This window comes from Streptomyces olivaceoviridis (assembly GCF_014650115.1).
In the GTDB taxonomy this organism is placed as follows: Bacteria; Actinomycetota; Actinomycetes; order Streptomycetales; family Streptomycetaceae; genus Streptomyces; species Streptomyces olivaceoviridis.
In genome coordinates this window covers 1-57,671 of the sequence record NZ_BMUI01000033.1, presented here as the reverse complement: position 1 = coordinate 57,671, position 57,671 = coordinate 1, and the positions used below count along the sequence as shown (strand labels likewise).

The following is a 57,671-nucleotide window of genomic DNA, read 5'->3' as shown; positions in this document are numbered from 1 at the left end:
CGGGGCCGTCGCCGACCACCTCGGCGTACGCGGCGGCGAAGGCCCTGCCCATCACCTCGTGGCTGTCGACCAGGACCCCGTCGAGGTCGAAGATCACCGCGCTGCGCGGCGCGACGGTCGTCATCTCTCACCTGCCTTGAACTCGGCCGGTCCGGCCGGCACCAGGGACGTGGCCGCGGCAGCGTAGATCGCTTCGATGGCCCTGACGATTCGGTGGGCGCCCTCGATCGCCCGGCCCCGCGAGGAGGGCGCGGACGCCAGCGTGCCCAGCGTGGCGAGCTGGCGGTCGTACTCGGCGCCGACGGGTTCCGGGGGCACCGGGATCTCGCTGACCTCGCCCGCCCGGACGTGGGTGATCCCGGGCCGCGGTACGCGGTGGGGGCTGAACCCGAAGGTGCAGCACAGGGTCGCGGTCCCGGCGGTGCCCTCGACCCGTATCGTGGTGGCGTCGTGCGTGGCGCTGTGCGAGGCCCAGCTGGCCCGCAGCCCGACGGAGAGACCCCCCTCGGCGACCAGGAAGGCGCGCACGGTGTCCTCGACGTCCGCGGTGACTCCGGGGGCCGGTGGGTCGTGGCGCCAGGCCGCCGTCCAGCCCGCCTCGTTCACATGATCGTCCGTGGTGACCGCCGCGACCTGATCGAACGTCAACGGGCCGACGACCGCGTCGAGCACGTCGAGGAGGTGCCAGCCCAGGTCGAACAGGACGCCGCCGCCCGCCTGCGAGCGGTTGGTGAACCAGCCCTTGGCCTGCGGCACGCCACGGGCCCGGATCCAGGACACGTCCACGTTGCGGATCCGGCCGAGCGCCGGGACCAGCCGGGCCAGTTCGGCGACGTCCGCCCGGTGGCGGAACGCGCTGCCCGCCAGCAGGGGTGCGCCGCCGCGCCGCTCCGCGTCGGCGAGGAGTTCGGCCTCGCCGGCGGAGAGGCACACCGGCTTCTCCACGAACGTGGCCAGCCCGCGCAGCAGCAGGTCCCGGGCGACCGGGGCGTGGGCGTGGTTGGGGACGGCGACGACAGCGAGGTCGGCCTGCCCGGTGTCGAAGGCGCGGGTGTCCGCGAACGCCGGGCGTCCCGTGGCGGCGGTGAACGCGGCGCGGCGCCCCGGATCGGGGTCGGCGGCGGCCACCACGTCGTAGCCGTCGTGGGCCAGCAGCCGGGGAAGCCAGATCTCCTGGCCGGACCAGCCGAGTCCGACCAGGAACGTGCGCACGGTCATCCGGCGCGAACCAGCTCGGCCACGATGGCGGCGGCGTCCGTCAGCGCCGGCACGGAGCCGAGCAGCGTCCGGTGGTGCAGCCAGACGCAGTCGGCGCTGATGGCCTCCGCGTTCGGGCACCGGGCGGCCACCTCGTCCACCGTCTCGTCCGGGGCGTTGATCTCCCAGAACGCGTCCGTCCGGTAGACCGCGCGGAACGCCGCGAACGCCGGGAGCCCTGCCGCGACCAGGCGGTCCACCAGGTTGTTGCGCCGCTCCTCGGACCAGCCGGGCAGTCGGAACATCGCCATGTAGTGGGGGTTGCGGTCGGCCCGGGCGTCGTCGGCCTGCGGCTCGACGCCGGGGATGTCGGCCAGCAGCGCGGACAGCACCGGCCACCGCTCCTCACGGACCGTGATCTGCCCGTCCAGGCGGGCGAGCTGGGCGCGCAGCACCGCGGCCGAGAACTCGTTGAGCCGCATGTTGGTGCCGGCCACCTGGTGCCGGTAGTGGCGGTCGGTGCGGGGACGGCCGCAGGAGTGACGCAGGAACGCGCTCTCGTACCTCTCGTCGTCGGGGAAGAGGACGGCGCCGCCCTCACCCGCGGTCATCAGCTTGCCGTTCTGGAAGCTGAACGCGGCGACCGAACCCAGTTCCCCGACCCGCCGGCCACGCCACCGGGCCCCGTGCGCGTGCGCCGCGTCCTGGAGCAGCGCCACGCCGGCGTCGGCGGCGAGCTTCTCCAGTCCGTCCATGTCCGCCATCAGCCCGGCCATGTGCACGGGCATGATCACCTTGGTGCGGGGGGTGATGGCAGCAGCCGCCGCGGCGACGTCGATGCAGTACGTCCCCGGGTCCACGTCCACGGGCACGCTCACCGCGCCGAGCCGCTGTACCGCCTGCGAGGACGAGATGAAGGTGATCGCGGGCACGATCACCTCGTCGCCGGGGCCGACGCCCATGGTCTGCAGGGCGAGCTCCAGCGCATGGGTTCCGTTGGTGACGGCCAGCGCGTGCCGGGCACCGTGGTACTCGGCGAACTCCTCCTCGAAGGCGTCGACTTCACCGCCTCCCATGCGCCACCACTGGCCCTGCGCCAGCGCACGTTCGAGAGCCGCGCGTTCGGTGTCGTCGAACTGGGGCCAGTCCGGGAAGGTCGGTGCGGGCCGGGGATTCATGCTGGCTACTCTCCTCTTGTCTCCCGCACGCAACGGTGGGTTCCCTCCGAGCAGCCTCGGCCGTCCACCGTGGAGAGGGGTCCATGTCCTGCGTCTCACGGACCGCACCGGAAGAATCCGGGACGGCATCCGTGGGCGAGGCGATCGGGTGTCGATTCACCGTAGGCAGCCGGTCGCACCGTCGCATCCCACGACCTGGTAGTACCCGCCGGGCACCGGCGCGACGGGTCCCGGCCCACGTGTACGGGGGTTCGCGGGGCAGTGCGCACTACCCGGGTGAAGGATGCCGGTGCGTCCGCCGCGAGCCTACGGTGGCGGGCGGGCAGCCGGAACCGGTGCCGGACGGGGCCGCCGACCCGCCGGTCCGCCGACGCTGCCGATCTCCCACCTCCGTCGCGGAAGGGCCCGGATCATGACCCGCCCCGTCGTCAGCCCAGACGAGCTCGACCCCCCCGTTGCCGCCGATCCCCGGCCGCGTGCCGAGCGGGACCTCACCGAGGTGTGGCGTCAGCCGCGCGCAGCGCGGACGCTCCACCGGCAGCCGCCGCGCGCGGACCGTCCCGGCTCCCGGGTGCTCCGCCGCCACGCGGACGCGACGGCCGGGTACCGCGACGGGGAGCACCTCCCCACCGAGCGCGGGAACGCCCTGGAGAACCTCGTGATCGGAAGGGACCCGGTGGCCCGCGCCCCGCGCGCGGTGACCGCCGGCTCGGAGCGGACCCGGCCGCGTGCCGTCCGCGACACCGCGTGCGCGCCGAGGACGCCCGTCCGGGTCCGGCGGCACAGCCCGCGCCGCACAGTCGACGGCCTCCCCGCCGCCCCGGACAGGGGCAGGTGCCGTATGAACTCCCTGCCGGCGGCGCTCACCCCCGCGGGGCGGTGAGCCGGGATGTCCCGTACACAACCCCTCGCGGGCACCGGCCTGCCGCTCGCGGGCATCACCGTGGTCGCCGTCGAGCAGGCGGTGGCGGCACCGCTGGCCACCCGTCACATGGCCGACCTCGGCGCCCGCGTGATCAAGGTGGAACGCCCGGACGGCGGGGACTTCGCGCGCGGCTACGACACCAGCGTGGGCGGACTGGCCAGTCATTTCGTCTGGCTCAACCGGGGCAAGGAGTCGGTCACGCTCGACCTGAAGTCCCCCGGCGGGCGCCAGGTCCTCGCCGAACTCGTCGCCGGCGCCGACGTCTTCGTGCAGAACCTGGCCCCGGGCGCGGCCACCCGGCTCGGTTTCGGGGCCGCCGGGCTGCGGGCCCGGCACCCGCGGCTGGTGACCGTCGACATGTCGGGATACGGCGGCACCGGCCCCTACCGGGACAAACGGGCCTACGACATGCTCATCCAGTGCGAGGCGGCCGTGGTCTCGGTGACCGGAGCGGCCGACCGTCCCGCGAAGGCGGGCATTCCCGCCTCCGACATCGCGGCGGGCATGTACGCCCTGTCCGCGACACTCGCCGCCCTGGTGGGGCGCGGGGTGGGAGGCGAGGGCGCCGCGCTGGAGATCTCGATGCTGGAGGCGACCACCGAATGGATGGGCTACCAGATCTACCACGCCCAGGGGACCGGGCGGTCACCCGGTCGTATGGGGCTGTCGCATCCCAGCGTGGCACCTTACGGCGCGTTTCCCACGGCCGACGGCGCGGAGGTGGTCATCGGAGTGCAGAACGACCGGGAGTGGGCGAGGTTCGCCGCGGAGTTCCTGGGCCGGCCCGAGCTGGCGACCGATCCGGCCTGGGCGACGAACGTGGCCCGGGTGCGGCACCGCGAGGCGGTGGACGCGCTGGTCGCCGAGCACACTTCGGCGACGGTCGCGGACCGGCTCGTGGCCTGCCTGGACGCCATCGGCATCGCGTCCGCCCGCGTCAACGAGGTCGATGACCTGCTGGATCATCCGCAGCTGGCCGCGCGCCGCCGCTGGCGTCCGGTGCAGACGCCCGGCGGCACGGTACGCGGACTGCTGCCGCCGTTCACCGTCGAGGGCGTGGAACTGCCGATGGGGCCGGTCCCGGCACTGGGCGAGCACACCGTGCCGGTGCTGCGCGAGCTGGGCTACTCCGCCGCGGACATCGCCGGCCTGCGGCGCCGCGGTGCCGTCTCCGGTGTGCCGGAGAACTCTCCGGCCTGAGCCGGGGGGCCTGTCGAGTCGGCACGGAGCGCGGTGCCGCTGGTGCCACCGGTCCGCTTCTGCGGCACAGGCACAGTGGCTCCGAAGGCTCCGAAGGCCAGTGCCGCTGTCCGGTCCGCTCGGGCGGGGACGGTCCTGCTAGGAGGACAGCCGGGGCCAGCCCGTCGCGACGGCGCCCGTCGGGTGCTCGCGTATCCCCGTCTGCCGGACAGCCAGGTCCTTCCACAGGCTCGCCAGCTGCACGCGGGACTCCACGTCCAGTTTGCGGAAGATCTTGCGCAGGTGGAAGGCGATGGTGTGCTGTGACAGGAAGAGCTGGCCCGCGGTCTGGCCGTTGGTGAAGCCCTGGGCGACCAGATGCGCGACGGCGTACTCGGTGTCGGTCAGTTCCGGTATCTCCCGTCTTCGCTGGTGGCGGCCGACTGCGCCGGTCTCCGCGGTGCTGTGGTGCAGCCGGGACTCGATGCGCGAGACGTCCCGCCAGGCTCCGGTCTGCGTGTAGGTGTCCAGCGCCTGCTGGAGGTCGCGGGCCGGGGTGGTCCGGTCGTCGGCACCACGGGCGAGCATGACGGCGATGTCTTCGTTGGCGGACGCCTTCGCCCAGGGATCGACATGTGACTCGGCGGCGAGCCGGAGCTTGCCGAGGTCCTCGTCGTGCAGTCCGGCGGCGTGGGCCGCGGCCGCCTGGACCGTGCTGAAATGCGGGTTCTCGGCGGCCAGTTGCTGACAGATCCGCACCCCGTGTGCCGCGAGCTGCTTGTGACCGCTGTTCATCATCAGCCGGACGAGCCAGGGCAGCGCCGCGGGTTCGGCGGTCGAGAGCTGCCGTACGACCGTGTCCGCGGCGAGCAGTTCGGCGCCCAGCGGCACGGCGTGGCGCCGGCCCTTCGTGGCCTCGGCGATCTGTATCACGGCCCAGGCGGCCTGGCCGACATGGAGCATCTCCCGCTGGAAGACGGTGTCCTCTTTCAGCTTCTGCGTGTAGCGGACGGCCGTCGACAGGTGGCCCTGGCGCAGCGCGGACTGTGCCAGCACGAAGTGGCCGAGCGGTGACCAGGCCCTGAGCCCGGACTGCTCGGCTTCGCCGAGTCCGGCGGTGGCGAGCTTGGCCGCCTTCTCGAAGTCACCGGTGGCGAGGACGACACCGGATCGAGCGAGGGTCGCGGTCGCGGTCAACCGGTCGTCGTCGCGTGCCTGGACGACTTCCTCGACGGTGTCCAGTACGGCGTGTGCGTGGTCCGTCCGCCGAACCTGCGCGAGCAGGAGGCTCAGGACGAAGGCGGCCTCCGTGCGGCAGGGACTGTCCACCGTGCATCCGTCGTGCAGCGCCTGTTCGGCGGTGCGGATGCCGTCGTCCAGCCGGCCGTTGCGCCAGGAGCGCCGGGCCGACGAGATGAAGGAGGCGGTACGACACGACGATGCCGCGCACTTCAGCGGAGATGCCGCCATATCAGGAGTGTCGTATTTGACTAATGTGCCATTTTGCAAAACAGCCCCCCGGTCGGGAAATGCAAACTCACGCTCCGAGTGAGCCTATGGGTGGCTCCGCGCCGTTGTCAACGGTGGCTATATGGGGGCGGTAATCCGGCCCCAAAAGGGTAATTTCAGCGCGCAATTAAATTGGTGAATCCTTTGTCGAGACTTGATTGACTTCTGCGGAGCGACTTGTTCGGCGAGGGGGGCGACTGTTGCGCGTTTGTGTCGGGCGTCACCTGGATAGGTAGGTGAGCTGGGATGATTCGACGGGTGCTGCAAGGGTGTCCAGGACTGTCAGGTCGTGCGATTGTGGTCCGCTGTAGGGGTGGGTGAGTCTTTCGGCTCGGGTCCTGATGGTGCCCGAGGGTCAGATTCCGTCGCCCGGAGAGGTGGGTATGAGTTCCATTCTTTTGCTGAACGGACCTAATCTCGGAATTCTTGGCGAACGCGAGCCGGAGGTATATGGCCGAGAGACTCTCGGTGATATCGAGAAAATGGTTGCGGCCGAAGTGGCGGAAGCGGGCTGGGACGTGATCCCGGTGCAGCGGGAGGGGGAGGGGGAGCTGGTACGGGCCGTGCACGAGCACCGCGCCACGACCGTCGGCGCCATCGTGAACCCCGGCGCCCTGATGATCGCCGGCTGGAGCCTCAGGGATGCGCTGGCGGCCTACGATCCCCCGTGGATCGAGGTGCACCTGTCGAACGTCTGGGCCCGGGAACAGTTCCGGCACGAATCCGTTCTCGCACCGCTCGCCTCCGGCGTCGTCGTGGGCCTCGGCGCTCTCGGCTACCGGCTCGCCGCACAGGCGCTCCTGCGGCTGTGCGAGGTCGGCGCCGGGCAGCCGTGATGCTCCGGGCCGTCACGAGGGCCTCGTCTTCCTGCCACCACACCGGGAGCGGACAGTGACCACCGCCGAACGGGCCGCGGCCGGCTTCCCGCCGCCGAACGCCCGGCACCCCCGCCACGGACGACCGGGGACCGCGACAGCGCACACCGCCGCCGCGTCCCCGCACCGCCGATGATGCACCTGGGGCTGCCGGCGGCCGGTCCGGCCCCGCTGCCGCTCGCGGTCGCGGTCTCCCGGCCCAGGGCGCAACAGCCCGAATGGCCGGATCAGGCCGGTGTACGGGCCGTCCGTGAGGCGCTGCGCACGGCGCCGCCGCTGGTCCTGCCCGCGGAGGCCGACCGCCTCACGGCCAGGCTCGCGGAAGTGGCGCGCGGTGCGGCCTTCGTCCTCCAGGGCGGGGACTGCGCCGAGACCTTCAGCGGGAACACCGAATCGCATCTGCGCGGGAACCTCGACCTCCTGACCCGCATGGCCGCCGTGCTCGCCCGCGTGGGCGGCCTGCCGGTGGTGCGGCTGGCCCGGATGGCCGGACAGTACGCCAAGCCCCGCTCCGCCGCGGTGGACGCCCACGGGCTGCCCGTCTACCGCGGGGACATGATCAACGGCCGCGCCGCGACCCCCGCGGAACGGGCGCCCGACCCGGACCGGATGCTCCGGGCCCATGCCGCCTCGGCGGTCGCGATGAACTTCGTGCGGGCCTGGACGGGCGGCGAAGTCTTCACCGGCCACGAGGCGCTGGTGCTCGACTACGAGTGCGCGCTGCTGCGGCCGGGTCCGCCCGGCGACCGCCGGCCCTACAGCGGCTCGGCGCACTTCCTGTGGATCGGGGAGCGGACGCGCCGGCTCGACGGCGCCCACATCGGGTTCGCCGAACTGCTGGCCAACCCCGTCGGTGTGAAACTGGGCCCCACCACCACCCCGGAGGAAGCCGTCGAGTACGTACGGCGGCTGGACCCGGACGGAGTGCCGGGCCGGCTGACCCTGGTGACCCGGCTGGGACATCGGAGGGTCCGCGACGTACTGCCGCCCATCGTCGAGAAGGTGACCGCGCTGGGACACCAGGTCGTCTGGCAGTGCGACCCCATGCACGGCAACACCTTCGTCGCACCGACCGGCCACAAGACCCGGCGCGTCGAGCACGTCCTCGACGAACTCGCCGGGTACTTCGAGGTGCACCGGCGGCTCGGCACCCACCCTGGCGGCGTCCATCTGGAACTGACCGGGGACGATGTCACCGAGTGCCTCGGCGCGGGCGTCGGCGAGGCGGACCTGCCGGACCGTTACGAGACCGCCTGTGACCCCCGGCTGAACACCCGTCAGGCGATGGCGGTGACCGCGCGCCTGGCGGAACTGATCCGCCGGGCACCGAGACCCGGCCGAGCGGCGTGCCACTGCCATGGGCGTCCTGACAGGATGTCCGCATGGAGCTTGGACTGATCAGCCTCGCCGACCTCACCCCGGATCCGGCGACCGGTGACGTGGCGCCCGCCGGCAGGCGGATCACCGACATCGTGCGCGCCGCCGTACTCGCCGACGAGGCGGGCCTGGACGTCTTCGCCGTCGGCGAGCACCACCATCCGAACTACGCGGTGTCCTCGCCCGCCGTCGTGCTCGCCGCGATCGCCCAGGCCACCACGCGCATCAAGCTCACGAGCGCGACGACGCTGATCGGGGTCCTCGACCCGGTGCGGGTCTACGAGGACTTCGCCACCGTGGACCTGATCTCAGGGGGCCGCACCGAGATCACCGTGGGCCGCGGCGCGTTCCCCGAGCCGTTCGCTCTGTTCGGGTACGAGTTCGACGACTACGACGACCTGTTCACCGACCACTTCGAGCTGTTGCGCAAGATCACCACTCGGCCCTGGGTCAGCTGGTCGGGCCGCCACCGCGCGCCGCTCACCAGTGCCGGGGTGGTACCCCGCGCCAACCGCTACCCGCTGCCCGTCTGGGTCGGCGTCGGCGGTAACCGGGGGAGCGCGAAGCGGGCCGGGTCGCTCGGCGTGCCCATCCTCGTCGGCGCCAACGGCGGTGCGCTCTCACGTCTCGTCGAGACGTTCGCCGTGTACCGGGCGGCGGCGAAGCAGGCCGGGCACGATCCGGCGGAGCTGCCGGTGGCCACGACGAACTATCTCCACGTCGCGAACACCCCGGCCGAGGTGGACCGCTTCCACTCCCACTGGGCCGCCTACGCCGCCCACCACTCCCGGGGCCGGCTGCAGGGCCGGCGCGAGATGTTCGACCTACAGCGGGGCGAGGACGGCGCGCTGCTGCTCGGCAGCCCGCAGCAGATCGTGGACCGGATCGGGCGGCAGCACGAGCTGTTCGGCCACGACCGGCTGCTCGCCCAGATCGACCTCGGCGGGATGCCCTTCGCGGAGGTCGCCGGGATCATCGAGATCCTCGGCACCGAAGTCCTCCCCGCCGTACGCAAGATGACCCGCTGACCGACCTGACACCCACCGGCCCGACCGATGCCGACCGGGCCCGGCCCGGTCTGCGGCGCGTGCGGGTGAGTCAGCGCGCACCGGCGAACCCCGGGGAACCTCGCGGGCTGCGACGGTCGCGGAAGCGGGAGCCGTGCTCGCGGTGGCCGCGGACGGATTCGGCGGGGCGCTGCTCGCCGCCGGCGCATCCGCCCGCACGACGACGGCGGCCCAGGGCGGGGACCCGGGCCGCCGGGCAGCGGTGGCGGTGCGTGCCCCGACCGGACCGGCGGTGCCTCGGCCGGCATCGCGACCGAGCAGGCGCGTGCCGGGCCCGGCCGCCCACCGGTCCTCCGTCGCGGACGACGCAGGAGTGGAAGCCGAGAACGCCAGGTGTGTGCGGGGCTCGGCGACCCGCCGATCCTGCTCACCGTCGCGGACGACGCCGGCGCGGACGCCGAGCACGCCACCGCCCGTACCGTGCTCAAGACCCCCTGCGGACCCCGGCGTTCGCACCGGCGCCGCCGGGCGGTACGGCCCGGCTCCGCACCGCGCCGCTCCTCGTCGGCCGACCCGGCCGGCCGGGCGGGCCGGTTCCCCACCGTTGTGGAGTCCTCCGTCCGGATGCGCGGCGGGACCGCCGCCGACGCCCTCACCGGTCGAGTGCTGCGCGTCGGCACGCCTGACAGCCGTCGACCGTGACCGCGCGGTGATCCCGCCGGGCTACCAGCCCGAGGGATGTGGGCCCTGTCGGCCGGAACCTACGGTGGTCGGGATCAGGGCGCAGGTCGATGCACCCCGCTGGAAGATCCCCGCACACCCGGGCCGGGCATGCCGAGCCGTCATGCCCGAACGTGCCTGTTGACCACCGAGTCGCATTGGAGAACGGACGTGCAAGGCCATGATCACTACGTGCGCCAGATCCTCACCAAGCTGAGCGCCGAGCCCGACGGCATCCCGCTCGTTCACCGGGACACGCCGACCACCGCCCGTGAGCTGGCGGACTCCGTCATCCACGCGGCGGCCCGGATGCGCGAGCACGGCGTCGGCCCCGGCGGAACGGTGGCCGTACTCACGAACCCGAACACGCCCGCGACCCTGATACTGCGCTACGCCGCGAACCTGGTGGGCGCCACCGCGGTGCACGTCCGCGGGGTCAGCGCCATCGACCCCTCCGACGAACTCTCCGCCGAGGCGCAGCTCGGCATCCTCAGGGACGTCGAGCCCACCCTGCTCGCCGTCGACCAGGACAACACCGCGCGGGCACGGGACCTCCGCGCCGCTCTGCCCGAGCCTTTGCCGGTCGCGGTGCTCGGCGGCGGTGACGCCCTCCCGGGCGCGGTCGACCTGTCGGCACCCGCTGACTTCGACCTCGCCACCGCCGAGCAGGGCACGATCGCCGTCGTGACCTACACCAGCGGCTCCACGGGCAAGCCCAAGGGCGTCTGCTGGCCCTACGCGGTCAAGAACGAGATGATCGCGACGTCCGCGGCCCGCGGTGGCCGCGGCCGCTGCCTGGTCACCGCGCCGCTCACCCATTCGAGCGGCGCCTCCGCGGACGACACGATCGTCGCCGGCGGCACCGTCGTACTGCACCCCGGCTTCGACGCCGCCGAGGTACTGCGCGCCGTCCCCCGCCACGGGATCACCCGCCTCGTGCTCGGCACCCCGCAGGTGAACACGCTGGCCGACCACCCCGACACCGCGCACACCGACCTGACGGGCTTGCGCGAGCTGTTCTACACCGGCAGTCCCGCCGCGCCCGAGCGGCTCGCCCACGCGGTGAAGGCACTCGGCCCCGTCCTCTTCCAGGTCTACGGCACCAGCGAGACCGGAATGATCAGCCTGCTGACACCACAGGACCACCTGGACCCGGAGCTGCGCGCCACCGCCGGCCGCCCGCTGGAGGCCGACCGGGTCAGCATCCGGTCCGTCACCGACGGCCGGGCACTGCCCGTCGGCGAGCCCGGCGAGGTGTGCGTGCGGGCCCGGTGGCAGATGGCCGGCTACTGGAACGAACCCGAACTGACGGCGCGTGTGGTGCGGGACGGCTGGGTGCACACCGGGGACATCGGACACCTGGACGAGGCGGGCCTGCTGCATCTGCACGGCCGGATCGCGGACGTCATCAAGGTCAAGGGCATCAAGGTCCATCCGAGCGCCGTCGAGCGCGTGCTCCTGGAGCACCCGGGCGTGGCGGCGGCAGCGGTCTTCGGCGTCGAGGACGAGCAGCGCGTCGAGCGGATCTGCGCGGCCGTGGTGCCCCGCGACGGGGTGACCCTGGACCGCGCGGTGCTGGCACGGCACGTCACCGACGCGCTGTCGGTGAACCACGTGCCGGCCGAGATCGAACTGCGCGAGACGCTGCCGCTGGTCGGTCCCGGCAAGCCCGACCGGGTACGGCTGCGCGCCGAGGTCCTGGCACGGGCCGGGCGCGCCGAGGGGACGGCGTGACATGGGGCGAGCGACACTCCGCGCTCCCATGGCCGCGCCGACCCGCGACGACGGTTCCCCGGACGGCGGCACGCGGCGGCAGGCCGCCGAACCGGCCCGGCGCTGCCCGCGTCGTCGGCCGGCGCCGCACGCGGAAGCGCCCCGGCCCGCGGGCGGCCTCGGCGCCACGGCCGGGCGCCCGCGCGACGCCGCACCGGCCCGGCTCGCCCGCAGCGTGAGCCGGCGGGCCCCCGCCGCCGGTATCGCCGTCGCGCTCGAGGAGAGCGCCAACCACCCGACGGTTCGCGCGCTCGCCGCGGCTGCCACCGCCGCGCAGGACGGCAGCCGATGACGTCACTGCCCCTGGCCTCCCCCGACGAACTCGACGAACTGGACTTCGCCGACCCCCGGTTGCACGCCGAGTACGACCTGACCGAGGTGTGGCGCCGGCTGCGGGCCGAGCGCCCCTTCCACCGCCAGCCCGCGCGCGGCTCGCGGCCGGGGTTCTGGGTGATCACCCGGTACGCCGACGTGGTGGAGGTCTACCGAAGCCGGGAGTTCACCACCGAGCACGGCAACAGCCTGCCCACCCTGCTCACCGGAGGGGACGCGGCCGCGGGGACGCTGCTCGCGGTGACCGACGGACTGCGCCACCAGCGGATCCGCGCGATCCTGACGAGGGCGTTCTCCCCGCGGGTACTCGCCGCTGTCCAGGAGGGCGTGCGCCGCACGGCGGACGAACTCGTGGCGGCGGCCGTCGCCAAGGGCGAAGCCGACTTCGTCCGGGACGTCGCCGCGAACATTCCGCTAGGCGCGGTCTTCGACCTGCTCGGCGTGGCGCGGGGAGACCGGCAGTACCTGCTCGGCCTCGTCTTGCGGGCAGGGCGTTCCAGGCACGCCGACGCCCCGCCGGAGGACTCCTGGACCGCCGAGAGCGAGATCCTGCTCTACTTCGCCGACCTGGCACGGACCCGGCGCGGCGGTGACGGCGACGACGTGGTGAGTCTGCTCGCCAACTGCCGCATCGACGGGGAGCCGCTCAGCGACGCCGAGCTGATGGCCGACTGCCACGGCCTGCTGACCGGCGGGGACGAGACCGGCCGGCACGCCATCTCCGGCGGTCTGCTGGCACTGATCGGGAACCCGGAGCAGTGGGACGCGCTCAGGAGCGGCGCCCTGGACCTCCGGGTGGCCGCCGACGAGGTCCTGCGCTGGACCGTGCCCTCGCTGCACGGTGGCAGGACGGCCACCGCCGACGTCGAGGTGAACGGCCGGCCGATCCGGGCGGGCGAGATCGTCAGCGCCTGGATCGCCTCGGCCAACCGGGACGGCGACGTCTTCCCGGACCCCGACCGCTTCGACCTCACCCGCACCCCGAACCGGCACCTGGCCTTCGCCTCCGGCGCGCACCACTGCCTCGGTCACGTCCTTGCCCGGGCCGGGATCGAGGCCGTACTGGACAGCCTGCGCCGGATGGTGTCCGGCGTGCGGCAGACCGCGCCGGAGACCTGGATCCACTCCAGCATCCTGCACGGCATGAACACCCTGCCCGTCACGTTCGAAGCCGATCCGGCGGGCCTGCCCCCATGACGGAGGAGCACGGCGTGCCGCCTGTCTCCGCCCCGTCGACCAGAACCGGCCGCCTGATCCGTGGACGGCTTCGCGCACCGCGACCGGTGACCGGACCCAGCAGAACGGAATACACTCATGATCAACACATCGTTGCCCATCGTCCCGCAGGACAGCACCGACCAGCGGGAGGTCTTCGCCACCGCACTGGTCCGCCAGGCGCCGCTGCCCGAGCGGCTGAACACCGTCCTGCTGGAGATGGAGAAGGTCGCCAGGGACGAGGGCATCCCCGTCATCGGACGGCTGGAAGGCGCCATCGTCCGCACGCTCACCGCGCTGCGCGGCGACAGCGTGACGCGGGTGCTCGACCTGGGTACCGCGATCGGCTACTCGGCGCTGTGGCTGGCGTACGCGCTGCCCGAGGGCGGCAAGGTCACCAGCATCGAACTCGACCCCGAACGGGCGGCACGTGCCGCTGACTTCATCGACCGCGCAGGCATGGCCGACCGCATCGAGATCCTCGTCGGTGACGCCTTCGAGCTGGTCCCGGAACTCGGCACCTACGACCTGATCTTCCAGGACATCATGAAGCACCGGTACTTCGGCAGCGACCCCTCGCTCGCCACCGAGTTGCTGAAGCTGTCGAAGGCGCACCTTGAGGTGAACGGCCTCCTCATGATCGACAACGCCTTCTGCGGGGGCGGCGTCGTCGCCGGGGAGACCGCCGAACACTCGAACGAACTGGTCGGCGTACGGAACATGAACACGGCGCTCGCCGAGGACCCCGACTTCGACGGCGTCATCCTGCCGGTGCGCGACGGTCTCTGGGTCGCGCGGCGCACGGCCTGAGGGCCGGGCGGCAGAGCGACGGCACCGACGAGGGGGACACCATGACGACCGGGCAGGACATCGAGGAGCTGGTGCGGTTCGTACTCGCACCGGGCACGAGCGACGACCCGTTCGCCCACTACCGCCGGCTCCGCGAACTCGCCGACGTCCACCGCAGCGAACGGACCGGTACGACACTCGTGTCGCGCTACGCGGACTGCCGGCAGGTCCTGGCCGACCAGGAGACCTTCCGGGTCGTCGACACCGACTGGATGGCGGACAACATCCCCGGATGGCGGCCGTCGCGCAGTCAGGAGCAGTTCCTGTCGTCGCTGTTCTTCCGCAACCCACCGGACCACACCAGGCTGCGGCGGCAGCTGTCGCGGGGGTTCACCGCACGCCGGCTGCAGGTGCTGCGCCCGGTGGTGGAGAAGGAGGTGCTGAGCGCGCTCGACCGGCTCGCCGCCGTCCCGTCCGGTCACGTCGCCGACTTCCAGGAACTCGTCTCCGTTCCGCTGAGCCTGGCGGTGCTCGGCGGCCTGCTGGGCATCCCCGTGCGTGAGCACCCCCGCTGCTGGACGCTGCTGCACGAAGCGGTCCCGGCACCCGACCCCGGCGCCGACGAGGCGGCCAGGGCGGCCATGGGCCGGCAGGCGGACGAGGCCGCAGCCGAACTCGGCGCGTTCTTCACGGAGTTGATCGCCGGCAAGCGCACCGAGCCCGGCGACGACCTGATCAGCGCCTGCCTGGCGGAACAGGCGGGCGACCCCGAGCAGCTGACCGACCGTGAGCTGGCGCTCGCGGTACTCCCGGTCTTCGGGGCCGGCGTGACGACCCTGAGCGACACCCTCGGCAACATCATGCACACCCTGCTGACCAACCCCGACCAGCTGGAGCGGCTCTCCGCCGACCCGGCGCGGGCCGAACGGGCAGCCGCCGAGGCGTTCCGGCACAGCGGCGGCTACCACATCACCCGCCGCTACGCGACGCGCGACACCGAGATCCGCGGGGTGCCGGTCGCCGCGGGATCGATCGTGGTGCTCCTGCTGGCCGGGGCGAACCGCGACCCGGAGGTGTTCGCCCGGCCGGAGGAACTGGACATCGAGCGTCCCGAGACCGCGTCACTGGCGTTCGGCACCGGAATCCACCACTGCCTCGGCGCTGCGCTGGCGAAACTGCTGGTCGAAACCGTGTGCGGGGCGCTGCACCGGGGGCCGGCGCTGCGCCCCGCCGGGGCACCCCGGTGGCGGCCGTCGCTGCTGTTCTTCGGACCGGTGCGCCTGCCGGTCACGGTCGTGGCGGGCCCCCGCACGGCGCGACCGGCCCGGTAGCGGCCGGCGGTCGCCACGGCGCGGGCGGCGCCCGCACACCACTCACGTATTCGCTCGTACTCACCCCCAGGCCCGGCGGCGAACACCGCCGCCGGCCGGGGACTTCGGCCGGCCCGCCGCGTCCGCGGCACCGCCGGCCCGGGGCGCCGTCGATCGGCGGAAACCGCACCGACGCCCCGACGCGTTCGCTTCGACAAGCCTGGAGGACGGACTTGAGCACGCCGGAACAGGATCTCGTAAAGGCGCTGCGCGCGTCGGTCAAGGAGACCGCGCGCCTCCGGCAGAAGAACGCCCAGTTGCTCGCCGCCGCCTCCGAGCCGATCGCCGTCGTGTCGATCGGCTGCCGCTTCGCGGGCGGGATCGCCGGCCCGGAGGACTTCTGGAAGGTCGTGTCCGAGGGCACGGACGTGTACACGCCGTTCCCCGACGACCGTGGCTGGGACCTCGAAGGGCTCTACGACCCCGACCCGGACACCCCCGGCACGACCTATGTGAACCAGGGCGCCTTCCTCCATGACGCGGCCCAGTTCGACGCGAGGTTCTTCGGGATCTCCCCGCAGGAGGCCCTGGCGATGGACCCCCAGCAGCGGCAGCTCCTGGAGGTGTGCTGGGAGACGCTGGAGCGGTCGGGGATCGACCCGCAGAGCCTGCGCGGCTCCGACACCGGCGTGTACGCCGGCATCGTGCACCAGGACTACGCGCCCGACCTCCCCGGAGCGGAGGACTTCCTCAGCCTGGAGCGCGCGCTCGGCAGCGCCGGCGGCATCGCCTCCGGCCGGGTGGCCTACTGCCTCGGGCTGGAGGGCCCGGCCGTCACCGTCGACACCATGTGTTCCTCGTCGCTGGTCGCCATCCACCTGGCGTCCCAGGCGCTGCGGCGCGGCGAGTGCTCGCTGGCCCTCGCCGGCGGGGCCACCGTGATGGCCACCCCGGGCGGCTTCGTCGGTTTCGCGCGCCAGCGCGGCCTCGCCTTCGACGGACGGTGCAAGTCCTTCTCCGCGACCGCGGACGGCAGCAGCTGGGCCGAGGGCGTCGGCGTCGTCCTGCTGGAACGGCTCTCCGACGCGGAGCGCAACGGACACCGGGTCCTCGCCGTGATCCGAGGCTCGGCCGTCAACTCCGACGGGGCCTCCAACGGGCTGACCGCTCCGAACGGGCCGTCCCAGCAACGCGTCATCCGCAGCGCGCTGACCGCCGCGGGGCTGTCCACCGACGACATCGACGCCGTAGAGGCCCACGGCACCGGGACCACCCTGGGCGACCCGATCGAGGCACAGGCACTCATCGCCACCTACGGACAGGGCCGCGACCCGAAACGGCCGTTGCTGCTCGGCTCGGTCAAGTCCGTCCTCGGCCACACCCAGGCCGCCTCCGGGGTGGCCGCCGTGATCAAGACCGTACTCGCGCTGCGCCACCGCTACCTGCCCGCGACCCTGCACGTGGACAGCCCGACCCCGCAGGTCGACTGGTCCTCGGGAACCGTCGAGCTGCTCACCGAGGGGCGCGAGTGGCCGGAGAGCGGCCGGCCCCGCCGGAGCGGCATCTCCGCCTTCGGCGCCAGCGGGACCAACGTCCACATGATCCTGGAGGAGGCTCCCGGCGACCTGCCGGCCGAGGCCCCCGCCGCCACCCCGTCGGAGCCCGGACGCACGGTGCCGTTCGTCGTCTCGGCCCGTACCCCGTCGGCGCTCGCGGGCCAGGCCCGGCGGCTCCGCGGACCCGTCGACGACGGGGTCGCACTCGGTGACCTCGCCTCCGCGCTGGTGACCGGCCGCGCGCTGATGAGTCACCGGGCCGTGCTCCTCGCCCGCACCCGGGACGAGCTGCGCGACGGACTCGCGCTGCTGGCCGAGGGCCGCACCGGCACCGGCGTGATCACCGGTGCCGCGGGCCAGACCGGGCCCGGCAAGACCGTCTTCGCGTTCCCGGGGCAGGGCACCCAGTGGGCCGGCATGGGGCGCGAACTGCTCGACGTCTCCCCGGTCTTCGCCGCCCGTATCGCCGAATGCCAGGAGGCGTTCGAGCCGTGGGTCGACTGGTCGCTGACCGACGTGCTCCGCGGCGACGGCACCGAGCTGGAGCGCGTCGACGTCGTCCAGCCCGTGTGCTTCGCCGTGATGGTCGCCCTGGCCGAGGTCTGGAAGTCCGCGGGCGTGGTCCCGGACGCGGTGATCGGCCACTCCCAGGGTGAGATCGCGGCGGCCTGCGTGGCCGGCGCGCTGTCCCTCGCCGATGCCGCGCGGGTGGTGACCCTGCGCAGCCAGGCCATCGCCGAAGTGCTGCCGCGCGGCGGCGGCATGGCCTCCGTCGGGCTGCCGCTGGACCAGGTGCGCGCGCTGATCGAACCCTGGGCCGAGCGGCTGCAGGTCGCCGCGGTCAACGGCCCGTCCGCGGTGGTGGTGGCCGGCGAGGGCGCCGCGCTGGACGAACTGGCCGCTCGGGCGGGCGAACTGGACTTCCGGTTCCGCCGGATTCCCGTCGACTACGCCTCGCACAGCCACTACGTCGAGAGCATCAGGCCCACCCTGGAGGCCGACCTGGGCGGGCTGGGGTCGTCGGCGCCGCGCATCCCCTTCTACTCCACGGTCGAGGGCAGGTGGCTCGACGAGCAGGACCGGCTCGACGCCGACTACTGGTACCGCAATCTGCGGCAGCCGGTCCTGTTCGAGCCGGCCGTCCGGGAGCTGATCGCCGAGGACCACCGGATCTTCGTCGAACTCGGCGCGCACCCCGTCCTGGTGCCGGCCGTCACCGACATCGCCGAGGAACTGGACGCGGACGTCCTGGCGGTCGGCTCGACGCGCCGGGACGAGGGCGGCATGGACCGGATGCTCGCCTCGATGGCCGAGGCGTTCGTGCGCGGGGTGACGGTCGACTGGACCACGGCCGTCCCCGACCGCGGGCCGGCCCCGGTGGACCTGCCCACCTACCCGTTCGACCACCAGCGGTACTGGATCACCATGCCCGGCACCGGGGCCGGCGCCGAGTCACTGGGCCAGGTGACCAGCGAGCACCCGCTCCTCGGCGCGGTGGTGGAACTGCCGCAGACCGACGGCCTGGTCTTCACCTCACGGCTGTCCCTGGCGACCCATCCCTGGCTGGCCGGCCACCGCATCCAGAACGTCGTGCTCGTGCCCGGGACCGCCTACGTCGACCTGGCCATCCGGGCCGGCGACGAGTTCGGCCACGGCGTCCTCGACGAACTCGTGATCGAGGCACCCCTGGTGCTCCCCGCGGAAGGCGCCGTCCGGGTCCAGGTCGCGGTCGGTGGCACGGACGCGACGGGACGCCGCCCGGTCGAGGTGTACAGCTCCCGGGACGGAGAGGGCTGGACCCGGCACGCGGCGGGCATGCTGTCCGACTCCCACGCCGCCGTCGGCGGCAGCGGATTCGACTTCGGCCAGTGGCCGCCGCCCGGCGCACGCCGGGAGGACACCGACGACTTCTACGCCCGCCTCGCCGAACGCGGATACGACTACGGGCCGGCCTTCGCCGGACTGACCGCCGTCTGGCGGCGCGGCGAGGAGATCTTCGCCGAAGCCGTGCTGCCGGCCGAACACCGCGAGGACATCGAGAAGTTCGGCATCCACCCCGCGCTCCTGGACGCCGCGCTGCACGCGAACGCCTTCCACCGGCACGAGGACGACCGCAACGTCCTCCCCTTCGCCTGGAACGGCGTCCAGCTGCACGCGGCCGGCGCCGGCGCGCTGCGCGTCCGGGTCGCGCCGTGCGGTCCCGACGCCCTTTCCTTCGACGCCGCGGACGAGACCGGGGCACTGGTCCTGACCATGCAGTCCCTGGTCTCCCTGCCCATCTCCGACCTGGGCGCCGACCCCGCCCAGGCCCCCGACGCGCTCTGGCAGCTCGACTGGACGCGTGTGCCGTCCGCGGCCGGGCAGCAGGCGCAGCACCGGGCCGTCGTCGCCACCTCCGGTGACGTGGTGCGGATCACGCTCGCCGAGGATCTGGGCGAGCCCGTGCCCGACCTCGCCGTGCTCGACCTCACCGCGCCTCCCGGAACCGACACCGGGGCCCGTACCGGGGACGATCCGCTGCCGCTGCTGTGCCGGGTTCTCGGAGTGCTCCAGGCCTGGCTGGAGGAGCCTGCCCTCGCAACGGTGCCGCTGGTCGTGGCGACCCGGGGCGCGGTGCCGGTACGCGGACCGGTCACCGACCCGGGCGGCGCCGCCGTGTGGGGACTGCTGCGTGCCGCGCAGGCCGAGAACCCCGGCCGGTTCGTCCTGGTGGACCTGGAGCCCGGCGCCGACCGGGACCGGGCGATCGGGGCGGCCCTCGCCAGTGGTGAGCCGCAGACCGCCGTACGCGACGATGCCGTCCTCGCCCCGCGACTCGGCCGCGCCCGGCTCACCGAACCCGACGCACCCGACGCACCCGACGTACCCACGGGATTCGCCGAGGACGGCACCGTGCTGATCACCGGCGGCACCGGAGTACTCGGCGCGCTGCTGGCCCGGCACCTGGTGCGCGAGCACGGCGTACGCCGGCTGGTGCTCGCGAGCCGGCGCGGCCCGGCAGCCGAGGGCGTGACCGCGCTCGTGGACGAACTGACCGGGCAGGGCGCGTCCGTCGTCGTCGCCGCCTGCGACGTGTCGGACCGTGACGCCCTCGCGGAACTGCTCGCCGCCGTCCCGTCCGAGCACCCGCTGACCGGCGTCATCCACGCCGCGGGTGTCCTGGACGACGGCGTCATCGCCGGCCTGGACCCGCACCGCATGGCCGGCGTCTTCGCGCCGAAGGCGGGCGCGCTGCGCCTGCTGGACGAGCTGACCCGGGAACGGCCGCCCCAGGTCTTCGCCGCGTTCTCCTCGGCCGCCGGCGTCTTCGGCTCCGCGGGCCAGGGCAACTACGCGGCGGCCAACGCCTACGTCGACGCCGTCGTCTCGGCCCGGCGGGCGGCGGGACTGCCCGCCGTGTCCCTGGCCTGGGGCCTGTGGAGCCCGGTCACCGGGATGACGGGACAGCTCGCCGACGTCGACCGCACTCGGATGAGCCGGGGCGGCGTCCGACCGATGTCGACGGCCGAGGCACTCACCCTCTTCGACCTCGGCATCCGTTCGGGCAACCCGCTCCTCGTGCCGATCCGGCTCGATCTCGGTGCCGTACGCGCCGAGGCAGCCGCGGACGGCACCGTCCCCCCGCTGTTCCGCGCCCTCGTGCGCCCGCCGCGGCGGACGGCCCAGGCCGCCGCCGGCGCCGAAGGAGCGCTGGCCCGCAGGCTCGCCGGGCTCCCCGACCAGGAGCGGACCGAGCTGGTGCTCGACGTCATCCGCACCGAGGTGTCGGCCGTCCTCGGTCTGGGCGAGGCCGACCCCGCCCTGGACTCCGAGCGATTCGGCGACATCGGCTTCGACTCGCTGACCGCCGTCGAACTGCGCAACCGGCTGTCGGCGGCCACCGCTGTCAAGCTGCCCGCCACGCTCGTCTTCGACTACCCCACACCGGTCGTGCTCGCCCGGCACCTGCTCGAACAACTGGGCGGCACGGTCGACGCCGTCACCCCCGTGCGCCCGGTCGCCCCGGCCGAAGCCACGGACGACGACCCCGTCGTGATCGTCGGCATGGCGTGCCGGCTGCCCGGCGGGGTCACCTCGCCCGCCGAGCTGTGGCAGCTGGTCGCCGACGGCCGGGACGGCATCTCGGAGTTCCCGGACGACCGCGGATGGAACCTCGACGGCCTCTTCGACTCCGACCCCGACCGCGCCGGCACGGCCTACACCCGCCGGGGCGGATTCCTGCGGGACGCCGGGTACTTCGACGCCGCCCTGTTCGGGATCTCCCCGCGCGAGGCGCTGGCCATGGACCCCCAGCAGCGGCTGCTCCTGGAGACCACCTGGCAGGTGCTGGAGAGCGCGGGCATCGACCCGTCGTCGGTACGCGGCGAACGCGTCGGCGTCTACACCGGCATGTCGATCCACGACTACCTGGGCTCACTGGCCGACGTGCCCGCCGAACTCGAAGGCTTCACCACCACCGCCACCGCCGGCAGCGTCGCCTCCGGACGGGTGTCCTACGTCTTCGGGCTGGAGGGCCCGGCCATGACGGTGGACACCGCCTGCTCGTCGTCCCTCGTGGCCATCCACCTCGCGGCCCAGGCGCTGCGCCTGGGCGAGTGCGAACTGGCCCTCGCCGGAGGCGTCGCCGTCATGGGCTCCCCGGTCGGCGTAACCGGCTTCTCCCGCGCCCGCGGCCTGGCCGCGGACGGCAGGTGCAAGGCCTTCGCCGCGGCTGCCGACGGCACCGTGCTCTCCGAGGGCGTGGGCGTCGTACTCCTGGAACGGCTGTCCGACGCCCGGCGCAACGGCCACCGTGTCCTCGCGGCGATCCGCGGCTCCGCGGTGAACCAGGACGGCGCCTCCAACGGCCTCACCGCGCCGAACGGCCCGTCGCAGCAGCGGGTGATCCGCGCGGCGCTGGCCGCCGCCGGGGTCGCGCCGGACGAGGTCGACACGCTGGAGGCCCACGGCACCGGCACCACGCTCGGCGACCCGAGCGAGGCCGAGGCGATCATCGCCACCTACGGGCGGGACCGCTCACCCGACCGGCCGCTGTGGCTGGGATCGGTCAAGTCCAACCTCGGCCACACCCAGGCCGCGGCCGGCGTGACCTCGGTGATCAAGATGGTCGGGGCCCTGACGCACGGCGTGCTGCCCGCGACGCTCTTCGTGGACGAGCCGACGCCGCACGTCGACTGGTCCGCGGGCACCGTCGCCCTGCTCACCGAGGAACGCCCCTGGCCCGAGACCGGCCGCCCGCGCCGGGCCGGCATCTCCTCGTTCGGAATCAGCGGCACCAACGCGCACCTGATCCTCGAACAGGCCCCGGCCGAACCGGCCACGGCGCCCGGCGACACGACCACACCGCCCGCCGTCGCGGCCACCGGGTCCGAACCGCCGGACGACGCGGCCGGTGCCGTACTGCCCTTCGTCGTCTCGGCCCACAACCCGGCCGCCCTGGCCGGCCAGGCGAAGCGGCTGCGCGCGGCCGTCGCGACCGGGCTGCCGCTGCCGGACACGGCGCGGACCCTGCTCAACGGCCGCGCCCTGCTCGCCCATCGGGCCGTCGTCGCCGCGGCGGACCGGGAAACCCTCCTCGACCGGCTCGACGCGATCGCCGCCGGGGAGCCCGCCCTCGGCGTCACCGCCGGAACGGCCGCGGTCGGCGCCGCCGCCTCGACCGTCTTCGTGTTCCCGGGACAGGGATCGCAGCGGCTCGGCATGGGACGCGAGCTGTACGCCCGCTTCCCCGTGTACGCGGCGGCCTTCGACGAGGCCTGCGCCCGCCTGGACGACCGGCTCCTCGGCGCGGTCGGCACCTCCGTGCGGGACGTCGTCTTCGCGGAACCGGACAGCCCGCAGGCGGCGCTGCTGGACCAGACCGTCCACACCCAGGCGGCGCTGTTCGCGGTCGAGACCGCACTGTTCCGCCTGGCCGAGTCGTGGGGCATCCGCCCGCGGCTGCTGCTCGGCCACTCCATCGGCGAGATCACGGCGGCGCACGTCGCCGGAATGCTGTCGCTGGAGGACGCGGCGACCGTCGTCGCCGCCCGGGGCCGGCTCATGCAGGCGCTGCCCGCCGGCGGCGCCATGGTCGCCGTGGCCGCCACCGAGGACGACGTCCGCCCCTTCCTCGGTGCGGGCGTCGACATCGCCGCCGTGAACCAGCCCTCCTCGGTGGTGCTCTCCGGCGACGAGGACGCGGTGCTCGCCGCCGCCGACGCGCTGCGCGCACAGGGCCGCAAGGCCAAGCGGCTCCAGGTGTCCCACGCCTTCCACTCCGCCCGGATGGACCCGATGCTCGCCGAGTTCCGCGCGGCGATCGCCGACGTCACCTGGCAGCCCGCGCGAATCCGCGTCGTCGCCCACCAGGACGGCGACATGACCAGCACCGACTACTGGGTCGAGCACGTACGCCGCACCGTGCGCTTCGCCGACGGCATGGCCGCCGCGCTCGACCAGGGCGGAAGGCTGTTCGTGGAGATGGGACCGGGCGCGGCCCTGACCGCGCCGATGCTGGAGACGGCCGCCGCCTCGGGCACCGAGCCGGTGTGCGCGCCGATGCTGCGCGACGGACACGACGAGGCGCAGACCGCGATCGGCGCGCTCGCCGAGCTGTTCGTACGGGGCGTCCCGGCCGACTGGCAGGCACTGCTCCCGGCCGGCGCGTCCGCCGTCGAGCTGCCGACGTACGCCTTCGACCGCACGCACTACTGGGTGAAGACGGCCGCCGGACGCACCGACGCGGCCGGCCTCGGACAGCTGCCCGCCGACCACCCGCTGCTGTCCGCCGTCGTCCCCGTGCCGGACACCGGCGGGTTCGTCGGCACCGCACGGCTGTCGTCGGCCACCCATCCGTGGCTGGACGGGCACCGGGTGCACGGGGCCACCGTGGTGAGCAGCGCGGCACTCCTGGACCTGGCCGTCCGGGCCGGTGACGAGGTCGGCTGCGGGGTGGTGGCGCGCCTCGCCGTCGAGACCCCGCTCGTCGTTCCGCCGAACGCCGGGGTACGGCTGGAGATCACCGTGGGTGCGGCCGACGAGCAGGGCTGCCGCCCGGTCACCATCCACGGTGCCCAGGACGGTTCCGGCACCTGGGTCCGGCACGCCGTCGGCGAACTGTCCGCGCGCACGCCGGCCGCGCCCGACCCGGCGCCGCGGGCGTGGCCGCCGGCCGGGGCCGAGCCGGTCGAGACGCCCGAGGAGAGCCCCGGGCTGCTGGGCATGTGGCGCCGGGGCGAGGAGACGTACGCGGAGGTCGCGCTCACCGACGACGGCACCGGCCCCGACGGCGCCCCGGAGTTCGGCCTCGACCCGGCCCTGCTGGAAGCGGTGACGCGGGCGGTGACGGCCGGTTCCACGGCCGCCACGGTGTGGGAGGAGGTCGTGCTGCACGCGAGCGGCGCACGCCGCGTGCGCGCCCGGCTGACCCCGCTCGGCGAGGACCGGTGGAGTCTTGAGGCGACCGACGGGTCCGGGATCCCGGTGCTGTCCGCCCGGTCCTGGACGGCGGCGCCGATCCGGCCGGAGGACCTGGGCGCCGGCGCCGCCGCGGACGCGATGTACCGGGTCGTCTGGACCGCCACGGAACCCTCCGCGGTACCGTCCGGGCAGACCGTGACGGTTCCGGTGACGAGCCCCGCGGACGTGACGGCGTTCGCGGCGCGGGCCACCGTGCCCGCTCCCGGACCCGTGTGGACCGCCGAAGAGGGGACCGGGGGGACCGGGCACGACGAACCGCAGCACAGCCCGCCGGCCGCCGCGGTGCTGGAGGTCGCCCCCGGCGGCGACGCACAGCCGCTGCTCGCGCACGTGCTCGCCGTGCTCCAGGCCTGGCAGCACGAGGCTCCCGCCGACGCCCGGCTCGTAGTCGTCACCCGCGGCGCCGCGCCCACCGGACCGGCCTCCGCCACCGACGCCCCCTCGGCCGCCGTCTGGGGCCTGGTCCGCGCCGCCCAGGCCGAGATGCCGGGCCGGACACTGCTGCTCGACCTCGACCCCGGGGCGGACACCGAGGCGGCGGTCGCGACGGCGTTGGCCACCGGCGAACCGCAGACGGCGGTGCGCGGCACCACCCTCCTGCTACCCCGCCTGGCGCCCGCCGGGCCGCTCGCGGAGCCGAGCGCCGGGCAGCCCGCGCTGGACCCCGACGGCACCGTCCTGATCACTGGCGGCACCGGCTCGCTCGGTGCCCTGGTGGCCCGCCACCTGGTCCGCGCCCGGGGTGCCCGGCACCTGCTGCTGGCCGGCCGGCGAGGACCGGCGGCCGAAGGCGCCGAGGAACTCGTCGCCGAACTGTCCCGACTGGGCGCCGCGGTGACCGTGGCCGCCTGCGACGTCTCGGACCGCGCCGCCGTGGCCACGCTCCTCGCCGGCATCCCGGCCGCCCACCCGCTCACCGCCGTCGTCCACACCGCAGGCGTCCTCGACGACGGTCTGCTCGGCGCGATGGACCCGGCCCGCCTCGCCGCCGTCCTCGGTCCGAAGGCCGAGGGCGCGCGGCACCTGGACGAGCTGACCCGGGACTGCGATCTCGCCGCGTTCGTGGCGTTCTCCTCGGCCGCCGGCCTGCTCGGCTCCGCCGGACAGGCCAACTACGCCGCCGCCAACGCCTACCTGGACGGGCTCATGACGGCGCGCCGCGCGGCCGGCCGACCGGGGGTGGCCCTGTCCTGGGGCCTGTGGGACCAGAGCGGCGGCATGACCGGGCACCTGGACACCACGGACCGGGCCCGGATGCGCCGCGGCGGCGTGCTGCCGCTGCGACCGGAGGAAGGCCTCGCCCTGTTCGACGCCGCCCTCGACGGCGGCGAGGCACACCTGGTGCCGATCAAGCTGGATCTCGCCGCCGCCCGCGCCGACGCCGCCGCAGGCGGTCCGGTCCAGCCGCTGCTGCGGCACCTCGTCAGGGCGCGCCGGCGCGCCGAAGACACGGCCGCCGCGAGCGATCTGCTCGCCGCGCTCGCCGGCCGCTCCCCGGCCGAGCAGGAGGCGTGGCTGCTGACCCTCGTCCGCTCCCGCGCCGCCCTCGTCCTGGGCCACGGGTCCGCCGACGACATCGATCCGGACACCGCCTTCCAGAGCGTCGGCATGGACTCGCTCGGCGGGGTGGAACTGCGCAACCGCCTGGCCGCCGCGACCGGACTGACCCTGCCCGCCACCCTGGTCTACGACTACCCCACCCCCCGGCAACTGGCCGGGTTCCTGCGCGACGAACTGGCCGGCACCGCCACACCCGCCGAGGCGGCGCCGGTGGTGGCCGCCGGAGCTCACGACGACATCGCCGTCGTCGGACTCGGCTGCCGGCTGGCGGGCGGGGTACGAGGACCGGACGACCTGTGGGAGCTGCTGATCCGCCGTGGGGAGGGACGGTCGCCGTTCCCGACCGACCGCGGCTGGGACCTGTCCACCGTCCCCGTGGAGGCCGGCAGCTTCCTGGCGGACGCCGCTGAGTTCGACGCCGGGTTCTTCGGCATCTCCCCGCGCGAGGCGACGGCGATGGACCCGCAGCAGCGGCTGCTGCTGGAGGTCGTGTGGGAGGCCCTGGAGGACGGCGGCCTGGACCCGGCCGCGCTGCGCGGGACCGACGTGGGCGTGTTCGTCGGTGTGATGGGCCAGGGCTACGGCATGTTCGGCGGCGACGCGCAATCCGACGGCCTGCGCGGCACCGGCGGCGCGGTCTCCGTGGTCTCCGGCCGCGTGTCCTACGTGTACGGCTTCACCGGCCCGGCGGTGTCCGTGGACACCGCCTGCTCCTCCTCCCTGGTGGCGATGCACCTGGCCATGCAGGCGCTGCGCAACGGCGAGTGCTCGCTGGCCGTGGTCGGCGGCGTCACCGTGATGGCCACGCCGGGCGCCTACGTCGAGTTCGCCAAGAACGGCGGGCTCGCGGCCGACGGCCGGTGCAAGGCGTTCGCCGCCTCCGCCGACGGCACCGGCAACGGCGAGGGCGTCGGCGTGGTACTGCTGGAACGCCTGGCCGACGCCCACGCCCACGGACACAGTGTCAGCGCCGTGGTACGCGGTTCCGCCATCAGCCAGGACGGCGCCTCCAACGGGCTCACAGCGCCCAACGGGCCGGCCCAGCAACGGGTGATCCGGCGCGCGCTCGCGGTCTCCGGGGTGGCCCCCGCCGACGTGGACGTCGTGGAAGCGCACGGCACGGGCACCCGGCTGGGCGACCCGATCGAGGCCCAGGCGCTGCTGGCCACCTACGGCCGGCGCGACCCCGAGCAGCCACTGTGGCTCGGCTCGGTGAAGTCCAACATCGGTCACACCCAGGCCGCCGCGGGCGTGGCGAGCGTGATCAAGATGGTGCTCGCGCTGCGCCACCAGACACTGCCGGCCACCCTGCACGTGGACGCCCCCACACCCGAGGTGGACTGGTCCAGCGGCACGATCCAGCTGCTGACCGACGCCCGGCCGTGGCCGTCCCGGCCCGGCCGCACCCGCCGCGCGGGCGTGTCCGCGTTCGGCCTCAGCGGCACCAACGCCCACCTCATCCTGGAGGAGCCGCCGCGGCGAGCGGTCGAGCCGGTGCGGAGCCCCGCCGAGGACGCCCCGCTGCCCTTCGTCCTGACGGCCGGCAGCCCGGCCCGGCTGGCCGCGCTCGCGGATCGGCTGGCCGACTTCGCCGAGCGTGGCACCGCGCCCCTGCCCGCGCTGGCCACCGCTCTGGCCCACGGACGTACCCGGCACCAGACGCGGACCACCGTGATCGCGGCCGACCGCGCCGAACTGGTCGACGGGCTGCGGGCGCTGGCCGCCGGTGGTGCCGACCGGGCGCCGGGCGGATCGTCCACCCCGGGCACCCAGACGGTGTTCCTCTTCCCGGGCCAGGGCGGCCACTGGGTCGGCATGGGCCGCGAACTGATGGACCACTCGCCCGAGTTCCGGGCCTGGGTGCGGCGATGCGACGCGCTGCTCGCCGAGTACGACCTCGACTGGACGCTGGAGCAGGCGCTCGGCGGCGAGAACGATCTGTCCCGGGTGGACGTGATCCAGCCCGCCTCGTTCGTCATGATGACCGGTCTGGCCCAGCTCTGGGCGTCCGCCGGTGTGGTGCCGGACGTGGTGCTCGGCGCGTCGCAGGGCGAGATCGCCGCGGCATGCGTCGCGGGCCTGCTGTCCGTGCCGGACGCGCTGCGCGCGATCGTGCTGCGCTCCCGGATGGCCGCGGCGCTCCCGTCCACCGGCGGGATGCTCGTGGTCGGCGTGAGCCGCGCACGGATGACGGAGATGCTCGCCGACTACGGGGGCCGGGTAGAGATCGCCGCGGTGAACGGTCCGGTGAACGTGGCCGTCTCCGGCGAACGCGCCGCCATCGAGGAGCTGGCCGCCGCCGCGGCCGACCAGCAGCTCTGGTTCCGCAGGATCCGGGCGGACTACGCCTCCCACTCGTTCCTCGTCGACGAACTCCAGGAGCCGATGCTGGCCGCCCTGGACGGGATCGGGGAACGGCCCGCACAGGGGCTCGTCCCGGGCTGCCGGTTCTACTCCACCGTCGACGGTCGCTGGATCGGCCCCGACGAACTCCTGGACGCCGGCTACTGGTTCCGCAATCTGCGCCGGCCGGTCGAACTGGACGCCGCTGTCCGCGCGGTGAGCGCCGACGCGCGCGCCGTGGTCGAGGTCTCCGCCCATCCCGGGCTGGTCCCGTCCCTCCTCGACATCATCCACGACACCGGCCGGACCACGCCGGTGCTCGCCACCCTGAGGCGCGGCGAGGGCGGCCGGGAGCGGTTGACGACCGCCTTCGCGGAAGCCTTCGCCGCCGGCCTGCCGGTCTCCTGGGCGACGGCCCTCCCCACCGGACAGGCCGGCTGGCGGGACCTCTGCCGCGAGCTGCCGACCTATCCGTTCGACCACCGGCGCTACTGGCTGCGGAGCTCGCGGACCACCGACACCGGCGCTCTCGGCCTGGCCCGCACCGAGCACCCGCTGCTCACCACGATGGTCGAACTGCCCGGCTCGGACGGGCTGATGGCCGTCTCACGGCTCTCGGCGCACGATCAGCCCTGGCTCACCGCCGGTACCGACGGCGGTCCGGTCGAGGTGCCCGGCTCGCTCTGGGTCGAGCTGGCCATCCGGGTCGGGGACGAGGTCGACTGCGGTGACCTGGAGGAGCTGGAGCTGACGGCGCCCCTGGTCCTGGGCCCCGGGGACGCGGCACGGCTGCAGATCTGCGTCGACGGCGCCGACGCCGCCGGCCGCCGTCCGGTGACCGTGCGGTCGGCACCCGCGACGACGGACCGGGACCGGCCCGTGTGGACCCTGCACGCACAGGGCGTGCTGTCACCCACCGCCCCCGCCACCGAGCCCGAGCCGGACCCGGCCCCCTGGCCGCCGGCCGGCGCCGAACCGGTCGGCCTCGACGAACTGCCCGTGGCGACCGGCGCCGCCGTGCCGCCGGCCCTGCGCGCGGTGTGGCGGCGCGGCGAGGACGTCTACGCCGACGTGGCCGTCCCCGCCGACCAGACCGACGCCGTCGGCCGTTTCGGCGTCCACCCGCTGCTGCTGGAGGCCGCGGCGCACGTGGCGGGCTTCCCGGCGGGCCACGTGCCGTCGGCCTGGCAGCAGGTCGTGTTGCACGCGTCCGGCGCCTCGGCGCTGCGCGTCCGGCTGCGGCGGACCGGCGACGGAGTCAGCCTGGAGGCGGCCGACCACACGGGCCTGCCGGTGCTCACCGCGGCCCGCATCACGGCCGGGCCGGCGACCGTGGCACCGGCGGGACGGGGCGGCCGTGCCCTGCGGACCGAATGGGTCCCGCTCGACGACGGGCGGCCGGGTAGCGCCGTCGAGATCGTCACCGTCGACAGCGACGACGCCGTGTACCGGGTTGCCGCGGACCCGTCGCCCCTGGGAGCCGCAGCGACCGCAGTGTTCGACGTCGGCGCGGGCCGGGAACCCGAGGACGCCTGCCGGCGGGCGCTCGCCGTCGCACAGGCCTGGCTGGACGAGCCGGATCTGGCGGGCCGGGCCCTGGTGGTGCGCACCCGCGCCGCGGTGCCGGCCGGTCCCCGGGACACCGGTGCGGCGGCGCCCGACCCGGCCGCGGCGGCGGTGTGGGAGATGTACGCCGCGATCCAGGCCGAGTACCCGGGACGGTTCGTGCTGCTCGACGACGCACCGGAAGAGCCCCGCACCGCACCTGCAGACCGCGGCACGGCAAGCCTGGGCCGGGTCCTGGCCGCGGCCGTACCGCAGGCCGCCGTGCGCGCCGGGCGGGTGCACGTGCCGCGGCTGGTACCGGTCGCCACGACGGAGGCCACGGCCCCGGCCCTCGATCCGGACGGCACCGTCCTGGTCGTCGGCGGCACCGGCACGGCCGGCGCCCGGGTGGCCCGGCACCTGGCCGCCGAGCACGGTGTGCGCCACCTCGTCCTCGCCGGACGGGGCGGACCCGGCACCGAGGGCGCTGCGGCTTTGGCCGCCGACCTCACCGCCCTCGGCGCGTCGGTGACCGTCCGGGCCTGCGACGTCGCCGACCGGGACGCGCTGCGCCGGCTGCTGGACGGCATCCCGGACGAGCACCCGCTCACCGGCGTGGTGCACGCCGCGGGGCTGCCCGACGACACCCGGCTCGCGGAGCTGGACGCGGACCGGCTCACCGAGGTGCTGGCCGCGCGCACCGAGTCGCTGCGCCACCTCGCCGACCTCACCGCGGACGACCGCCTCGCCCTGTTCCTGGTGGTCACCTCGGCAGCGGCCCTGCTGGGGCCGGTGCATCATCCGGCGAACGCCGCGGCCGACGGCTTCGCGCGGGCGGTCGTGGCCCGCCGCCGGATGGCCGGGCAGGCCGGCAGCGCCCCGGTGCTGCTGCCCGCTGTGGCCGGGACCGGCGGCGCGCCCGACCCGGACGTGGCGCTGTCGGCGGTGTCCGAGGCGCTGCGCTCCGGCGAGCCGTTCCCGGTGCCCGGCCGGCCCGAGCAGTGGGCCGCTCCGGCGGCCGGCCGTCCCGTGCCGCCGTTGCTGCGCGGGCTGGTCCGCTCACGTCGGCGGTCGGCCGCCCACACGGCGGAGTCCGCCGCGGGTGCCGAGAACGGGTGGAGGGAGCAGTTGGCCGGGCAGAGCCCCGACGAGCGGGAGCGGACCGTACTGGACCTGGTGCGAGCGCAGTTGACCGAGGTGCTCGAACTGGATCCGGCCGAACCGGTCGACGCCCAGCGCGGGTTCTTCGAACTGGGCCTGGACTCGCTGCTGGCGATCGAGCTGTCCCGGCGGATCGGCGACCGTACCGGCACCGGGCTGACTTCCGCGGCCGTCTTCGGCCACCCGACGCCGGCCGCGCTCACCGGCTACCTGCTGGCACGCCTGGACGGGGCGATGGCCGATGCCTGACGGTTGCGCACCCGCGGCAGCGGCGCGACGCACAGCGCGACTCCCCGGAACAGAGAGGCAGTGACCGTGTTCGACACCGACACCTACCTACGGCGGCTGGGCCACGACAGCGAGCGGGCCGGGCGTCCCGCGCCCGACCTGACCACCCTTGTCCGGCTGCACAAGCGGCACATGGAGACCGTGCCGTTCAGCAGCACCGGCTCCCTGGCCGTGCCGACCGCGAGCGGCGAGGTGGTCGATCTGGTCGACTTCGACCAGGACGCCACCTTCGACGCCGTCGTCGCGGCGGGCCACGGCGGCGGCTGCGTCCAGATGACCCGGCTGTTCCTGCGCCTGCTGCGCGACCTCCGCTACGACGTCGACCTGATCGCCGGGACCACGGCCGAGGGGGAGGCGGAGTACGGCGTCGATGTCGAGCACATGCTGATGGTGGCCCGCGTCGACGGAGCGCGCTGGCTCGTCGACGTGGGCTACGCCGGACCGTCGTTCCTCGAACCCCTGCGGCTCGACGGTGCCACCGACGGGCGCGAGCAGGTGCAGTACGGCTGCCGGTACCGCCTCGTCGAGGACGGCGACGGCGTGCTCCTGGAGCGCAGACCGCGGCTGGGGCGCTGGAGTGTGGTCTTCCGTTTCACTCCGAAGGTCCGCGAGCCTGCCGAGTGGTACGCCTTCCAGGACCTGGCGAACGTGAAGCTGGCGGCCGTGACCCAGGAGAGCGCACCCCAGCTCCACAGCCGGGCCGTCGCCGACGGACAGGTGGTGCTCAAGGGCCGGCGCCTGCTGACGGTGCGGGCCGGCATCGAGAAGTCCCGGACCATCACCGATGACGAGGAACTCCGCGCGGTCCGCGACGGCATCCTCGGCGGCACGCTCGACTGAAGCCCGGTACCCCGTTCCCCCGCTCGACGCGGCCCACGCCGCTCGGCTCATCGCCCTCGTCACCGTCGACAGAACAGGATGGACATGCGTCGCAACCTATCCCGCTCGGAGAACCTGTACGCCGGGGAGATGAGAACCCAGGCCGTGCGCACGATCACGGTGCGCGGCGGTGTCGACCCCGACGCGCTCGGCGCGGCGTTCGCCGCGGTGCTGGCCGACCACCCGTCGCTGCGCAGCCGCCTGGAGCAGGACGCCGAGGGCAGTTTCCTCAGCCCGCTGAAGCCCGACGAACTGCCGCGCCTGGTGGTGCGCGCCGGCAGCCCGGACGGGCTGGTGCAGGAGTGGAACACGCCGCTGCCGCTGGGCGGCCCGCTGGTCCGCGCGGTGCTGCTGACCGGCGCGGACGAGGACACGCTGGTCCTCGGGACCGACCATGCGATCTGCGACGGCCGCAGCGCGACCGCGCTGTGCGTCCGCTTGTGGCAGTACTACGCCGACATCAAGGCAGGCACACACCCGCCCGTCCGGCCCGTCCGGGAGGACTGGCCGGCGGCGATCGACGACCGCCTCGCACCCGTCACCGAGACCGACGTGGCCGCCTACGTCCAGGGGCGGCTCGACCGGGCCGAAGGCGCCCCGGTCGGCGCCCTCCCGTACCTCGCGGCCCGGTCCGGCGAGGTGGCGCCCCAGCAGGGCCGGACCCAGTCACGCCGGCTCCAGCTGGACGTCTCCGAGACCGCGAGTCTCCTGGCGTTCGCCCGGAGCGCGGGTGTGTCGGTGCACGGGCTGGTGGGCGCGGCGATCCTCGCGGCCGTCCGTTCCGGCCTGCCGGCGGAGTACGCCGACCACCGGCTGGGCTGCGTCTCCACGGTGGACCTGCGCGAGCGGGTGGAGCCCCGGCTGAGCCGTGAGGTGATGGTCCCCGCGGCCTCGTGGTACCAGGATCTGGTCGACGTACCGGCGGGGGCCGACCTCGTCGCGCTGGGCCGTCGGCTCGCCACCGGCCTCAAAGCCGCGGTCGGCCGCGGCGACCCCGCCCTGGAACTGCAGTCGCTGGACCGGCTGCTGGCCACCCCGCACCTGCTGGCGGCGAGCGTGGTGATGACCAACATCGGACGCGTCATCCTGCCGCCGTCTCCGCCCGGCCTGGAGATCACGGACATGCGGGGGTTCGCGGTGTCCAGCAAGGCGCCGTCGTTCCTGCAGCACGGCCCGGTGCTCGCCGTGCTGATGACGGTCCGCGACCGCTTCCGCATCGAAATGCCCTACAGCACCGAGTGCTTCACGGAAGCACAGATGGACGCGGTCCACGACCATGTCCGGGCGACTCTGCGGGAGTTCGCCGACCGGGTACCGGTCCCGGCCGGATGAGGATCCACCGGCCGGACAACGACAGGGCCTAACCGGCGGCGCGGGTGCCGACCACGACCGTGCAGTACATCTCGTCGTTCGTGGACACGTGGGGGACGAGGCCGTGGTCGGCCATCGCCCGCGCGGTGAGTGGGGCCTGCTCCTCGCTGGTCTCGATCAGCAGTCTGCCGCCCGGCGCCAGCCACGCCGGTGCCCCGGCGGCGACCCGGCGGTGCACCTCGACACCGTCGGCGCCCCCGTCGAGCGTGTACTTCGGCTCGTGGTCACGTGCCTCGGGCGGCATCATCGCGATCTCGTCCGTCGGCACGTACGGAGCGTTGACGACCAGGACGTCCACGCGACCGCGCAGCGAGCCGGGCAGCGCGTCGTACAGGTCGCCCTCGTACACGTGGGCGTCTGCGCCGACGTTCAGCCGGGCGCAGGCGACCGCGTTCGGGTCGATGTCGGCGCACGACAGCTCGATCCCGGGCACCCGCGCGGCGACGGCGGCACCGATCGCTCCGGTTCCGCAGCACAGATCGACGACGACCGAGCCCGGCCGGGCCGACTCCGCCGCCAGGTCGACCAGGAACCGGGTGCGCTGACGTGGGACGAACACCCCGGCGTTCACCCGGATCCGCAGGCCGCAGAACTCGGCCCAGCCGAGGATGACCTCCAGCGGCTCGCCGACCACACGGCGGTGCACCAGCACGTCCAGTTCGGCGGGTGTCTCGGCGGCATCGAGGAGCAGCGCCGCCTCCTCCTCCGCGAACACGCATCCGGCACCTCGCAGGGTGGCCACCGTGCGCGACAGCACCTCATCGGCGGGAGTGATCGACATCGAAGCCTTTCGAGGAAGAACCCCGGCCGGCCGGGCCGATCCGCCGGCCGTGAATGCGTCACCTGCCGTCAGACCGGGGGATGTGGCGTGCGGGATATCCAACTTACGGTGACCAGCGGACAGTTCAGCCAGCTTAGCAGGAGAGGCCGATGGAGTTTGTGACCAGGGAAGTCGGTGCCGACCGTGGGGCCACGGCCCCGCGGACCGCACGGTGGCGGTCGGCCGGGCGATCATGAGCATCGCCACCGGTCCCGCGCGGGTCTCCGCCGTCACCACCCCCGACACCCCCGACCCGCGCACGACAGCGGGCAAGTTGGCCGACCTCCAGCAGCGGATCGACGCCGCGATGTGCGCCGGCGGCGCCGCCGGCGTGGAACGCCAGCACGCGAAGGGACGCCGCACGGCGCGCGAGCGCATCGACGCCCTGCTCGACCCCGGCTCCTTCGTCGAACTCGATGCGCTGGCCCGGCACGCGCCGACCGCCGGCTCACCGGAGCGGCACGCCATGGGGGACGGCGTCGTCACCGGCACCGGCACGATCGACGGCCGTCCGGTGGCCGTCTACAGCCAGGACGCCACCGTTTTCGGCGGAACACTCGGTGAGGTGCACGGCGACAAGATCGTCAAGCTGATGGACCTGGCCGCCAGGGTCGGCTGCCCGCTGGTGGGGATCAACGACGGCGGCGGTGCCCGCATCCAGGAAGGCGTCGGCACGCTCGGCCGCTACGGCGAGATCTTCTTCCGCAACGTGCGCTGTTCCGGCGTCGTCCCGCAGATCTCCCTGATCATGGGCGCGTGCGCCGGGGGAGCGGTGTACTCCCCGGCGCTCACCGACTTCACCGTCATGGTCGACCGGACCAGCCACATGTTCATCACCGGGCCCGAGGTCATCAGGGCCGTCACCGGGGAGGAGGTGGACTTCGAGACGCTCGGCGGTGGCCGCCCGCACAACACCCGGTCGGGGGTGGCGCACTACCTCGCCTCCGACGAGGACGACGCGCTGGCCTACGCCAAGGACCTGCTCAGCTACCTGCCGAGCAACAACCTCTCCGTGCCGCCGGTCTTCTCCCCACCGGAGCAGGCACGTTCGAGCGCCGACGGGCTCACCGCCACCGATCTCGAACTGGACACGATCGTCCCGGACTCGCCGCACCAGGCCTACGACATGTACGAGGTCATCACCCGGGTGCTCGACGACGGCGAGTTCCTTGAGGTGCAGAGGATGTTCGCACCGAACATCGTCGTCGGCTTCGGCCGGGTGGCCGGGCGCAGCGTCGGGGTCGTCGCCAACCAGCCCACCCAGGTGGCGGGTTGCCTGGACATCAACGCCTCGGAGAAGGCGGCACGTTTCGTGCGCACCTGCGACGCGTTCAACGTGCCCGTGCTGACGTTCGTGGACGTGCCGGGTTTCCTGCCCGGCGTCGACCAGGAGTGGGACGGGATCATCCGGCGGGGCGCCAAGCTGATCTACGCCTACGCCGAGGCGGTCGTCCCCAAGATCACGGTGATCACGCGCAAGGCGTACGGCGGTGCCTACGGCGCCATGGGCTCCAAGCACCTCGGCGCCGACGTCAACCTGTCCTGGCCGACCGCGCAGATCGCCGTGACGGGCGCCGCGGGAGCCGTCGGCATCCTCCACCGCAGGGAACTGGCGCGGCTGGAGGGCGACGAACTGGCCCAGCGCCGCGCCCAGTTGGTGAGCGAGTACGAGGACCAGGCCACTCCCTACGCCGCGGCCGACCGCGGTTACGTCGACGCGGTCATCCAGCCGTCGCACACCCGCGCACAGATCGGGTGGGCGCTGCGGCTGCTGGCGACCAAGCGCGCGGAGGGGCCACCCCGCAGGCACGGCAACATCCCGCTCTGAGCGGGGGACGCGACGGCACGACCCGAAGCACAGCGGGACCGAGACCAGACAGTTGACGGACCGAAGAGGGCGGAAACACTTGACTCTCCCCGAAAGCGTTGAGCACTCCGAGCCGGTGAAGGCACGGACACCCGACCCCCATGACTTCCTGGCCCTGGACGATGAGCTGAACGCCACCGAGCGGGCCATGCGCGACACCGTGCGGGCCTACGCGACGACCGAACTGCTGCCCCATGTCGCCGACTGGTACGAGCGCGCGGAGCTGCCCCGCTCGATCGCCAAGGAACTCGGCGCGCTCGGCCTGCTGGGCATGCAGCTGGACGGCTACGGCTGCGCCGGTCTGTCGGCCACCGCCTACGGCGTCGCCTGCCGCGAACTGGAAGCGGTCGACTCCGGACTGCGCAGTTTCGTGTCCGTGCAGGGCTGCCTCGCCATGTGCGCCATCCACCGCTGGGGCAGTGCGGAACAGCGGCAGGAATGGTTGCCCCGGATGGCCGCGGGCGAGGTGCTCGGCTGCTTCGGCCTGACCGAACCGGAGTCGGGCTCCGACCCGGGTTCGATGCGTACGTTCGCCCGCCGCGACGGCGGCGACTGGGTGCTCAACGGCGCCAAGGCGTGGATCAACAACGGCGCGCTCGCGGACGTCGCGGTGATCTGGGCACACACGGAGGACGGGGTGCGCGCCTTCCTCGTGCCCACCGGCACGCCCGGCTTCGCCGCCCAGGAGATCACCCGCAAACTGGCCCTGCGGGCGTCCAACACCGCCGGCCTCACCCTGGACGAGGTGCGGGTCCCCGCGTCGGCGGCCCTGCCCGGGGCGCGCGGTCTGAAGACGGCGCTCTCGTGCCTGAACGAGGCCCGCTTCGGCATCATCTGGGGCGTGGTCGGCGCCGCCCGCACCTGCTACGCCAGCGCGCTCGAGTACGCCGTCGGCCGTGAGCAGTTCGGCCGGTCGCTCGCCTCCTTCCAGCTCTCCCAGCGCAAGCTCGCGGACATGGTGGTGGACCTCACGCACGCCGGGATGACCGCGCTGCGGCTGGCCCGGCTGAAGGAGGCCGGCCTGCTGGAGCCCACGCAGCTCAGCCTCGGCAAGCTCGCCAACGTGCGCGCCGCGACCGAGGTCGCCCGCACGGCGCGCAGCATCCTCGGCGCCAACGGCATCACCCTCGACTACCCGGTGATGCGGCACATGTCCAACCTGGAGGCGGTGCTCACCGTCGAGGGGACCGAGGAGGTCCACACCCTCAGCATCGGCCGGGCGGTCACCGGTGTCCAGGCATTCCGCTGACGGTCCCGAGCGTGACGCTGCCACCCGGCGGCGCGCGACACCCGAAACTCCCGTACGACGAGGAGCTGCCATGCGGCGTCACGACATTTCACCACACCTGCGAGCCACGGGGCATCGGCCGTGGGGCACCAGCCGGGGCGGGAGGGCGGGACGGTGAGGGCTGTCTACGCGGCACGTCCCGACGCCGAGGAACCGCTGGCCGCCCTGGCCGTCGGCGAGCGCCCCGATCCGGAGGTGCCCGAGGGGTGGCTGCGGGTCCGGGTCAGGTCCGTGTCCCTCAACCACAAGGATCTGTGGACCCTGCGGGGTGTCGGCCTGAACCACGACAAGTATCCGCGGATCCTCGGCTGCGAGGCGGCGGGGGAGGACCCTGAGGGCCGGCGCGTGGTGCTCTATCCCGTACTGGAGTCCCCGCCGGGCACCGCGGACGAGACCCTGATCCTGCCGGCCGCGCAGCTCGTGGGCGCCCGGCCCGGCACGATGGCCGAGTACATCGCCGTGCCTGCGACCAGCCTGCTGCCGGTCCCGGACCAGCTGACCTGGGAAGAGGCGGCCTGCCTGATCTGCTCGTGGCTGCCGGCGTACCGCATGCTGTTCACCAAGGCCAGGCTGCAACCCGGCGACTCGGTTCTCGTGCAGGGCGCGGCCGGCGGACTGTCCACCGCGCTGATCACGCTGGGCGCGGCCAGCGGACTCCGGGTGTACGCCACCAGCCGTACCGCCGACAAGCGAGAGCTGGCCAGGCGCCTGGGCGCGCACGAGGTACTGGAGCCCAAGGCACAACTGCCCGAACAGGTGGACGCCGTCATCGACAGCGTCGGCCGGGCGACGTGGACGCACTCCCTGCACAGCGTGCGCACCGGGGGCACGGTCGTCGTGGCCGGCGCCACCTCCGGCGACGTCTCACCGGCCCGGCTGCACCGGGTCTACTTCCACCAGATCAACATCGTCGGGTCGTTCAGCGGCACCCGGGACGAATACGCGCGGATGCTGGCGCTCATGCGCACCACGGGCATCCGGCCCCTCGTGGACGACGTGATGCCACCCCAGGACGCGCGAGCGGCGTTCAAACGCCTGCTGGACGGCGACGTCCGGGGCAACCTCGTACTGAGCTGGCCGTAGGGCGCGGGCTTCCTGACCAGGCTGGTACCGCCTGGTGCGACGGGAACCCGACCGTGATCGTCACGATGCCGGGCCGTATGCGGGCCGGAGCGGCTCGGCCGCTGCCGTCAGCGGCGAAGAGGTCAACGCACGCCGCGGTGCGGCCCGTTGACCATCGCCACCGTTGCGCGGCAGGAAGGAGGGCGGTGGGCGACCACGCGGCGCCGCACACCCCTGCCGCACCGGCTCCGCGACCACCGCGGCGCGGACACGCCACAGCGGCGCCGGGCGGCCTCGCGACGGGAACGGCACCGACATCCGCACGCCGCACGCCGCGCGACAGACGCGACAAGGCGCGACCGCGACTCCGCAGTGCCGCACCTGCCCGACTTCGACAACTCCCTTTCGTCCCGCACTTCTTCACCCGCAAAGGAAGCAGCATGCCCACGCATCTTGAGTACTTCACCCACGGCATCTCCGAGGAGGAGCGCCGCACCCGCACCTTCCTGGAGATCGGCCGGCGCGCGGGGCACTTCCCCCGTGCCGTCGCCCGGACCGACGGGTCGGAAAGCGAAGTGAGCGTCTGGTGCAGCAACGACTACCTCAGCATGGGCCAGCACCCGGTGGTCGTGGAGGCCGTACGCGACACCGTCGCCCGCTTCGGGGCCGGCTCCGGCGGCTCGCGCAACATCGGCGGCACCAACCACCGCCACGTGGAGCTGGAGCGCGAACTGGCCGACTGGCACGGCAAGGACGCGGCGCTGCTGTTCACCTCCGGCTACACCGCGAACGACGGGGCGCTGTCGGTGATCGCCGGCCGGCCCGAGGGCACCGTGGTCTTCTCGGACGAGCGGAACCACGCATCGATCATCGACGGGCTGCGGCGCAGCGGTGCCCGCAAGCGCATCTTCCGCCACAACGACGTCTCCCACCTGGCCGAACTCCTCGCGGACACCGACCCCGACGCGCCCAAGCTGATCGTGCTGGAGTCGGTCTACTCGATGTCCGGGGACGTGGCCCCCCTCGCCGACATCGCCGACCTCGCCGACCAGTACGGCGCCACCACCTTCCTCGACGAGGTGCATGCGATCGGCATGTACGGCCCCCAGGGCGCGGGCATCGCGGCACGCGAGGGCATCGCCGACCGCTTCGACGTCGTCATGGGCACCCTCGCCAAGGCGCTGGGCACGGTCGGCGGCTACATCGCCGGGCCCGCCGATCTGATCGACACCGTCCGCACCTTCTCCCGCGCGTTCGTCTTCACCACGTCCCTGCCGCCCGCCATCGCCGCCGGCGCCCTGGCCGCCGTACGTCATCTGCGGTCGTCCGACACCGAGCGGGGCCGCCTGGCGGAGAACGCGGGGCTGTTGCAGCGGCTGCTGGACGAGGCCGATGTCCCGTACCTGTCCGCGGACTCGCACATCGTCTCGGCGCTGGTCGGTGACGACGCCCTGTGCAAGCAGGCCTCGAACCTGCTGCTCGACCGGCACGGGATCTATGTCCAGGCCATCAACGCGCCCAGTGTGCGCCTCGGGGAGGAACTGCTGAGGATCGCGCCCTCGGCCACGCACACCCCGGCGGACGTGCAGAAGTTCGCCGAGGCCCTGGCCGGGATCTGGCGGGACCTGGAGATCCGGACGGCCTCGGACCGGCGGGACGCGGCTGCGAAGGGGGCGGCGTGACCCGTTCCCTCGCCGCCGTGCTCGCCGACACGGCTGCACGACGACCGGACCATCCGGCCCTGATCTGGGACTCCGTCGTGGTGACCTACCGTCAACTGTGGCAGCGGGTACGCGGTGTGGCCGGCATCCTGCGGCGGCTCGGCGCCGGGCCGGGCGACCGAATCGCCGTGCTGGTACCCAACACGCTGGAATTCCCCGCCGTTTACTACGGAGTACTCGCGCTGGGCGCGACCGTGGTCCCGCTGAACACCCAACTGCGTGCCGCGGAGATCGAGTTCGTGCTGCGGGACAGCGGTGCGCGGGCCCTCGTATGCGACGCGTCCGCACTGGAGCAGGGCGCCCCGGCGGCCACCGCCACCGGGGTCGCGCTCTTCACCGTCGCGGGTGAACACCCCGCGGCCGTACGGCTCGACGTCCCGGACCCCGAACCCGCGCTCGCGGATCTCGTCCCCGTGGGCCCCGAGGACATCGCCGCGATCCTCTACACCTCCGGCACGACCGGCCGCCCCAAGGGGGCCATGCTCACGCACCGTAACATCGTCATGAACATCGAGGTGAGCGCCGTATCCCCGTTCGCCGTCCGGCCGGACGACGTGCTGCTCGGGTGTCTGCCGCTGTCCCACACCTTCGGCCAGACCTGTGTCATGGGCACCTGCTTCTCGGCCGGCGCGACGCTGGTGCTGATGCGCAGGTTCCACGCGGTGCCCGCGTTGGAGCTGATGGCCCGGTACGGCTGCACCGTCTTCATGGGCGTGCCGACGATGTACCACGCACTGCTGGAGGCCGTGGCGGCCGGCGCCCCCGCTCCACCCGCGCTGGAGCGCGCCTACAGCGGTGGTTCGGCCCTGCCCGTGCCGGTCCTGGAACAGGTGCGGCAGACTCTCGGATGCGAGGTGTACGAGGGGTACGGGCTGACCGAGACCTCACCGGTCGTCGCCTACAACCAGCCCGGCATCCCCTGCCGCCCCGGCACCGTGGGCCTGCCGGTCACCGGCGTGGAGGTGGCGGTCGCCCGTGCCGACGTCGAGGCAGCCGTCGAGCTGTTGCCGGCGGGCGAGATCGGGGAGATCGTGATCCGCGGCCACAACGTGATGGCCGGCTATCTCGGGCTGCCCGCGGCGACCGCGGCGGTCCTGGTGGACGGCTGGTTCCGCTCCGGTGACCTGGGCGTGCTCGGCGAGGACGGCTACCTGTCCGTCGTGGACCGCAAGAAGGACGTCATCCTGCGCGGCGGATACAACGTCTACCCGAGGGAGGTCGAGGAGGTCCTGCTGCGGCATCCGGCGGTCGAGCAGACCGCCGTCGTCGGCGTACCCGACGTCCGGCAGGGCGAGGAGGTGTGCGCGGTCGTCGTGGTCCGGGACGGGTTCGCGCTCGATGACGTGTCGGCGGCCGACCTGGTGGCGTGGTGCCGCGAGCGTCTGGCGGGCTACAAGTGCCCGCGCCGGGTCGAGTTCGCTAGGGAACTGCCGCTGGGCCCGAGCGGCAAGGTGCTCAAGCGGGAACTCGCCGCGCGACTCGCCACGTCGAAGACTGAGCGGGTCACTTCTTGAGCAGGTCGGTATCAGGCGCCCTGACCACGGCGAGCGTGAACCGGGAGGGCAGGACCACGCCCCGGCCGGAGTCGCCTGGTATGAACGCCGTCCGGGCCGGGCTGGGCAGGACGTGGGAGAACCGGTCGGCGCCGACGTCGGTGACCGCCTCCCGCGGCAGCCGGAGGCGGAGCGCCGAGCGGCCGACGAAGCCGTGCGTCGGCGAGCCCGCGACCGCTCGCCCCTGGGCCGCCGAGCAGCTGTGCCGCGGCGAGATCCCGAAGCCCGCCGACGCGCGCGAGTGGCTCTGCCCGGAAGCCCGGCGATGACCGGGGCGCCCATGCTCGCATCGGTGGAGGACCTGGATCTCACGCGGTACGTGCGCGACGGCGACGGCGTGCTGTGGGCCCAGGCATGCGCCGAGCCCCGCACCCTCGTCGAACACCTGATGCGGCAACGGCCGGCGGCGGGCCTCAAGGCGTTCGTGGGCATCCCGGTGGCCCGGACGCTCTCCCGGGAGAACGCCCGGTGGATGACTCTCCACTCGTACACCGGTGCGGGCGGAAACGCCGACCTGTACTCCGCCGGCGCCCTGGACATCGTGCCCGCGCACTACTCCTCCTTTCCCGACCTGATCCGGAACGGCGTCATCAAGGCTGACGTGGTACTGGTGCAGCTCTCGCCCCGCGACAGCAGGGGGCACTACAGCCTGGGCCTCGCGCGCGAATATCTCGCGGACGCGCTCGCCACGGCCCGCACCGTGATCGGTGAGGTCCACCCGGACGTCCCCTGGACCCACGGCGGTCCCACGCTGACCGCCGACGACCTGGCGGCCGTGGTCCCCGCCCGCCACCCTCCGGTGGAAAGCCCGCGAACCGGCCCGAAGCCCGTGCACCGGGCGATCGCGGCGAACGTCGCCGCACTGATCGAGGACGGGGCGACCCTGCAGTTCGGCGTCGGGTCCCTCACCGAGGCCGTGCTGGACGAACTGCACGACCGCCGCCATCTCGGCGTCCACTCCGGCCTCCTGCCGGACGGACTCGTACCGCTGATCGAGCGTGGCGTCGTCACCGGTGAACGCAAGTCGGTGGACCGCGGCAAGACGGTGGGCGGCATGCTCCTCGGTACCCGCCGACTGTTCGAGCACGTCGACCGCAACCCCCGGGTGGAACTGCGCGCCACCAGCTACACCCATCATCCGGCGGTGCTGGCCGCCCAGCACCGGTTCGTGGCCCTGAACTCCGCCGTCGAGGTGGACCTCACCGGCCAGGTCAACGCCGAAGTGGCCAAGGGCCGCTATGTGGGGGCGGTGGGCGGCGCGGTCGACTTCCTGCGGGGCGCGTCGCGCTCCCCAGGAGGGGTGCCGGTGGTCATGCTGCCGTCGCGCGCCGGATCGGCCGGCCGGATCGTGGCCGCGCTGAGCGGCCCGGTGAGCACACCGCGCAGCGACGCGGGCGTAGTGGTCACCGAGTACGGCTCCGCCGATCTGCGGGGGCTGTCGTTGAGCCAACGTGTCGAGCGCATGATCGCGCTCGCCGCCCCTGAGCACCGGGTACGCCTCGACCGCTCGGCGGACGCGGTCCTCGCGACCGCGAGGGCAACGCGTCACGCGTGAGAGGAGCGCGACCGGCTCCGGCTTGCCGCCTGACCGCGGGGACTGACGCCTCATCGGTCAGCACGCCCGCTGCTCCGACCGTCATCCGTTCACCGGCGAGTCGACCCGCTCCGTTCAGTTGACGGGGTCTGTCTCGTGGTCGGTGTCTACGGGTGTGTGCGAAGTCCGTCGAGGATGAGCGCGAGCATGTGCGGTGCCCGGTCCTCGGGGCCGGACGCGGCGCGCCAGAGTGCGTGAGCGACCACCGGCGGGCACTCGGCGTGCCCGCTCGGCCATGCGCCCGACCAGCGCCGGGCAAGCCACCCTTGCCTCCTGCGGTGCGCGCTTCGGAACCTCCTCACCCAGCACCGAACAGGGCAGAAGCGCTGGTCAACCTGCGGATTCAGCCCGCGCAGCGTACGGGTCTGCGACGTCACCGGGGTGGGCGGGACGTTGGTCGCCGCGGAGCGGCTTTGCGTACTTGAGGGTTTGACGAGGCGGGGAAGTGTTCCGGCTTGCGCTCGTAGCGGCGGTGGAGCGCCGACAGCCGGGCGGCCAGGACACGGTCCGTTCTACGACCCAGCGGTGCCGTCCCAGGCGTTGTGAGGATTCGATGGCCTTGCGGGCGAGACGGTGCCGGATGCGCGGAAGGCCGGCCATCGCCGCGGGTGCTGGTAGTCGTAGCCCTTGGCTTCGTGCGGCTTGCCGGGCCGTCGGCGGCGAGGACCACGGCGGGAGCGGATGGGCGGGATGCCGCGGACGGTCGGATTCGGTCCTGTCAGCTGCCCCCTTTGCGGGCCCGGCGCTGACGGAATCGATCGCGCACCGCGACCAGTCCAGCTCGCCCCGGGAGCCGAGCTCGTCCAGGACCAGGCGGTGGAGCTTGGCCCACACACGGGCGTCGGTCCACGGGGTGACCGCCGGAAAGGCGGTCACCCCGGACAGACCGAAGACCGGCGGGTGTTGGTTCCAGGTGCAGCCCGAGGTGGCCACGAAGATGATCGCGGCCAGTGCCTCGCGGCCCCCACGCCGACGATGCCCTCCACCCTGCGGGCGAACCGGCGCTGGCGGCACCACCCGCTGGAACAAGGTCTCTCCGGGGCTCTCTCGTCTGTGCGCACACGGCAGGCTTCGAACCTGCACCCTGCTGATCCGTAGGCGTGTGCAGCACCATCACCGACCGCTCGCCCGCTGGGGCCTGTCGGCTCGCCCACCGATTACGGGCGTGCCATCGTGCGCGGTTCTGCACCTCTGTAGATGTCAGCTTCTGATGTCACGCAGAGCTGTGCACCCCTGCGCGGGCAGGTTTGCAGGCGGGCCTGCCCCTACCTCACCTGCACCGTGGCCGTGGCCTCTGCGCCGACGCGCGTGTGGTCGCCCGGGTACGTGACGGTGTAGACGACCGCTCCGGCCACGGGCGGGGTGTCGGTGAGCGTGAAGCTGCCATCGCCGGCGACAGACGGAGTGCCCACTGCGACGCCGCCGGGCGAGGCCGAGTCGGTGCGGGTCACCGTGACCGTGTAGCCGTCGGAGAGCGGGATTCCCGAGGTGATCAGACCCGTCAGGGTCAACGGCCTGCCCCGGTGGGCTGTGGCGGGAGCCTGCAGTGAGAGAGTGGTCGAGACCTTGGCGGGCGAGCCGATCACGCGCAGTGTGACGGGGCCACCACCCTGTGGCTGAGCGAGGGCGAAAAGCCGATCAGCGAGGCGAGTCCAGGCCAGACCGGCGGGCAGCAGTTCATCGGTGAGGTCGTAGCTCTTCAGGGCTGTGCTGTCGTCGGGCTGGAAGACGGAGACGTCATGCGAGTCCTGGCTCAGGACACCGGCAGCGATCCTGCTGTCCATCGCGACCGCCACCGCGTTCGCCCCGGGGCCGGTCGTGTAGGTGCCGTCAGCGCTGAGGTCCGATATACGGAACGCCTGCTCGTCGGACGCGGACCCGCCGGCCGTCACGACACGGGTGCCGTCCTGCGTGATGGCCATGTCCTGGAGTCCACTGCTGCCCGCGTCGGAGGGGAATGCGGTGTACGCCGTCGGCACAGGTGGATTGGACGAGATGTCGTACACCTGGATCTCTGTTGTACCCAGCCAGGTCGAACCGGCCACCAGCACACCCGGGGCTGTGTTGGACGTCGTCAGTACCGGCGCGGACGCGAAGTGGTGGCTACCGTCGAGGTCCAGTGCGACGTTCCATGCACTGCGGTCGAAGGACCCTAGTTTGCCCTCCTGCGACGAGTCGTAGCCGAACCACACCTTGTCGCCTTCGGCAGCCAGATGACGCGGCTGGACGTTGATGCCTGTCGGGATGCGGTTCAACTCCTGCAGGGTGCTCGTGTTGACCATGGATATCGCGTGGGCATCCGGTAGCGCCACGTAGAGGAAGGTCGAGTCGTCGTTCAACGCCAGCCCCTGCGCGCCCGGCTCGGAGTCGATCTCGCCGACCACCGCACCGCTGAAGTCGGTGACCAGGACGCTGTTGTCGGTGGGGGAACTGATGAACACATGCTGGTGGACATCGTCCACCACGATGTCCGAAGCGGACGCGATCGGCAGCGTGGCACTGCTGTCGGCGACGCTGTCCGCGGCGGCCGGTACCGTACCGGCGCCCAGGAGGGCTATCGAGCAGAGCAGGGCGATGGATACTGCGTTTCTCTTGCCAGTCAAGTGACCCATCTCTTTCGGTGAGTGACGGACCGAAACCGGTTCTCGGCCTCGTGAGGGAAGCTAGAGCATGCCTCTGACAACGGCGTCAGCTTCAGTCACGCAGGAGGTCGCAGGCATCGCGCGGCTGTGGGCGCGAGCTCTGGCCGGCAGCGTGCCTGGACTGGGGTCGAGCACAGCCAGAGCGCTGTAGCAGGTGACAGCGAGCGGCGCCGATGCGAACGCGGCAAGCCACCGCCGGAGCCATCTCCACCTTGGCCCCCACCCCACGACCCGCGCGCTGCGCAACGACCGCCTGCTGCGCGAAGCCCAGGCCGCCGACGGCGACGTCAAACGCCTCGGCGGCCTGTTCGGCATCAGCCCCCGCACCGCCCGTCGCTTCACCCAGACCCTCGGCCACCCCGACCTTCAGCACCCGTAACCAGGCAAGCCGTAAGACGCCGCACTGGCCCGGCCGTCGAACGGCCCGCCTTCCCGGGCAGTCCAGCTTCAAGTCGCCTACGCCGGACCGGTTCGACAACCTTGACCTCCAGGGACTGGGCGAGGCCCGCCGCATCTGGCTGCGCAACGACTACGGGCAGCGGCAGCCGCTCGACCAACTCGCTCGACCCGCGCGCACCATGCCGCGAGATCACACCAAGCGACATGGGCTGCAAGGAGTGGGACGTTCCCGACGCCGCCCCGTGCACCGACGGATCTCGGCCATTCACATAATGCAAAGGAATCTGTGCACAGGACTATTTGCAAAGAAGTCTGTGTCAGCTAGCTTGGGGTTCATGGAACACCTCGAACAGCCCTCCCAGGTCCGCCTGAACGCCCGCAACCTGCGGGGCGTCGCGCATCCGCTGCGCGTGCGGATACTGACGGTTCTGCGGACGGAGGGGCCGGCCACGGCCACCACGCTCGCCCGGAGGCTCGACCAGAACACCGGCGCGACCAGCTATCACCTGCGCCAGCTCGCCGAGTACGGCTTCATCGTCGAGGCGCCGTCACGGGGCGGTGGCCGCCGTGAGCGCTGGTGGCAGGCGGCGCACGTCAACACGGTCGTACCGGACGACTCGGTGCTGGCGGGCGGAGAGGGGCTCGGCATCGCCTACTTGCAAGCCCTCAGCCGGGTCTGGTCCGACGCGATGACGACCGCCGTCGAGGCGACCGCCTCGCTGCCGCCGGAGTGGCGCGAAGCCCAGGACTTCGGCGACTACGTACTCACACTCACCCCCGCCGAGGCCAAAGAGCTGTCGGCGGACATCCACCGGCTGCTCCGCCGACGCAACCCCGCGCCGCGGACGGCGGGTTCGCCGCTGCCCGACGGCGCGGCGCGGGTCGCCTTCCAGTTCCAGTTGTTCCCCACCAGTGCGGACCGGCACGTCTCCCACCCCCCGGACTCGGAGTGAGAAAGATGACCTCTCGGCACACGGCCGCCCAGCAGGCGGCCGACAGCGGCACGCGCACGCCCTCCCCGGACGCCCCGGCCGACGGGCCCCGGGTCCTTCGCGGACTGGTCGGCATGCTCTCGGCCAACGCGGCGGCCCTGTCGGCCAACCGGGTGCTCTCCATCGCCCTGCCCTGGTTCGTCCTGACGACGACCGGCAGCGTCGGCAAGACCGGTCTGGTCGCCTTCTGCCAGATAGTGCCGTACGTGATAGCCCAGGCGCTGGCCGGGCCGATCATCGACCGGGTCGGCCCCAAGCGCATCAGCGTCGCCGGTGACCTGGCCTCCACCGTCGCGACGGCCACCGCTCCGCTGCTCTACCTCACGGGACACCTGTCCTTCGGCCTGCTGCTGGGACTGCTGGCCGTGGTCGGTGCGGCGGACGGCCCGGCCAACGGGGCCAAGGGGCTCTTCGTGCCGGCGGCGACCCGCGCGGCCCGGGTTCCGCTGGAACGGGGGACCGGCCTGTCAGCGGCGGTCGAGCGGACCGCGACGACCATCGGGCCGGCCATCGCCGGTGTGGTCGTCGCCTCCTTCGGCAGCCTCTACGCCCTGTGGATCACCGCCTGCCTGTTCGGCGTGTCCGCGCTGCTCGTCTCCACCACCCTCAGCGACCCGGCGCCCGAGCCGCACGAGACGCCGGTCGAGGAGGCCGAGGGCTACCTGTCACGGCTGCGCCAGGGCGCCGTGTTCCTGCGCGACGCCAAACTGCTGCGGTCCATCGTCTGCATGCTCGCCGTCACCAACCTGCTCGACCAGGCGTTCATGTCCGTACTGCTGCCGGTCTGGGCGAAGGAGACGGGCAACGGCGCGGAGGCCGTGGGCCTGGTGGTCAGCGTCTTCGCCGCGACATCGATCGTCGCGGCGCTGGTGGCCGCGGGAGTGGGCGAGCGGCTGCCCCGGCGTGCCGTCTACCTGATCGGCTGCACGCTGGGCGGCGTCCCGCGCTTCGTGGCCATGGCCACGGGCGCGCCGCTGTGGCTGGTACTCGCGGTGCTGGCGCTGGGCGGCCTGGGGTCGGGCTTCGTCAATCCGATCGTCGGGGCCGTGACGTACGAGCTGATTCCCACCCAGTTGCTGGGGCGGGTCAAGACGCTGGCCCAGGCCGTCACGTGGGCGGGCATCCCGTTCGGTGGGCTGCTGGGCGCGGGACTGGTGACGGTGGCGGGCACCTCGGGGGCGCTGTGGATCGTGGGCGGGCTCTACCTCGTCGCCATCAGCGTGCCGGCCCTGAACCGGGAGTGGGCGGGCATGCGCAAGCGGACGGTGTCCGACGCGAGCCCTGTCGGCACCACGCACGAGAACGGGAGTGCGGCCGGTACGGCTTCCGTCCCGGGAGCGGAGGCGGCCAGGGCGGTCGCCTGAGCCGCGGTACGGAACCGGCGCCGGCCGGGCGGTGGACCGCCCCGGCCGGCTGCCCCGCTCCCCGCGCCCGCCTCGCCGACGCGCGGAACTCCGCCCGGCGCGCGCACCTCCCGTGCCCACGCCCGAGGGCAGAAGTGTCCACGTCCGGCGGGCAGAAGTAACCAGTTATCTCACCGTGATCGCTCTGCGAGCATCGGATTCGGCTGAGTTTCCGAGGGTTTTCGCGAACGGTCGACGACGAGGAACTGGTGGACACATGACGACGAATCCGATGATGGCCGCGGCCTCCGGACAGGTGGCCGAGCAGGGCGGATTCTCCCCGGCTGAAGCCCGCGTCGCCGCAGTGTGGAACGCGGTGATCGGCACTGAGGTGGCCGCGGCGGAAGACGAATTCTTCCGGCTGGGCGGAACCCGCTCGCAGGCGAAGGAAATGGCCCGCCGGATCGCGGATGAATTCGGTTCGGAATTCGGCGCGGAACCGCTGCCCGAGCCGTTGACAGTGCGGGCGGTGGCGTCCTTCCTCGCGCAGGAGGCCCTGTTGAGGGCCCGCCGGCTGCTCGAGTCAGCCGACTTCGATGTCGAGGAGGCGGCGGACGCCATGGGTGCCCTGGTGGCGGCCGGGGCTCCGGACGACGCTCCGGTCATACCCCGCGCGCCCCGGGACCGGCGTCCGCTGCCGCTGTCGTTCGCGCAGCGCCGTCTGTGGTTCCTGGACCAGTTGGAGCCCGGCCGGGCCGAATACCTGATCCCCATGGGTCTGCGCATCCATGGCCGGCTGGACGTCCCGGCGCTGCGTGCGTCGCTGTCGGAGCTGGTGGCCCGGCACGAGGTGCTGCGCACCCGCTTCGTCAGCGACGCGGACGGCAACCCCGGTCAGGTCGTCGACCCGCCCAGGCCACTGCCCCTCACCGTGCACGACCTGCGATCCGTCACCGGGGACCAGGCGCGCGAGGAGGCGGCCACCGCGCTCGTGGACACCGAGGGCTTCCGCCCGATGGACCTCGGCACCGGACCGGTGGTGCGGGCGCTGCTGATCCGGCTGGCCGACGACGAGCACCTCCTTGCCCTGACGGTGCATCACATCGTCTTCGACGGCTGGTCGGCGGGGGTGCTGTCCCGGGAGCTGACCGAGTTGTACGGCGCACGGGTCGCGGGCAGGACCGCAGACCTGTCCGAACCTCCGCTCCAGTACGCCGACTTCGCGGTCTGGCAGCGCCAGTGGTTCACCGGCGACGTGCTGGCGCGGCAACTGGACTACTGGCGCGGCCGGCTGGCCGGCACCGAACCGCTGGAGCTGCCCACCGACCGCCGGCGTCCGGCGCGGCACAGCGGCAAGGGCGCCATGCTCACCTTCCGCATGGCCGCGGAGACCGCCGACGGCGCCCGAAGGATCTCCAAGGAGACCGGCGCGAGCCTGTTCATGACCCTGCTGGCGGTCTTCCAGCTGGTGCTGTCGCGCTACAGCGGACAGGAGGACATCGCGGTCGGCACCCCGATCGCGGGCCGCAACCGGTCCGAGATCGAGAACATGATCGGCTTCTTCGTGAACACGCTGGTCATGCGTACCGACCTGTCCGGCGACCCGACGTTCACCGAGCTGCTGGCCAGGGTCAAGGACACCGCGCTCGGCGCCTACGACCACCAGGACCTGCCCTTCGAACGCCTGGTGGAGGAGCTGGCGCCGCAGCGGGACCTGTCGCGCAACCCGCTGTTCCAGACGATGTTCGTCCTCCAGAACACCCCCGACAGCCGGTCGTGGGAGCTGCCGGGCCTGACCGTGCGGCAGCTCGACGTGTCCGCCCAGGACTCCAAGTTCGACTTCACCTTCTACGCCACCGAGGCCGCCGACGGCGCTCTGGACGGCACCCTCGTGTACTCCACCGACCTGTTCGACGAGGCCACGATGGTGCGGCTCGCCGGGCACTTCGAGACGCTGCTGGCCGCCGCCTGCGCCACCCCGGACGCCCGGCTGTCCGAGCTGGAGATGCTGACCGCCGCCGAGCGCCGCACGATCCTCGGAGAGTGGAACGGCGCCGACACCGACGTCCCGGACACGCTGACCGTGACCCGGCTGATCGAGGAGCGCACCGCTCACCACCCGGACGCGCCGGCCGTGACCTGCGGCACCGGCCGGCTGACCTACCGGCAGCTCGACGAGCGCGCCGAGTGGATCGCCGGGCGGCTGCGGGAGCGCGGTGCCGGGCCGGGCACCCTGGTCGCGGTCTGCCTGGACCGCGGTACCGACATGGTGTGCGCCCTGCTCGGCATCCACAAGGCGGGCGCGGCATACGTGCCGCTGGACCCCGCGTACCCCACGGACCGGCTCGCCTACATGGTCGAGGACAGCGGCGCCACGCTGATCGTCACCCAGGCCGCGCACACCGGCCGCCTGCCCGCCCACACGCAGGCGCTGCTGCTGGACGGATCCTGGCCGGAGGGGTCGTACACCGCCTCCACCGGTCCGGTGGCGCAGGCCGGTCCGGACGACGTGGCCTACGTGATCTACACCAGTGGTTCCACCGGTCGCCCCAAGGGCGTGCAGATCACCCACGGCGCGCTGCGCGCACGGATGCGGGAGACGCGCCGTGAACTGGGCCTCACGTCCGACGACCGGGTCCTTCAGTTCGCGTCGATCGCGTTCGACTCATCGGTGGGCCAGATGTTCGCCCCGCTGATCTCGGGAGCCTGCCTGGTACTGCGCGACGACGCCTGGGACCCGGGCCGGCTGGCGGAGGCGCTGCGCGAGCACCGGGTCACGGTGGCGTGGCTCACCCCCTCGGCGTTCGGGGCTCTGGCCGCCGACCTGGACGGGCCGGACGCGTTGGGCCCGGAGCTGCGGCTGGTCCGGCTCGGCGGCGAGGCGCTCCAGCGGGAGCAGGTCCGGGAGTGGTTCCGGCACTGCGCGGTGCCCCTGGTCAACGGCTACGGACCCACGGAGGCCGCGCAGGAGGCGACAACCGCCAGGATCACCGGGCCCGTCGACCGGGTGCCGATCGGCCGGCCGGTCGCCAACGCCAAGGTCTTCGTGGTCGACCGCCACGGCCGGCCGGTGCCGGTGGGAGTGCCGGGGGAGATGTGGATCGACTGCCCCGGACTGGCCCGCGGCTACCTCAACCGGCCCGAGCTGACCGACGAGAAGTTCACCGTCGTGGACGTGGACGGAGCACCGCGGCGCGTCTACCGCACCGGTGACCAGGCCCGATGGTTGCCGGACGGGCGGCTGGAGTTCGTGGGCCGCGCGGACAACCAGGTCAAGCTGCGCGGCTACCGCGTCGAACTGGGCGAGGTCGAGACGGCGCTGCTCGCTCACCCCGCGGTCGCCGGCGCCACCGTCATGCTGCGCGAGGACGTTCCGGGAGCGCAGAGGCTGGTGGCGTACGTGGTGCCCGTGGGCCCCCTCGACGCGAGCGCGCTGCGTGCCCACCTCCGGCGCGACCTGCCGGACTACATGGTGCCCGCGGCCTTCGTGCCGCTGGAGCGCGTACCACTCACCCCGAACGGCAAGACGGACCGCCGGGCGCTCCCCGCCCCCGCCTCCGACCGGTCCGGACTGGACGCCGTCTACACCGCGCCGCGCACGGACACCGAACGCACGGTGGTCGAAGTGTGGTCCGAGGTGCTGGGCGTCGACCGGATCGGCGTGCACGACGACTTCTTCGCGCTGGGCGGGCATTCGCTGCTGGCCACCCAGGTCGTGTCGCGGCTGCGCCGACGGCTCGGTGCCGATGTCCCGGTGCGCGCGCTGTTCGGCGCGCCGACCCCGGCGCTGCTGGCCGAGGCCGTGACGGAGCTGGACGGCACCGGCGCGGACCGCATCCCGCCCGTACCGCGCGACAGCGGTCCGCCGCCGCTCAGCTTCGCGCAGCAACGACTCTGGTTCCTGGACCAGTTGGAGCCGGACCGGGCCGAGTACCTGCTGCCCTTCGCCTTCCGTGTCCGCGGCGCCCTGGACATCGACGCGCTGAACGCCGCGTTCACCGCGGTGGTGGCACGCCACGAGATCCTGCGCACCCGGTTCGGCACGGACGCCGCGGGCTCGCCGGTGCAGCTGATCGACCCGGCGCGGCCGGTGCGGATGCTGGTACGGGACCTGCGCGGGGTGGATGACGCCACCACCCGCGAGGACGCCCTGGCGGAAGTACTGCGCGAGGACGGACTGCGGCCGGTCGACCTCGGCACCGGACCGATGCTGCGCGCGCTGCTGGTACGGCTGGCCGACGAGGAGTGCGTCCTGGCGGTCACCGTGCACCACATCGCCTTCGACGGCTGGTCGGTGGGCGTGCTGGTGCGCGAGCTGTCCGCGCGGTACGCGGAAGCCGTGTCGGACCGGTCCGACACGTCCGGGCCCGGCCCGCTGCGGGTGCAGTACGCCGACTACGCGGTGTGGCAGCGCGCCTGGTTGTCCGGGACGCCGCTGGAGCGGCAACTCGCCTACTGGACGGAACGCCTGGCCGGACTGGAGCCGTTGGAGCTGCCGACCGACCACGCCCGGCCGGCGGAACGCGGCGGACGGGGCGAGGTGGTCCGGTTCTCGGTGCCCGCCGAGGTCGCCGCCCGTGCCCGCGCGGTGTCCGCCGAGTGCGGCGCGAGCCTGTTCATGACCCTGCTGGCGGCCTTCCAGCTGCTGCTGGCCCGCTACAGCGGACAGCGGGACATCGCGGTCGGCACCCCGATCGCGGGCCGCAACCGTGCCGAGACCGAGGACCTGATCGGCTTCTTCGTCAACACCCTCGTCCTGCGCACCGACCTGTCCGGCGACCCGACGTTCACCGAGCTGCTCGACCGGGTCAAGGACACCGCGCTCGGCGCCTACGACCACCAGGACCTGCCCTTCGAACGCCTCGTGGAGGAACTCGCCCCCGACCGCGACCCGTCCCGCAACCCGCTGTTCCAGACGATGTTCGCCTTGCAGAACGCCCCGGGCGCGGACGCCTGGAACCTGCCGGGCCTGTCGGCGGAACCCGTCGAGACCCCGGTCCGGAACGCCAAGTTCGACCTGTCGGTGTACCTCGCGGAGGCTGCGGACGGCACGCTGGACGGCGCCGTCGTCTACGCCGACGACCTGTTCACCGAGGACACCGCGCGCCGCATGGCCGGGCACTTCACCAACCTGCTTGCCGCGGCCACGGCTCGCCCGCACAGCACGCTGTCCGAGGTGGAGATGCTGGACGCGGGCGAGCGGCACCGCATCCTCACCGAATGGAACGACACCGCCTCGCCCGTCCCGACGACGACCCTGCACGGGCTGTTCGAGCAGCGGGCGGCACAGGACACGGACGCGGTGGCCGTCGTCTGCGGCACCGAGACCCTGACCTACCGTCAGCTCGACGAGCGGGCCAACCGCCTCGCCCACCGGCTGCGCGCCGTGCCGGGCGTCGGGCCGGACGTACCCGTGGGCGTCTGCCTGGAGCGCTCGCCCGCCATGGTGTGGACGCTGCTGGGCATCCTGAAGGCCGGGGCCGCCTACGTCCCGCTCGACCCGGAGCACCCGGCGGAGCGGCTGGCGTACCTGGTGGCGGACTCGGGCGCGCCGCTGGTCGTCACCGACACCGCGCACGCCGCCCTGCTGCCGCAGGGCGTGGACCTCATCCGCGTGGACCGGCCCGCCGACCTGCCGGACACCCTGCCCACGCAGGCACCGGAACCCGTCGCGGACCCCGGCGACCTGTGCTACCTGATCTACACCAGCGGCTCCACAGGCCGCCCCAAGGGCGTCCGCATCGAACACCGCGGTGTGGTCAACTACCTGGCCGGAATGCAGCACGCGTTCCCGCTCGCCGAGGGCGAGGGCTTCCTCCAGGCCACACCGCTGTCCTTCGACGTCTCGGCCTACGAGATCTTCTGGCCCCTGTGGCAGGGTGCCACGGTCGTGCTGGTGCCCGGCTCCGACCGGCTCGACATGGCCGAGGTGTCCCGCCTGATGCGCGCCCACCGCGTCGTCGGCCTGCACTTCGTGCCGAGCCTGCTGGACCTGTTCGTCTCCCGGGTACGGCCCGGGGACTGCACACACCTGCGGTACGCCTTCGCCAGCGGCGAACCGCTCCAGCCGACACTGGTGAGCCGGTTCACCGAGCGCTTCCCCGGTGACCTCGTCAACTTGTACGGCGCCACCGAGGTCTCGGTCGACACGACGTACTGGCGGGCCCCGCGCACGGGGCCGGCCGGACCGGTCCTCGCGGGCCGTCCCATGGTCAACCAGACGGTGTACGTCCTGGACCCCGACCGCCGCCCGGTGCCCGCGGGTGTGCTCGGCGAGGTGTACCTCGGCGGCGACAGCGTCGGTCGCGGTTACCACCGGCGGCCCGACCTCACCGCCGAGCGCTTCGTCGCCGACCCGTTCCGCGGCGGCCGGATGTACCGCACCGGCGATCTCGGCCGGTTCACCGCGGACGGCGAACTGGACCTGCTGGGACGCATCGACCGCCAGGTGAAGCTGCGCGGCGTCCGGGTCGAACTCGGCGAGATCGAGGCGACACTGCTCACCCATGACGCGGTCGGGACCTGCGCGGTGGTGGTCCGGGAGGACACGCCCGGCGACAATCGGCTGGTCGCCTACTGCGTACCCGCGCCCGGCGGCACGGTGGACGCCGGCGCGCTGCGCGAGTGGGCCGCCGAACGCCTGCCGCGGGCCATGATGCCGTCCGCGTTCGCCATCCTGCCGGAACTGCCGCTCAACCGGAACGGCAAGGTCGACCACGCGGCGCTGCCCGCTCCCGGGAGCGACGGCGACAGCACCGCCGGATACACCGCGCCGAGGGACGAGATCGAGGCGGAGATCGCCGCGATCATGGCCACCGCGCTCGGCGTCGCTCGCGTGGGAATCCACGACGGGTTCTTCGAGGCCGGCGGGCATTCCCTGCTCGCCATCCAACTCGTCAACCAGGTGGAGTCGGTGACCGGAGTGCGCATCAGCCTCCGACGCCTCTTCCAGTCGCCGACCGTCATCGGCATCAAGCAACAGCTCGTCGAACTGTTCGACGCCCCGGAACAGGATTCCTGAACCAGCAGCCCGTTGCCCACACCAGAAAACGAAGAGGACGGAACATCATGGGCGAGAACTCGGTCGAGGCACGGTTGCTGTCCCGCATGCGGCGGCGTGCGGAAGCGGCCCGGATCGCACGCGGTGACCGGGAGGCCGGACCGCTGCCGTTGTCGTTCGCGCAGCACCGGCTGTGGTTCCTGGACCGGTTGACTCCGGACAGCCCGGAGTACCTGGTGCCCACGGCGCTGCGGGTGCGGGGCACGCTGGACGTCGCCGCGCTGGGCACGGCCCTGTCGGGCCTGGTCGCCCGGCACGAGGTGCTGAGGACGTCGTTCCCGGCGGACGAGAGCGGCACACCGCGGCAGGTGATCACCGCACCCTGGCAGGTGGAGGTCACGGTCCACGACCTGCGGGCCGAGGCGGACGCGGAGATGCGCGCCGGCGAAGTGCTGCGCGCCGAGGCGACGCGTCCGTTCGACCTGGACGCGGGACGGCTCATGCGGGCCGACGTGGTACGGCTGGCGGACGACGACCACTTCCTGTTGTTGACGGTGCATCACATAGTGTCGGACGGTTGGTCCTCCGGGATCATGGCCCGTGAACTGCGTGAGCTGTACGCGGCAGCCGTCGCCGGACGCGAGGCGTCGCTGCCCGAACTTGCCATCCAATACGCGGACTTCGCCGTCTGGCAGCGCGAGCAGCTCGCCGGTCCCGAGATGGAGCGTCACCTCGCCTACTGGCGCGAGCGCCTGGCCCGGGTGACGCCGCTCGAACTTCCCACCGACCACCAGCGACCGGCACGGCCGAGCGGCGGCGGCGACGTCGTCACCTTCTCGGTGCCGCAGGAGGTGGCGGAGTCGCTGCGGTCCACGGCGAGCGAGCAGGGCGCGAGTCTGTTCATGGCCCTGCTGTCCCTGTTCCAGATCGTCCTGGCCCGTTACTGCCGTCAGGACGACATCGCGGTGGGTACCCCGATCGCGGGCCGCAACCGTGCCGAGACCGAGGACCTGATCGGCTTCTTCGTCAACACCCTCGTCCTGCGCACCGACCTGTCCGGCGACCCGGCGTTCACCGAACTCCTCGACCGGGTCAAGGACACGGCGCTCGGCGCCTACGACCACCAGGACCTGCCTTTCGAACGCCTCGTGGAGGAACTCGCCCCCGACCGCGACCTGTCCCGCAACCCGCTCTTCCAGACGATGTTCGTGCTTCAGGCGCCCGGCAGTGCGGAGGGCCGGGCGTGGGAGCTGGAGGGCACGCGGACCGAGCCGGTCGAGATCGAGCGGGGTGTCGCCAAGTTCGACCTGACGCTCACGGCGGCCGAGTCGGCAGACGGACTGCGCGCGGTGCTGGAGTACCGGACGGATCTGTTCGAGCGGGCGACGATCGAGCGCATGGCCGGCCACTTCGCCACCCTGGCGGCGTCGGTGGCGTCCGCACCGCGGGCCCGCCTGTCGGAGCTGAACATGCTGACGGAGGGGGAGCGGCAGGAGTTTCTGGTCGACTGGAATGGTGTCACCGGCCCGTACCCGGACGCGGCGACCATCCATCGGCTCATCGAAGACCGTGTCACCAGCGATCCGGACGCGGTGGCTGTGGCCTACGGTGACCAGGAGTGGAGCTACGCCGAGATCAACGCGCGTGCGAACCGGCTGGCCCACCACCTGCGCGGCTTGGGTATCACTGCGGACACTCTTGTGGCTGTCTGTCTGGATCGCTCGCCGGATCTGATCGCCAGTGTCCTGGGGATTTTGAAGGCGGGTGCCGCGTTCGTTCCCCTGGATCCGGACTATCCCGCTGACCGCATCACGTACATGGTCGAGGACGCGAGCGCTC

32 protein-coding genes and 1 pseudogene (1 of these 33 running past the window's edge) are annotated in these 57,671 nt (G+C 73.1%); 26 read left to right on the top strand and 7 right to left on the bottom strand.

From position 1 onward, the window contains the following. The 3 genes in view from IE273_RS37235 to IE273_RS37225 are tightly spaced (each overlapping or abutting the next) and all read right to left on the bottom strand, a layout consistent with a single transcriptional unit that may run on beyond the window. On the bottom strand, nt 1-124 hold the 5' end (the start) of the coding sequence (locus IE273_RS37235; protein ID WP_189819551.1) for an HAD-IA family hydrolase. Its footprint begins 542 nt before the window's first position; 124 of the gene's 666 nt are visible here — the first part of the coding sequence; its start codon is at nt 122-124; its stop codon lies beyond the left edge, outside the window. Next, complete coding sequence (locus IE273_RS37230; protein WP_189819550.1) at nt 121-1,218, bottom strand: Gfo/Idh/MocA family protein; 1,098 nt, start codon at nt 1,216-1,218, stop codon at nt 121-123. The genes IE273_RS37235 and IE273_RS37230 overlap by 4 nt, the downstream gene beginning before the upstream one ends. Next, nucleotides 1,215-2,375 carry a DegT/DnrJ/EryC1/StrS family aminotransferase gene (locus tag IE273_RS37225; protein WP_189819549.1) on the bottom strand — a complete coding sequence of 387 codons (1,161 nt, stop codon included), beginning with the start codon at nt 2,373-2,375 and terminating at the stop codon, nt 1,215-1,217. Before IE273_RS37225 ends, IE273_RS37230 begins: the two co-directional genes overlap by 4 nt. Before the next feature lie 412 nt (nt 2,376-2,787). Here IE273_RS37225 and IE273_RS37220 point away from each other — a divergent pair, with 412 nt between their 5' ends. Then, complete coding sequence (locus tag IE273_RS37220) at nt 2,788-3,258, top strand: hypothetical protein (protein ID WP_189819548.1); 471 nt, start codon at nt 2,788-2,790, stop codon at nt 3,256-3,258. Between the two features lie 6 nt (nt 3,259-3,264). Next, the gene (locus IE273_RS37215) at nt 3,265-4,500 is read left to right on the top strand and encodes a CaiB/BaiF CoA transferase family protein (RefSeq protein ID WP_189819547.1); all 1,236 of its coding nucleotides are present in this window, start codon (nt 3,265-3,267) and stop codon (nt 4,498-4,500) included. 138 nt (nt 4,501-4,638) lie between these two features. Here IE273_RS37215 and IE273_RS37210 read toward each other — a convergent pair whose 3' ends face one another. Then, a complete protein-coding gene (locus IE273_RS37210) occupies nt 4,639-5,949 on the bottom strand; it encodes a helix-turn-helix transcriptional regulator (protein WP_189819546.1) in 1,311 nt (436 codons plus the stop codon). Between the two features lie 422 nt (nt 5,950-6,371). On the opposite strand from IE273_RS37210, the gene IE273_RS37205 reads away from it, so the two are divergent. From IE273_RS37205 to IE273_RS37150, 12 genes are all read left to right on the top strand, one after another. Beyond that, complete coding sequence (locus IE273_RS37205) at nt 6,372-6,824, top strand: type II 3-dehydroquinate dehydratase (protein WP_189819545.1); 453 nt, start codon at nt 6,372-6,374, stop codon at nt 6,822-6,824. 171 nt (nt 6,825-6,995) lie between these two features. Continuing rightward, a complete protein-coding gene (locus tag IE273_RS37200) occupies nt 6,996-8,261 on the top strand; it encodes a 3-deoxy-7-phosphoheptulonate synthase class II (protein WP_189819544.1) in 1,266 nt (421 codons plus the stop codon). Next, complete coding sequence (locus IE273_RS37195; RefSeq protein ID WP_189819543.1) at nt 8,246-9,268, top strand: LLM class flavin-dependent oxidoreductase; 1,023 nt, start codon at nt 8,246-8,248, stop codon at nt 9,266-9,268. The genes IE273_RS37200 and IE273_RS37195 overlap by 16 nt, the downstream gene beginning before the upstream one ends. A gap of 372 nt (nt 9,269-9,640) precedes the next feature. Continuing rightward, entirely contained in the window at nt 9,641-9,949 is a 309-nt protein-coding gene (locus tag IE273_RS37190) for a hypothetical protein (protein WP_189819542.1), read from the top strand. Between the two features lie 210 nt (nt 9,950-10,159). Further along, a complete protein-coding gene (locus IE273_RS37185; RefSeq protein WP_308437079.1) occupies nt 10,160-11,701 on the top strand; it encodes a class I adenylate-forming enzyme family protein in 1,542 nt (513 codons plus the stop codon). A gap of 28 nt (nt 11,702-11,729) precedes the next feature. Further along, nucleotides 11,730-12,032, top strand: a complete 303-nt coding sequence (locus IE273_RS37180; protein ID WP_189819540.1) for a hypothetical protein — start codon at nt 11,730-11,732, stop codon at nt 12,030-12,032. After that, the gene (locus tag IE273_RS37175) at nt 12,029-13,270 is read left to right on the top strand and encodes a cytochrome P450 (protein WP_189819539.1); all 1,242 of its coding nucleotides are present in this window, start codon (nt 12,029-12,031) and stop codon (nt 13,268-13,270) included. Before IE273_RS37180 ends, IE273_RS37175 begins: the two co-directional genes overlap by 4 nt. A 117-nt stretch (nt 13,271-13,387) precedes the next feature. Then, a complete protein-coding gene (locus IE273_RS37170; RefSeq protein ID WP_189819538.1) occupies nt 13,388-14,098 on the top strand; it encodes an O-methyltransferase in 711 nt (236 codons plus the stop codon). A gap of 41 nt (nt 14,099-14,139) precedes the next feature. Further along, nucleotides 14,140-15,408, top strand: a complete 1,269-nt coding sequence (locus tag IE273_RS37165; RefSeq protein WP_189819537.1) for a cytochrome P450 — start codon at nt 14,140-14,142, stop codon at nt 15,406-15,408. Between the two features lie 212 nt (nt 15,409-15,620). Then, nucleotides 15,621-31,262 carry a type I polyketide synthase gene (locus IE273_RS37160; RefSeq protein ID WP_189819536.1) on the top strand — a complete coding sequence of 5,214 codons (15,642 nt, stop codon included), beginning with the start codon at nt 15,621-15,623 and terminating at the stop codon, nt 31,260-31,262. A 60-nt stretch (nt 31,263-31,322) separates the two neighbouring features. Further along, the gene (locus IE273_RS37155) at nt 31,323-32,141 is read left to right on the top strand and encodes an arylamine N-acetyltransferase family protein (RefSeq protein ID WP_189819535.1); all 819 of its coding nucleotides are present in this window, start codon (nt 31,323-31,325) and stop codon (nt 32,139-32,141) included. Between the two features lie 84 nt (nt 32,142-32,225). After that, complete coding sequence (locus IE273_RS37150) at nt 32,226-33,512, top strand: phthiocerol/phthiodiolone dimycocerosyl transferase family protein (protein WP_189819534.1); 1,287 nt, start codon at nt 32,226-32,228, stop codon at nt 33,510-33,512. A gap of 28 nt (nt 33,513-33,540) precedes the next feature. Here the strand turns inward: IE273_RS37150 and IE273_RS37145 are convergent, their stop codons facing one another. Further along, nucleotides 33,541-34,332 (bottom strand): putative protein N(5)-glutamine methyltransferase, encoded by a 792-nt coding sequence (locus tag IE273_RS37145; protein ID WP_189819533.1) that lies wholly within the window; start codon nt 34,330-34,332, stop codon nt 33,541-33,543. Nucleotides 34,333-34,564: 232 nt separating this feature from the next. Here IE273_RS37145 and IE273_RS37140 point away from each other — a divergent pair, with 232 nt between their 5' ends. From IE273_RS37140 to IE273_RS37110, 7 genes are all read left to right on the top strand, one after another. Beyond that, on the top strand, nt 34,565-36,199 hold the full coding sequence (locus IE273_RS37140; RefSeq protein ID WP_189819532.1) for an acyl-CoA carboxylase subunit beta: 1,635 nt from the start codon (nt 34,565-34,567) through the stop codon (nt 36,197-36,199). A gap of 115 nt (nt 36,200-36,314) precedes the next feature. Then, nucleotides 36,315-37,487 (top strand): acyl-CoA dehydrogenase family protein, encoded by a 1,173-nt coding sequence (locus tag IE273_RS37135; protein ID WP_229887918.1) that lies wholly within the window; start codon nt 36,315-36,317, stop codon nt 37,485-37,487. A 153-nt stretch (nt 37,488-37,640) separates the two neighbouring features. Further along, the gene (locus IE273_RS37130) at nt 37,641-38,609 is read left to right on the top strand and encodes a zinc-binding dehydrogenase (protein WP_189819531.1); all 969 of its coding nucleotides are present in this window, start codon (nt 37,641-37,643) and stop codon (nt 38,607-38,609) included. Between the two features lie 419 nt (nt 38,610-39,028). After that, nucleotides 39,029-40,270 carry a 5-aminolevulinate synthase gene (gene hemA / locus IE273_RS37125; protein WP_189819530.1) on the top strand — a complete coding sequence of 414 codons (1,242 nt, stop codon included), beginning with the start codon at nt 39,029-39,031 and terminating at the stop codon, nt 40,268-40,270. Next, nucleotides 40,267-41,823, top strand: coding sequence for a long-chain-fatty-acid--CoA ligase (locus tag IE273_RS37120; RefSeq protein ID WP_189819529.1), 1,557 nt, complete (start codon nt 40,267-40,269; stop codon nt 41,821-41,823). Before hemA ends, IE273_RS37120 begins: the two co-directional genes overlap by 4 nt. Before the next feature lie 80 nt (nt 41,824-41,903). Then, nucleotides 41,904-42,131 (top strand): hypothetical protein, encoded by a 228-nt coding sequence (locus IE273_RS37115; RefSeq protein ID WP_189819528.1) that lies wholly within the window; start codon nt 41,904-41,906, stop codon nt 42,129-42,131. Continuing rightward, nucleotides 42,128-43,417, top strand: a complete 1,290-nt coding sequence (locus tag IE273_RS37110) for an acetyl-CoA hydrolase/transferase family protein (RefSeq protein ID WP_229887916.1) — start codon at nt 42,128-42,130, stop codon at nt 43,415-43,417. Before IE273_RS37115 ends, IE273_RS37110 begins: the two co-directional genes overlap by 4 nt. A gap of 412 nt (nt 43,418-43,829) precedes the next feature. Here IE273_RS37110 and IE273_RS37105 read toward each other — a convergent pair. Together IE273_RS37105 and IE273_RS37100 are read right to left on the bottom strand one after the other, a co-directional pair. Beyond that, nucleotides 43,830-44,524 (bottom strand): annotated as a pseudogene (locus IE273_RS37105) (transposase). A 197-nt stretch (nt 44,525-44,721) separates the two neighbouring features. Next, nucleotides 44,722-46,059, bottom strand: coding sequence for a hypothetical protein (locus IE273_RS37100; RefSeq protein ID WP_189819527.1), 1,338 nt, complete (start codon nt 46,057-46,059; stop codon nt 44,722-44,724). Nucleotides 46,060-46,252: 193 nt separating this feature from the next. On the opposite strand from IE273_RS37100, the gene IE273_RS37095 reads away from it, so the two are divergent. The 5 genes from IE273_RS37095 to IE273_RS37075 form a co-directional block, all read left to right on the top strand. Next, nucleotides 46,253-46,477, top strand: coding sequence for a hypothetical protein (locus IE273_RS37095; protein WP_189819526.1), 225 nt, complete (start codon nt 46,253-46,255; stop codon nt 46,475-46,477). A 355-nt stretch (nt 46,478-46,832) separates the two neighbouring features. Next, nucleotides 46,833-47,450, top strand: coding sequence for a winged helix-turn-helix domain-containing protein (locus tag IE273_RS37090; RefSeq protein WP_189819525.1), 618 nt, complete (start codon nt 46,833-46,835; stop codon nt 47,448-47,450). Between the two features lie 5 nt (nt 47,451-47,455). Then, on the top strand, nt 47,456-48,853 hold the full coding sequence (locus IE273_RS37085; RefSeq protein WP_189819524.1) for an MFS transporter: 1,398 nt from the start codon (nt 47,456-47,458) through the stop codon (nt 48,851-48,853). A 256-nt stretch (nt 48,854-49,109) separates the two neighbouring features. After that, complete coding sequence (locus tag IE273_RS37080) at nt 49,110-55,853, top strand: non-ribosomal peptide synthetase (protein ID WP_229887914.1); 6,744 nt, start codon at nt 49,110-49,112, stop codon at nt 55,851-55,853. 47 nt (nt 55,854-55,900) lie between these two features. Beyond that, a partial coding sequence (locus tag IE273_RS37075) for a condensation domain-containing protein (RefSeq protein WP_189819523.1) occupies nt 55,901-57,671 on the top strand: 1,771 nt, incomplete at its 3' end.

What these genes read in the sequence shown, in the direction of transcription:
- IE273_RS37230 (WP_189819550.1), bottom strand. Translation starts at nt 1,218, where the DNA reads ATGACCGTGCGCACGTTCCTGGTCGGACTCGGCTGGTCCGGCCAGGAG.
- IE273_RS37225 (WP_189819549.1), bottom strand. Translation starts at nt 2,375, where the DNA reads ATGAATCCCCGGCCCGCACCGACCTTCCCGGACTGGCCCCAGTTCGAC.
- IE273_RS37220 (WP_189819548.1), top strand. Translation starts at nt 2,788, where the DNA reads ATGACCCGCCCCGTCGTCAGCCCAGACGAGCTCGACCCCCCCGTTGCC.
- IE273_RS37215 (WP_189819547.1), top strand. Translation starts at nt 3,265, where the DNA reads ATGTCCCGTACACAACCCCTCGCGGGCACCGGCCTGCCGCTCGCGGGC.
- IE273_RS37210 (WP_189819546.1), bottom strand. Translation starts at nt 5,949, where the DNA reads ATGGCGGCATCTCCGCTGAAGTGCGCGGCATCGTCGTGTCGTACCGCC.
- IE273_RS37205 (WP_189819545.1), top strand. Translation starts at nt 6,372, where the DNA reads ATGAGTTCCATTCTTTTGCTGAACGGACCTAATCTCGGAATTCTTGGC.
- IE273_RS37200 (WP_189819544.1), top strand. Translation starts at nt 6,996, where the DNA reads ATGATGCACCTGGGGCTGCCGGCGGCCGGTCCGGCCCCGCTGCCGCTC.
- IE273_RS37195 (WP_189819543.1), top strand. Translation starts at nt 8,246, where the DNA reads ATGGAGCTTGGACTGATCAGCCTCGCCGACCTCACCCCGGATCCGGCG.
- IE273_RS37180 (WP_189819540.1), top strand. Translation starts at nt 11,730, where the DNA reads ATGGCCGCGCCGACCCGCGACGACGGTTCCCCGGACGGCGGCACGCGG.
- IE273_RS37175 (WP_189819539.1), top strand. Translation starts at nt 12,029, where the DNA reads ATGACGTCACTGCCCCTGGCCTCCCCCGACGAACTCGACGAACTGGAC.
- IE273_RS37170 (WP_189819538.1), top strand. Translation starts at nt 13,388, where the DNA reads ATGATCAACACATCGTTGCCCATCGTCCCGCAGGACAGCACCGACCAG.
- IE273_RS37165 (WP_189819537.1), top strand. Translation starts at nt 14,140, where the DNA reads ATGACGACCGGGCAGGACATCGAGGAGCTGGTGCGGTTCGTACTCGCA.
- IE273_RS37150 (WP_189819534.1), top strand. Translation starts at nt 32,226, where the DNA reads ATGCGTCGCAACCTATCCCGCTCGGAGAACCTGTACGCCGGGGAGATG.
- IE273_RS37145 (WP_189819533.1), bottom strand. Translation starts at nt 34,332, where the DNA reads ATGTCGATCACTCCCGCCGATGAGGTGCTGTCGCGCACGGTGGCCACC.
- IE273_RS37140 (WP_189819532.1), top strand. Translation starts at nt 34,565, where the DNA reads ATGAGCATCGCCACCGGTCCCGCGCGGGTCTCCGCCGTCACCACCCCC.
- hemA (WP_189819530.1), top strand. Translation starts at nt 39,029, where the DNA reads ATGCCCACGCATCTTGAGTACTTCACCCACGGCATCTCCGAGGAGGAG.
- IE273_RS37115 (WP_189819528.1), top strand. Translation starts at nt 41,904, where the DNA reads ATGAACGCCGTCCGGGCCGGGCTGGGCAGGACGTGGGAGAACCGGTCG.
- IE273_RS37110 (WP_229887916.1), top strand. Translation starts at nt 42,128, where the DNA reads ATGACCGGGGCGCCCATGCTCGCATCGGTGGAGGACCTGGATCTCACG.
- IE273_RS37090 (WP_189819525.1), top strand. Translation starts at nt 46,833, where the DNA reads ATGGAACACCTCGAACAGCCCTCCCAGGTCCGCCTGAACGCCCGCAAC.
- IE273_RS37085 (WP_189819524.1), top strand. Translation starts at nt 47,456, where the DNA reads ATGACCTCTCGGCACACGGCCGCCCAGCAGGCGGCCGACAGCGGCACG.
- IE273_RS37080 (WP_229887914.1), top strand. Translation starts at nt 49,110, where the DNA reads ATGACGACGAATCCGATGATGGCCGCGGCCTCCGGACAGGTGGCCGAG.